Below are 57,671 nucleotides of genomic sequence, written 5' to 3'. Positions count from 1 at the left end.
TATGTCGATTTCCATAAGAAACTAGCGAGCTTAGGTGCAGACATTGAACGTGTGACTGAAGCAGACGAAGATATGTCTACAACTGAACAAACCATCATTACTGATTTGAATGCCTAAAAATGGCTGAACCACTCATCTTTTTAAAGATTAGTGGTTTTTTTTTTGGGGCTAAGGATGAAAATGCAGATGTACATATATGTGAGATAAGTAATGTGTGGGCGCACAGAGTGTATAAAACTGATGAGATGTGTGGCAAACAGGAAATGCGCACAAATAGAGTTCACAAAACCATCAAGATGTGTGGGCGAAAAAAGACAGAAGTTCATCCACAAATTTTTTTAAGTGTTGTAGGACTCTATCTATGATTTGGTTGCGGACTCAAAACTATTCATTACCATAGTGAAGGTGAACACTTACCTCTCGCAAAAAGCCCTCACTCCATTTTCTCTCGGTTCTCTATCTCTACCACCATTACATACGAAATAGCTACTTTACTAGAGAAATTCAATAGTGGGATTTTGTCATAATGGCTCTATTTCGACCATATGATTGAATGAGACGTGAATCTTGATGGAGGCTAGCATATGACAAAATTCAAACCATTCATCGTACTATCAGCAGTACTCTTTACACTTGTATTAATTATTCCAGCCTTACTAGTAGTTCTTCCTTTCGGAAATGACGAGAAGCAAGAGAATCGGGAGGCTGTGACTGCGGAGAAGAAGAAGGAGGAGGCAACGCCTTTCACCTCGATGGAACCTGCAGTTGATGTGGCAGTTTATCGCACCGATGCCAAAAAAGTGGAGACATTTGCTTTTGAAGACTATCTTATTGGGGTTGTTGCTTCTGAGATGCCTGCTGAGTTTGAGTTAGAGGCGTTGAAGGCACAAGCACTAGCAGCGCGAACGTATACCATGCAGCATCTACTGGCAGATGAGGGCTCATTACCAGAGGGTGCCATGATTACTGATTCCACTGATGATCAAGTTTTTAAAAACAAAGAAGAGCTCAAGAAAATATGGAAGTCCGATTATGATTGGAAAATCGAGAAAATTACGCAAGCAGTTCAAGAAACAAGTGGGCAAATTCTTACCTATGATGGTAATCCTATAACAGCAGCGTTCTTCTCAACAAGTAATGGCTATACGGAAAATGCAGAAAATGTTTGGGCGAATGCCACGCCGTATTTAAAAAGTGTCAAAAGCCCCTGGGACATAGATACACCAAAATTTGCTGATCAAATCTCTATCCCTGTATCCGAATTTGAAAAAAAGTTAAATGTGAAAGTACCTTCGGGTCAAACTGTTGCTAAAATTGTTGAGAAAACAGATGGTAATCGAATAGGGAAAGTAGATATTAATGGAACCATGATTAAAGGAACAGATGTTAGAATGAAATTAGGGTTGCAATCAACTGACTTTACCCTGAAGAGAAATGGTGATCAGATTAATATACAAACAAAAGGGTATGGACATGGGGTTGGCATGAGTCAGTATGGTGCAAACGGTATGGCGAAAGAAGGTAAATCATATAAAGAAATTGTTTCTTATTACTATAAAGGAATCGAAATTAGTGAATCTGATACGATGGTGGCAAAATTAACTGCACAAAAGTAAGTTTAAACAAACAGCTTCAATCGGAGCTGTTTGTTTTCTGTTTGAATGTAGAACTATTGGTACTTAAGTATTCAGAATATAATTATTTTGATAAAACATGTATATAAAAATCGAGTTAGTAAAAAATAAATCCAAAAAAATTTTTAGATGATGTATATATCTTCTGGAATCTGTTCAAACTGATGCCAGAGGTGATGAAAAATGAGAGAGGAAGAAAAAAAGACTTCTCAAGATTCTAGTTTTAAAAAGTTTATGAAGAAACGTTGGGCTTATCCAGCAATTTACATCGCGAGTGCAGCACTCATACTTAGTGGCGTTCTATGGTTCCAAAACAGCAATGAAAATGCTTCAGACACAGATGGATTCGATTACGGTGAGACAGATCTTACTGGCAAAGGTAATGAGGATGCAGTTGAAGTGAATAATGCAATGGAGAACTTTGTGCTACCGGTAGAAAAAGCGGACGGAGCAGTAATCCAAACTAAATTCTATGATGTACATGGTGAGGAAGCGGCTCAAGAAGAAGCTTTGGTATTCTACAATAACACATACCAACCAAATGCAGGTATTGACATTGTTATGGAAGATGGGAAAACATTTGAAGTTCGTGCAGCATTAAGTGGAACAGTGACTAAGGTGGAAGAAGATGCAACACTAGGAAATGTCGTTGAAATTCAGCATGCTGAAGGAATTGTGACACGCTACCAATCCATTACTGATATGAAAGTAAAAGAAGGTAGTGTAGTGGAGCAAGGAGATACAATTGCTCAATCTGGTCAAAGCCAAATTAACCAAGAAGCTGGAGAGCACGTACACTTTGAAATCCGTAAAGATGGTGTAGCTGTAAACCCAGAGGAGTTTGTTGGTAAAACGTTAAGTCAATTGGAAAAAGCTGAAATAGCTGAAGAGAGTACACCTGCTGAAGATGCAGCCCAAGAAGGTTCAACGGAAAGTGCTGATGATGAATCAGATGCTGCGCCAAGTGATGAAGGCCAATCAGAAGATGATGGTGCAAGCAATGAAGATGAAACAGACGCTGATGCTTCTTCAGATACACAAGAATCATAAATAAATGTTGAGACAAAAATGGAAAAGTTTCGACATTTCTCGGGAAATATTCATTCGTGAATATTTCCCTTTTTATTTCTTATGGAGTTTGAGTAGAATGTATTGATAGTAATGAATTTCTCTTATATGTAATGAATAAATCTTGTCCAGTAAATGCTTGAAGTCTAGAAGCAGACTGTAGAGGTGCCAGTAAAGTGAAAAACTCTTCATCGTCTTGGAATTCGAGCACACGATCATCTGCAGCCCCAATAAGTTTAGCTTGCGATGTATACATTTCATCAATGATGGTTAATGGTTGAAAAGCGTAAATATGATTATCCTTAAGGTTGTTGAGAGCTTTTAATTCTTCAACGCTTAATCCGTATCTACCGGCAATTCTCCATAATGTTTCCCCAGGAGCGACAATATGTATAAATGGTTCACCTGATAAACCTTGATAATTTGTAGGATATGGAATGTCTAGCGATTGCCCTACAGTAATATAATTGTCTACAAGTTGGTTATGTATCTTTAATTCTTCGACAGAAAGATTATGTTTTTTGGCAATACGATAGAGTGTGTCATTTTTTTGAACTTTATAAGTAGCGGCTTCTGATGATTGCTCATTCAAGCTGAAAATGACAGCAAGGATAATGACTGTAGCAGCCAAGATGCCTGTTAATTTCATTCTTCTTAATTTCATCCTTCTTTGTCTCGCTTCAAAGATTCTCTCTTTCCGTGGCTTTAACACTGTCAAAATAAATCACCCTTCAATTGGAAAATAATTGTTATATAACCATGTTTTATCTATTGGCTCGAATTTTAGTGTAAGTCAGGGATGGATTAAACAACAATAGGAATAAAGAATCTCTTGTTCATTATAAAGAATTGGGTATTTGGTTTTTATGTATAGACTTTTATCACTTTTCGTTGGTTACTGAAATACATTTAATTGAGTGATTAGAACTAAAAATTCTAATTTGTAATATAGCGTAAGAAAAAGGGTTTGCGAAACTTGTCGAAAAATAAGTATTTATAATCAGGTCTAATAACCCTTTTGTAAGTCATAAGTCGCAGGTATTAAATAACAATCATGTTATATAGAGAATGTCTTCTTAAAAAAGATTGCTTAAAATGAAAAAAACATACAGTTACTTGTCCTACTTGTGTTTTTTGTGCATATATTTTAATCCAAGCTAATAAACTGTTACAAACCTTACAAAGAGAATGTTTGAGGTGAGGGGTCGTTTGTTTAGTAACAGCTGTATAATCTCTAGGATATGTTTAGCTACTGCTCGGCAGGTTTACCTGCTACTCTTTTAACAACTAGTAAAACACACACTATAAGACAAAGTAAAAACGAGTCTCATTTCACACTTCTCACATCCAATTTAGGGAGGGCGAGTAGTGTGCACGATTACATCAAAGAGAGAACCATCAAGATTGGAAAGTATATCGTGGAGACGAGAAAAACGGTTCGCGTAATTGCGAAGGAGTTTGGCGTATCCAAAAGTACAGTCCATAAAGATCTTACAGAAAGATTGCCTGAAATAAATCCTGACCTTGCTAATGAAGTAAAAGAAATATTAGATTATCATAAGTCCATTCGTCATTTGCGAGGGGGAGAAGCAACAAAGTTAAAGTATAAGAAAGAAGAGCTTGAAGAAGAACCCATCAAATAATGTATGAAGCGGGCAGAGGGAGGTAAGGTACAACCATCTGCCTGTTTAACCTTACTCCTTTATTACTTCAAAGTGTTCCCGCAGCTTTTATCCCAAGAATCAACCATTTCAACAATTTCTCCTTAAAAAGTCACAATATATTTTGACAAATAGTTATTTATTCTCCTAGAGATGTGCTAAAATAATTAACTAGGATATAATGAACTTGATATGTGCTTTTGTTAACGTGGAAGCCCTAGAATATACATAAAATAACTCTTTTCTCAGGTTGCTTGAGAAAGGCTTTTGTATGGGGAAATATTCGTGCGGAAACGAAAAATCAATGATAGATTGCTTACATAAGCAAAAAACACAAAAGGCATTTTACTTGCCTATTAAGCCATTTGAACTGTAAAAAATGAGAAGAAGATTAGTTGCGAGGAGGAAGTTAGGAACAATGTTTGCAAGAGATATTGGAATTGACTTAGGTACGGCAAATGTACTGATACACGTAAAAGGAAGAGGGATCGTTTTAAATGAACCTTCTGTTGTAGCCATTGATAAAAACACGAATAGAGTACTAGCTGTCGGTGAAGAAGCACGCCGTATGGTGGGGAGAACGCCTGGAAATATTATTGCTATTCGCCCGCTAAAAGATGGTGTAATTGCTGACTTTGATGTAACGGAAGCGATGCTTAAGCACTTTATTAACAAATTAAATGTGAAGGGTTTTCTATCTAAACCGCGTATTCTTATTTGTTGCCCTACCAATGTAACGAGCGTTGAGCAAAAGGCGATTAAAGAAGCAGCAGAAAAAAGTGGCGGTAAGAAAGTCTATCTTGAAGAAGAACCGAAAGTTGCCGCAATTGGTGCGGGAATGGATATTTTCCAACCAAGTGGTAATATGGTCGTAGATATTGGTGGAGGAACAACGGATGTGGCTGTTCTATCTATGGGTGATATTGTTACATCTTCTTCAATTAAAATGGCCGGTGATAAATTTGACAATGAAATTCTCCAATACGTTAAAAAGGAATATAAGCTTTTAATTGGTGAGCGTACGGCTGAAGATATTAAAACTTCTATTGCAACGGTATTCCCTGACTCTAGAAATGAGAGCATGGAAATTCGTGGTCGTGATATGGTTTCTGGATTACCTCGCACAATTACTGTTCACTCAAAAGAAATCGAACAAGCTTTAAAAGAGCCTGTAGACGTGATTGTCCAAGCTGCAAAAAGTGTTTTAGAGCGAACACCACCTGAACTATCAGCAGATATTATTGATCGTGGCGTTATTCTGACTGGTGGAGGAGCATTGCTTCATGGTATCGATATGCTTCTTGCTGAAGAATTAAAAGTACCTGTTCTCATTGCTGAAAATCCGATGGACTGTGTCGCAGTTGGAACTGGAATTATGCTTGATAACATTGATCGTTTACCACGAAAAAAATTAAGTTAACAAATGAGTAAGGCTGACCTAATGATCTTCTATAGGCCAGCCTTTTCGTTGAAGAGCAATGCATTTACCTCTAAGTAAATAATGCTAATTAATTATGCACCCTTTCCGATATAAAAGGGAGACGATAATATACGGGAGTGACCGATATGTTTAGAGGGTTTTACACTGCAGCATCAGGTATGTTAACGCAGCAAAGAAGAACGGAAATGTTAGCTAATAATATGGCCAATGCAAATACACCTGGTTTTAAAGCAGATCAAACAGCAATTAGCAGTTTCTCTGATATGTTACTGCAAAGAATAGATAGTCAAAATATCCCTACAGAAAACGGGTTTCGTATACCAGTTAACGAAACAGTTGGAAGTATTAGTACAGGTGTATATTTACAAGAAGCTATGCCTTTATATACCCAGGGTGATTTAAATGAAACAGGTCTGGCTACAGACTTATCGCTTGAAAATGGTAATCTTCCGGACGGTAGTGCATTGTTTTTTACTGTTGCTGGTGAAGATGGCAATACAAAATATACACGCAATGGTAATTTCACATTAGATAGCCAAGGATATTTGACTTCAGCAAGTGGTCTATACGTTTTAGATCAAAACGGGAACAGAATCCAACCGGGTAGTGAATCATTTACCGTTAATGATGAAGGGTATTTTACAGATGCAGCTGGAAATACCACACGCATTGGCGTAGCTTATGCGGAAACAACAGAAAATCTTCTAAAACAAGGAGATGGGCTCTTCGCTACGGAAGATAATACTGCTTTGCAAAATGGTTACGGTAATGTTGCCTTTCGTATCCAACAAGGTTTCTTAGAACGTTCCAATGTTGATGCCTCAAGAACGATGACAGATATGATGGCAAGCTATCGTACGTTTGAAGCCAACCAAAAAGTGTTACAAGCATACGACCGCAGTATGGAGAAAGCAGTAAACGAAGTTGGCCGTCTTGGATAACAACTAGGAAGTTATAAGGAGGCGATGAAATGAACCGTGTAATGATTACAGCAACAAACACCTTATCACAATTACAAAAGCAAATGGATATACATGCCAATAATATGGCGAATGTCGATACTACAGGTTTTAAAAGAAGAGAAGCGTCTTTTGGTGAACTTCTCGTTCAACAATTTAATAATCAACCTGCTGAAGAACTAATGGGCGTACAGAGAATGACTCCAGAAGGTGTTAGACAAGGTGTAGGGGCTAAACTTGCCCAAGCTAAGCTAGTGAGCACACAAGGCAGTCTAAAATCAACTGATCGGGCATTAGACTTCGCTTTAACAGGAGAAGGTCAATACTTCCGCATTCTTCAACAAACCGAAAACGGTGCTGAAATCCGTTATACAAGAGACGGTTCTTTCCATCTTACGCCGTCAGGGAATAATGAAGTGATGCTCGTAACTGGGAATGGTGATGCCGTTTTAGGACAGAATAATGAACCCATTACTTTTTCGTCAGATGTAAACCAGTTTACATTATTGGAGCAAGGCAGACTCCAAGCTCAGACTGCTAATGGAGGCACTCAAACGGTAAATCTTGGGATTACGGTCGTCCATAAACCACAATATTTAACACAAATCGGTGAAAATATGTTAAGCTTGCCTGCAGAGGCTGAAATGGATGGCATTGATATTTATACTGATTTAGCTGGGCAGTTTAGTGGCGATATTTCACTGTCACAAGGTGTCCTAGAACAATCAAATGTCGACCTTTCAAAGGAAATGACCGACCTAATGAACACACAACGTTCATACCAATTTCAATCACGTTCAATAACGATGGCTGATCAAATGATGAGCCTCATTAATGGAATTCGTTAAAGGGGAAGAAAACGATGTCACTTAATAACGAGCAAGATTCGTCAACAAGAATAACTAAACAAAAAGCGCAACATAATTCAACTACTACACGTGAAGATAAAACCACAGTGAACCGAATTAGAGTGCGACTTATACCGATCTGGCTACGAATTATTATTGTGCTAGTTTTACTTGCCATTTGTATCATCGCGGGTGCAGCGTTTGGATATAGTGTGCTTGGTGATGGCCAGGCAACAGATATCTTTAAAAAAGAAACGTGGATGCATATGATTGATTTGGTTAATAAAGAGAACTGAAGAATGGGGAGCGCATTGATATGCCTCCTTTTTGTTTTGTCTTATTTGAAGAATTTGAAAATGAACTTGTTTTATCTTTGCATTTGTCCTTTTTTTTAGTACAATAATAATTAATATTATACCTATTATTAGTAGGAGGTACTAAAAATGCTTGATATTAATGAAATAAAAGAAATTATTCCTCATCGTTATCCCTTTTTATTAGTAGATAAAATCCTTGAAGTAGAAGAAGGTCAACGAGCTATTGGCATTAAAAATGTAACGGCTAATGAAGAATTCTTTAATGGCCATTTCCCTGATTACCCCGTCATGCCTGGTGTTTTAATTGTGGAAGCATTAGCACAAGTAGGCGGAGTGGCAATGCTGAAAAAAGAAGAAAATAAAGGCAAGCTCGCTTTCTTCACTGGGATTGATAAATGTCGATTTAAAAAACAAGTGAAGCCGGGCGATCAATTACGATTAGAGGTCGAAATGACTCGTGTGAAGGGCCCGATTGGTAAAGGAAAAGGTGTAGCAACCGTCGACGGCGAACTAGTTTGTGAAACAGAAATGATGTTTGCATTGAAATAACATCAAAAGAAGTAATGCCCACTTTATATAGGGCATTACTTCTTTTTTTTCGCTGCAAGGCACTTAACAGGCGGAAAATTTTACAATCAACCAATTTGAAATTTTGTTTAGGTTTTCGGGAACGATAACAAAAGACCACAATAGAGGTCAAAAATTTTTGAAATTGGAAGGGAGTTTTACCCATGAATACAAAGTTGTTAAAATTACTGTCTGCATCTGCTTTAGCGGCGACAATGCTTGTTGGTTGTGGAGCAAACAATGATCAAGAGCCACCGCCAGAAGATAATGATAATATTGAAGAGCCAGCAGAATTAGAGGATGGAAACGACATTAATAATAATGATCAAGACGATCTAAACAATGATGATGATGGTATGCTTGAAGAAGACAATAATACAGATGAAAATTTAAATGAAGAGGCACCTGCGGACGAAGAAAACAAAGATAATATGTAAATAAAAAAGAGGTTCCGATTAATCAATCGGAGCCTCAAAAGTTTAAAGATATCCACGCGAATATTTCGAGTATGTACATCTCAAAAAATCGGGTAGAGATCCTCGGAGAAAGCATATATTAGCTTTTCCTTATTTTTTATTACTCGTCAATCTTTGCGCTCTTTTCATTTGTCCTTTAAATTCAGCAAGAAGTTTTTCGCCGCTTAACCCTTTAGAAACGAGATCACTAAGTAATATCTCTGCGAATTCATTTCTTTTATGACGAATGCTCCCTAAGAAAAGGACACTCATATGTTCTTCAAATTCATTAATGGATGCAATTTTAGTTATGAAATGTGCTGGATCATTATCTTTTTTCGTAATTACTACTTGTAGCGGCACGTCGATTTCTTTTTTGCGGAGATTGGAAAAGAAGGAAAGGTGCTTTTTATCAATAAAGGCCTCGAGTAGCCACCGACTATTCTCATCCTCTTTATTAATAATGAGTCCGTCCTCCAATTCGACATCTACTAACTCATCCTCATCCCAAACCTGCATGGAAACTAGCTTAAATGTCTTCATGCGACCCCTCCCTTTCTCAAAAGTTAACTGAGTTGTCTAAATTATATCATAGAAGATATACAAAACGAAAATATCTTACAAAAGGTAAGTTATAGATTATTTACCCCTTTTTAGGTCCCCTTCACACTTATAAAAAGAAATAGTATATGCTTAAGGAAAACAGATTGAAGGAGATAAAAGTTGGAAAAATATCGGACCAATACCTTACATTTTACATACCATTTCACATGCTCTCCCAATGAAATAACAGCAAGCGATAAAGGTGATACTGCAAAAATTCTGTCGATAGATATTTTTTTTACAATAAAGATTAACAATCAATTATATTTCCAAGCAGATTTACCTGCCTTTGAATTTTATAAAGCATTGGCGAAATGGCAAAAGAAATGGTTGAAAAATCAACAAGCGGCATTTTATTATTTTTCAATTGAGTATGATGAAGGAGCTATTTTGGAAATGATTCCTTTTCATCAGTTAGCACGATTGAACACTAGCTGGCCAGAAGCTGAGATTTATCATGTTTTTGCCCACCAATATCTTGTAAACGAGCTAAGCTTATTAGAAGGAAATTTAAAAAACGATATAGAACGTTATTTTGATATTAAAATCAGTTCATTTATGCCTCATATTCCTTATAGAGAAGAATGTTGAAATTTGTCGAAATTTATCTTACCTTTATTGCAAAAGTTAATTTTTTGGCCTATTTTTATGGAAAAATTTAAATTCTGACCATCTATCCGCAGTTTTGAAAGCCTATCGTAAACGAAAATTATTTTTCCGTTTTTTTACAAGTGATACAACCTATATTAACCTAGTGTCAGAAAGGAGGAGGATGATGAATCAAGTTGGCATTGTTGGAAGGTTGACGAAAGAGCCGGATTTAAGACTTGTATCAGATGGAAGGTCAGTGGCAAATATAACGGTTGCGGTCAATCGTCAATTTCGCAATCAAAATGGAGAGGTAGAAACTGATTTTATTCAATGTACACTTTGGCATAAATCTGCGGAAAATCTCGTTCAGTATTGTACGAAAGGGTCACTTATAAGTGTTGCTGGCAGATTACAATCAAGATCATATGAAAAGGATGGAAAAAGAAAGTATGTGATGGAAGTGATCGTCGAGCAAGTGCGTTTCCTCGATAATCGAAAGAAAGAAAAACAACAAAGAGAGGAGATGAATCCAGATGACTCAAGAACAAAAAGTGATGGAAACACTCATAGAGAGTCTTATCAAAATGCTTGGTAATGCAAACTATCGAATGAGTGAGATGGAGAGTAGACTGGCACAATTAGAATGTATATTGAAAGAATCGTATGATAGAGGAAGAAAAAGAGCTTAAAGGAACCTCAATTTACTTTTATCCCCTTATTACCCTCTATTAGAAAGAATCAATGAACATCCTCATCATATCCCCAACTTGAAGCAGTGCCTATCGCACTGTTTTTTTCTTGTAAGTATTAGGATGACAAAAAAATGGCGTCGTTTATAGGATATTTAAAAGTAAGATGAAGTTCAACAAAATAAGAAAGCGAAAAGCATTGTAGCAAAAGGGTGCTATAAAAGACTTAGCAGTATAGAACCATGACAATATATCATTTTCGTTTCCTTTACCATTTTATGCTGAAAAAAAGTGCGCTTGTTATAGTTACATTTCTTCTCTATACCATTTATGATTTCCCGTTTGTTTTTATTTTGAGAGAGGAAAAAGTGGGTATATGTGAATGGTTCATTAATAAAAAATATTTCGAATTATAAAATAATTATATTTTACTAGGCAAATTAGCATAAATTGGTACTTTAGTACTCTAAAACTAAATTTTTCCTTATGTTAATTTAATAGAGAAACAAAAAATTCTGAATTTTATTTACAGAGGGGGAGTTGAATGTTGAAAAAAAGCAGGATTCTTGTCGTATTAATGGCCTTTTTACTTATTTTCTCTGGATCAGTGTCAGCAGCAGTACCTGAGAAGAAGGTAGAAAATACTAAAGGGAAAGAAAATCAGCTCAATCTACAAAAAATAGAAAAAACGGATGCCGAGGAACAATATAAGAAGTCTGATATTGTTCGTGTAATTGTCGAAATGGATAGTGAGCCGACCATTGCATACGCACAGAAAACAAAAAAAACATTTAAAGAACTACCCGCAGCAACTAAGAAGAAACTGACAAACGAGAAACTAGCAGAACAAAAAGCGGTGAAGCAAAAAGTTAAAGACAACAAAGTAAAGCTCGTCGAACATGAAAGTTTCACAACAGTTGTGAATGGATTTAGTGCAGATGTAATGTATGGGGATATTGAGAAAATTAAAGAAGTAAAAAATGTATCCTCTGTTGAAATAGTGAATGAATATGAACGCCCAGAGGAAAAACCTGACATGGTTTACAGTAAAGAATTGGTACAAGCTCAAGAGGCTTGGAGAGAATATGGTTACAAAGGTAACGGTATGGTTGTCGGGGTTATTGATACAGGTATTGACCCAGATCATCAAGATATGATTTTATCAGATGAGACGGAAGTCGATTTAACAGAATCTAAGGTTAATAGAATAAAAGCAGATAACGAGCTACCGGGAAGCTATTATACTGAAAAAGTACCATATGCTTACAATTATATGGATGAAGACGAAGTAATCGGTGATGTGGCTGAAGGAGCAAGTATGCATGGTATGCACGTATCAGGGACAGTAGGCGCAAATGGAGATGAAGAAGATGGTGGAATTAAAGGTATTGCACCGGAAGCGCAAATTCTCGGTTTGAAAGTATTTGGTAACGATCCTGAATTCGGTTCTACATATGGAGATATCTATGTAAAAGCCATTGATGATGCGATTATTTTAGGAGCGGACGTATTAAATATGAGTCTTGGATCAACAGCAGGATTTGTTTCGCCTGAATCTGCTGAATATAAAGCGATTGAGCGAGCAGTTGATAATGGCGTCCTTATGTCTATTTCAGCTGGTAACTCTGCTCATTTTGGAAATGGCTTTGCCAACCCAACGCCAGAAAATCCTGACTTTGGTGTAGTTGGTTCACCAGGAGTATACACAGATTCATTACAAGTGGCATCTTCTGAGAATTCATTTATGGATCTCGATGCCATTAAGGTGAATATAAATGGCGAAGAGGTGGATGCTCCATTTCTTTCAGCTGGTGACAAGCACCCTAACGATGTCGACACAAAAACGTTCGTTGTTGCAGATGGAGGACTTGGTTACCCTGAGCAATTAACAGACGTTGCAGGAAAATATGCAATGATTCAACGTGGAGAATTGTCATTCGTTGATAAGGCGGTAAATGCACAAGCGGCAGGTGCTGTTGGCGTAATTATCTATAATAATACAGATGGTTTCGTCAATATGCAGACAGATCCAGCTATTACAATTCCACAATTATTTATGCCAAAAGTAAATGGTGATCCAATTGTTGAAGCGCTTCGTGCTGGAGAAGAAGTGACATTTACTTTTACTGGTGAAAAAACAACAGCACCAAACCCTGAGGCAGGCAAGATGAGTGCCTTCACTTCTTGGGGAGTGACACCGAACTTAGACTTTAAGCCTGAAATTACGGCGCCTGGTGGGCAAATTTACTCGACATTAGAAAATGGCCAATACGGCATGATGAGTGGTACATCCATGGCAGCTCCACATGTGTCTGGTGGTGCAGCACTCGTTCTACAAAGAGTAGATGCTGACTTTGGTTTAACAGGTTATGATCGTGTATATACAGCGAAAAATATTATGATGAACACATCTCAACCAATCGATGATCAAGGCCTTGTTAATGAGTCACTTGAGTGGGATGTTCCTTATTCCCCTCGTAGACAAGGATCGGGCATCATGCAATTGCACTCAGCTCTTTCTACACCAGTCGTTGTAACAGAGGTAGAAACGGATGAGGCAAAGGTGGCCTTAAAAGAAGTTGGGGATACTTTTGAGTTCACATTGCAAGCAGAAAACTTTAGTGATGAAGACGTCACTTATGACGCAGCTGCAAATATCCAAACGGATTTTGCTGCATATGGAGAATTAGGTTGGAATCCAAATGAACTTGAAGCACAAGAATTATTAAATGTTGAGGTTACTGTTGATAATCAAGAATCGGCTGAAATAACTGTTCCTGCAGGAGAAACAGTTACGTTTACCGTTCAAGCCGATGTGAGTGATGCACAAGTAGTTGAACCGAGCCAAACGGGTAATTGGACAACACCAGTTGATGTTGATGAAGTATTTCCGAACGGTTATTTTGTAGAGGGATATGTAACATTAACTGATTCAGCAGATACTCACCCTGAACTCTCTGTACCATATGTAGGATTCAAAGGTGAATGGGATCAATCCCCAATATTAGATGGATTAAAGTATGATGAATCATCCTTCTATGGTATGGGTGGTGCTGTTTATGAATCTGGAGACAGTTACTATTATCTTGGTTATGACCCAATAGCTGATGCCTATAAAGCAGATAAAGTAGCAATTTCTCCAAACGGAGATGGTGTGCAAGATGCCATCATTCCTGCCCTATCATTCTTGAGAAATGCCCATCAAGTGGTATTTAATGTATTAGATGAAGATGGTAAGCAATTGCGCAAGCTGAGAACAGACAATGATCTGAGAAAAGACTATTATGACGCTGGTCAAGGTAGTTATTACAAAATTAACTCAGCATGGAAATGGGATGGAAAAGTCAAAAATAAACTTGCTGCAGATGGTAAGTATTATTTTGAAATTAAATCTGTCATTGACTTCCCTGATGCTGAATGGCAGTCAGTAAAAATCCCGGTTATCATTGATACAGTGGCACCAGAATTGGCATTCAAAGTGACTGAGGGAAATAAAAAGTTAACGATTAATGCATCGGATCATGAAAAAGGTTCTGGCGTATCTTATCTTGATATTTTAATAGATGGTGAGTCTGTATTAGAGACACCGCTTGCAGGGGATACAAAGGAATATACATTCTCAGAACCATTAGAGGTTGGTTCGACTGTAACCGTACAAGCATTTGACTATGCGGGCAATGTAACAACGAAGGAGCTAGAAGTGAAACCTGCCGATCAAAAGGCACCAACTGTTCGTTTAACGACTCCTGAAGCTTTAAGTACAGTGAATACAAATGATATTCAATTTACTGGTACCATTACTGATGAATCTGAGATTAGTGAATTTACTATTGCAGGTGAGGCAGTAGAACTGACTTATGATCAAGAGAAGAAACAATATACTTTTGATACAATTCTTCATTCTGAAGACGGTGCACCTTCCTTTGCCATTAAGGCAGTCGATGCAGCAGGGAATGTGGCCCAGTTCAAACGAACAGTTTTAGTAGATGCAACCGCACCAGAGGTTGAGGTACTTGGATTACCTGAAAGTGAATATATTGAACATGATGCCGAAAATCCAGTTGTGGATGTAAGAGTAGCCGATAATTTTGATCAAATTCGTCTTTATTTAGATGGCGATGAGATTTATTTCAAAGAATTCCAAGAACCTTATGAAATGAGAAGCTTTGAACATGTTGTGGCAGATATTGAGCTTGAATTACAAGACGGAGCGAATGAATTTACGTTCGAGGCAACTGACATTGCAGGCAACAAAACGGTACAAACAGTTGAATTATACAAATTAGGTGAAGGGGAAGAAGCACCTAATGGAGACACACCAAACAACCAATTCCCGATTTCTCCAGAAAAGCCTGGAAATGTTGTGAAACCAACACTACCAGGTAGCGGAGGTGGCATTAAAGCACCGAATCCACTACCAACAAATCCAATTGCACCAGGAAAACCTGTGATTGGTGGTAAAATAGGGTTCTAAATGAGCGTAAGAGTCTAGCAGATTGCTAGGCTCTTATTTATTTGCGTATAGAAAAGACTAGAAATGGGTGAAGGGGTATACAGTAGTTAAATGAAAATAAGGGCCAGTGGGGTTAGCAAGTCACTCAGAAGGGAAACTAGAGATGAGCGCGTAGCAAATAGGATGTGTGAGTCCCTCAGAAGGAAACCCAGAGATGAGCGCGTAGCAAATAGAGTTTGAGAGTCCCTCAGAAGGGAAACTAGAGATGAGCGATTAGCAAATAGTGTTTGAGAGTCCCTCAGAAGGGAAACTAGTGATAAGCGCGTAGCAAATAGAGTTTGTGAGTCCCTCAGAAGGAAACCCAGAGATGAGCGCGTAGCAAATAGAGTTTGTGAGTCCCTCAGAAGGGAAACTAGTGATAAGCGCGTAGCAAATAGAGTTTGTGAGTCACTCAGAAGGAAACCCAGAGATGAGCGCGTAGCAAATAGAGTTTGTGAGTCCCTCAGAAGGGAAACTAGAGATGAGCGCGTAGCAAATAGGATGTGTGAGTCCCTCAGAAGGGAAACTAGAGATGAGCGCGTAGCAAATAGAGTTTGTGAGTCCCTCAGAAGGGAAACTAGTGATAAGCGCGTAGCAAATAGAGTTTGTGAGTCCCTCAGAAGGAAACCCAGAGATGAGCGCGTAGCAAATAAGATTTGTGAGTCCCTCAGAAGAAAACCCAGAGATGAGCGCCTAGCAAATAGGTTTACAAGTCCCTCAGAAGCAAAAACAAAATGAGAGCGTAACACAACCCATACAGACATGTCATCACATTTGCGAACGGCCATCCGAACAGCCATCTAATTAAAAAAGTAAAAACAACCATTTTCCAAAAGGATATTCAGCAAACTTTGTCGAAATGGTCATAAATACCTATAAAGAGGAGGTGAAGTCATGAATAAACCTCTTGTCTACCAAAGAAAAGAAGTTCTATGTCCGATTAGTTTTTACGATGCCCTCCAATTAATCTCAAATCCAACCTCTAAAGATTTCCACCGTGTTTCCTTCCAACAACACACATCCATCCAACGAATTACTCCCATCAATGATCCGTTATTGAAGCAAACGCTATTTATGTGTAACGAAGCGGTTATCTTCTTAAGTAATCATAAGAAAGATAAGCAGGAATTAAAGGCTTAAAAAGAAGAAGCTGCCCGAATAAGGCAGCTTCTTCAACACACTATGACAGCAAGATCAAATCGCGTAACTCATCTGTAGATAATTCGGTTAACCAGGCTTCACTTTGAATAATTTGTTCATTAAGTGATTGCTTCTGATCAAGCATGCGGTCAATTTTTTCTTCTAATGTTCCTGTGCATATTAACTTATGGACATGGACAAATCGTTTCTGCCCAATTCGATAAGCGCGGTCAGTCGCTTGATTTTCAACAGCAGGATTCCACCAGCGGTCATAATGAATGACGTGGTTTGCAGCGGTAAGGTTTAGCCCCGTTCCACCAGCTTTTAATGATAAAAGAAAGACCGGGAACTCCTTGTTTTGGAAACGTTCAATCATGATATCACGATTCCCTTTAGGCACACTGCCATTCAAAAAAGGGACTTCAAAGCCATATTTCTTCTCAAGCAGTTGTTGAATCATGTGCCCCATCTCGATGTATTGCGTAAACACTAAGCAGCTTTCTCCTTGCTCGTGGACAGCAGCAATTAATTCATCAAGTTTCTCTAATTTTGAAGAGCGGGAAATTAATGCATGATTTTCGACTTTTTCCTTTAAATAGAGAGCTGGGTGATTACATAATTGCTTTAGGCGACTAAGTAACTGTAAGATAAGTCCCTTTCTTTCAAAACCAGTTAGCTTTTCAATCTGCGCAAATGTATCTTGCACTAATTGCTCATAAAGAGCAGCCTGTTCTGAAGTGAGTGGACAATATTCCTTCTGTTCGAGCTTGTCGGGCAGATTTAACGCCACTTCTTCATCTTTCTTCGTTCTACGTAAAAGGAAGGGACGAATATATGCTTGCAGTTGTTTAACTTTTTCCTCATCCTGGTCTTTTTCAATCGGAAGAACAAAGCGTTTATGAAAAGCACCTAGACTACCAAGGTAACCATGGTTGGTAAAGTCAAAAATGGACCAAAGCTCAGAGAGACGGTTCTCCATGGGTGTTCCTGTTAAGGCGATATGATGCGTTCCCTGTAATTGCCTGACGGCTTGCGATTGCTTTGTTTGGGCATTTTTAATATTCTGTGCTTCATCAATACTTACAGAACTCCATTCGATTTCCTTTAGGCTATCAATATCTAAGTGAGTTAACCCATACGAAGTAAGCACAACATCTGCTTCCTTCACTGCTTTTTCTAATACTTTCCCTTTGGCACGATAAGAACCGTAATGAAGATAAACATTTAAATCAGGGGCAAACTTTTCAAATTCCTTTTGCCAATTTCCTAAAACAGAAGTAGGACAGACAATAAGGGCAGGTTGTGTATGATTTCCGTTCTCTTGCTCTTTTACAGCCAGTATATATGAAATTAATTGGATCGTTTTTCCAAGTCCCATATCATCAGCAAGGATGGCACCAAATTTAAACGAACGTAAAAATAATAACCAGCTCATGCCGAGTTTTTGATAGGGCCGTAAGTCACCAGCCAATCCAGCTGGAATAGGTTCAATGGGGATATCATGAATATTCCGTAGTTGATTAACCATTTTCCTCCATTGACGATTTAATTCTATTTGTACTTTGGCGAATGCCCGCTGGCTTTGTGCTTGATCTTCATCATTTTCCCCACCAAGCAATTCTTGTTCGATTAAATCCCGGACATGAAGTCCTTCTTGCTCGGCTTTCTTCATTAAACTTTGAATATGTTTTACGAAATGGGGATCAAGCTTAATCCATCGGCCGCGGATATATACAAGGCGACGTTTTTCTTCAACCATTTGCCGAAATTCTTCTTCAGATAGTTCGACACCATTCATTGAGAAGCGCCAATCATAATCAAGCATAGCCTGCAATCCAACAAAGGATGGCCTGTGACTGCTTGATGCTTTAACCTTTGCCTTTACATTCATGCTTGCCTTTTTCATTGCTTGCCACCAAGAAGGAAGAAGGATTTCAACGTCAAGAGCAAGTAAGGTCTCACTCGCTTCAGTTAAGAATAACCATGCTTCTTCCTCTGTAAGTTGAGTGGTCAATTGTTGTTTCTTTCCTTCTAACCATGGAAACATCTCGAGAATACGGATCATTTCCTTGTCTACTTCCCTCTCATAATCGAGCCAACCAGGAGGATAATTCCCTTCATCTTTGTAATCAACAAAGAGATCTGGATTTTCTTTTCCTCTTAAAAATACCGAAAGGGACCATGTGAGGTCATCTTCTGCTGGCTCCTCAAGTTTAATCCCGAGTGAAAATGGTGTAAGAATTTCTTTTATCCCTATCCATTCCTGCCACTTTTCTTCATCAAAATACGCAGCTAATGCTCTTGCAGAGAGATGCTCGTTGCGTAAAGCAAGTAGCTTCTCTCCGAACGCCGCTTTCGCCTGCTTGTTTTTTTGTAAATAATGGTCAAGGGCATGATGGAAAAGCTGCTGAATCATCGGTTTGATTGGTTCACCTAACAATGACTGTTCCCAAAAATCAGGGTGAAATTCATTAATGACGTCAGCTGGCAATGCCCAGCGAAAGTGGTCACTTTCCCAAGCATCAAAATCGGGCATCCATTGACGCTCATCGATGCAATCTTTGAGGATGGGAGCAGCAGCTAGTAGAATCTCTGCTGTTTCATCCCATTTCCAATGAATAAAACGATTAAACTGCTCGTTAGAAAATAATGTAACAATCTCCCAACTATCTAAAAGAAAGCCACTGATACCCTCGATAGTTTTTTCATTAATCATCGTGCCAAAGAAGCTTTCGCGATGAGAGTAAAAAAGCATGGGCTTCCAGTCAACAGGAGGTATCGTTCTTTCCTTATCATCTTTAGCGAAAATGAAAAAGGCATCCGCTTTAATCATATTTATTTGTATGGAGATCATCCTCGTTTTAAGCATGAATTAGTTTCCCTCTTTTACATTCTTCCTGAAAAGCACGTAGTCGTTTTGTACTTTCTAACAGCTCCTCTAGGAATTGTTCCCATTCACTAGCTAATGATAATTTTTCATAAAGTGAACGAAGTTTTTGCATTTTCTTCACTGCTTGACGGTATTGCTCACGACTTTTTAAATGGATATCGTGTTGGATTGCTTGATGGTATAAGGGAAGTAGCAATGTGGGCTCTGCTTTTTCAAGACGCTCTAGCCGCTCTTGTGAAATGTCAGTGAGTCGGATGCTGAGCAATGCTTGGAGATCAACCCATTTCTCCCATTGTTCATATTCATATAAGAAATCATCGTAATAATAAAAGCTATAAGGTAAAGTTTCAGTTAAAACTTTTTCGTATAAGTCATTCCGTTTTGTTTGTTGGCAATAAGGTGTAATGACCTCTAAAACCATTTTTACGAGGTCTGAGCATTTATGAAAATCATCTTCTTCCTCTAAATATTTAATTGCATAAGGAAGAAGTGTTTCGATATATTGTTCTGCACGTTTCCATTCTTTTTGAGCATTTAGTTGATATATCCAATAAAAGAAATAAGGTGTATAATCATAATCGCCCTCATCGATCAATTGAAACACTTTTTGATCATCATGTAGTAAAAAATGTAAATGGGCCATGCCGATAGTACATGATAGCGAGGCATCAGTTTCATATAGTGTACGTAGTTTCTCTAACTCTTCTTCACGCCAACTCTTTTGTTTGAAAAATTGTGTCCAAAGTCTACGGTATAGTTGAATTCTTTCAAATTGAACAATCTCAGAACGATGGTCTATTAAGGCTGTTGCTTCATTTCTTAACCGTTCGATAAATGGATCAAAGGCAAATGGGACTGTTTGCTGGGAAAGTCTTTCCATCATGACAGAGGACTCTTCCATTAAGTCTTGAAAAAGGTGGAGATAATGGCGTTCTATCTCCTTTTCACTATGTTTACATTCATTAGCAAATTGTTCGAGTAGCAGAAATGTATGCATGCTACCAATTAATTGGTATAGCAATTTCCATTCTTTTTTTATAGGGGCATAGGCATTTATTTTTCGTAAATATATATAAAATAAATCAGAAACGACGTATGGCTTTGGATATTGTCCAGATTGATACATAATTTGCTGGAAATTCTCTGTAAAGGTACGAATCCAATTATCATAATCAGGTTGTTTTGTTGGATTCGTTTGCATAAGGTCACGTGCGCGCTTCAAGCCAAGGTCAGCTAAGGTCTTCCGTTCCTTAATGGGGGCACGCCAACTCTCTATCCAATTAGAAACACTGTTATTTTTCGCTAACAAATAAAAGAATACCGCCATCATATGTCTACAAGTACCTTCTGCAGGACAAGAACAACGACTTATGTGATAATCTTCTATATTAAGGGACACTTGGACTCGGTTTACATCTAATACAGCTGCTGTGATGGAGTGTGACTCATAGCGAATCTGCTTCACGAGCCCTTGACGGTATAGAATTAACCCTTTTTGCACAAGTGCTTGATCAGTAGCTGCGTGTGCGTCTAGCTCTTCCTTCACTTTGCGTGCCATATCCTCTAACGGCTCTAAAAAACGCTCAGGAATCCCATTATCCATAGCCTTCACTCCATTCACATCAATTTTTGTACCTTTTTAGCATTCCTCCATTATACCATTTTCTAGGCAAAGGTTGAAGCCGCCCGCAGGATTATGGAAAGAATGGCTTTCGTAAAAAAATACCCTTTCATACAAACGAAAATATCCATTTCTTAATCGGTCTATTTATGTAAAAAGAACGATAGATGACGAATCGTGTCGAACCTTGACATAAAAGGGTTTTTCGTGGCTTAATGGTACCTTTAAACTATTCAAATATATGATTTTTCAGTTACAATATAAATAGACTAGAAATTTTTGGCTTGGGGGACATAGTATGAGTGAACGAGTACCTCTTTTCCGTGGATTGAAACAGCCGCAATTTGTCGCATATCAATTGGGAAAAGAGGAGGAAGTTGTCGGTTTATGGAAACCGGTTGTTTGGCTTACTTTAGCGAGTATCATTATTGCAGGCATTTCAGCTTTTTTCGGTATAGGTAGTGAGTATGTTTCAAGATCATTGCCAGATTTAACGAGGAGTGGATATGAAGCCTATCAAACTCTTTTTGCTGCGGGACAGGTAACATGGGGACTCATCTGGATATTATTAGCTATCTTTATCCCTTCACTCTTTTTTTGGACCATATTAGAAGTAGATTATCGTAAATTATTATTTGTGCAACTGATTATTACGATGATATTTTTAATAGAAAAATTAGTTTTCATTCCAGTACATTTGTTTTTAGGAATCAGTGCTGAATCGAATATATTTTCACTAGGAATTATCGCCCAAACGTTTACTTCGATTGAGCTCATTATATTCTTACTAGCCAATATTACGTTATTCAAAGTATGGGCTATCATTCTTACATATAAGTATTATCGCCACTTATCTGAGCGGTCCCCACGTTTTATTATTTGGACTTTAATAGGTTTTTATTTATTTGTTGCCGTTATATCATCCTTACTTTCATACATTAAATTCGAAAATATTATTTAAGAAGGGGTTCTCTCATGAAGCTGAAATGGAAGCTTTTGATAGCAGCAGTGATTACGTTGTTCATTGCTTTGAATATCACACTTATATTTACAAGTGAAAAAGAGATTAACCGCGTAAACTATATTTCAAGATGGACCGTTGCCAACGAACAGGATTTAATAGAAACGCTACCTGTTGCTGGTATGTTTATGCCAAAGGAAGAGCAGATTTTCTACCACGATCAAGATAAAGGAAGTTTTCAGGGCTTTCTTGTGGAGAAAGGTCAGGCAGTAGAACCAGGCACAGCCGTACTTGAATATTCCCCACAAAATATTAATGAAACAAAGAGTGCTTTTCAAATGGAAATCGATCGTCTCAATCAGGAAGTGGCGAGTTTAGATCAGCATATTTCTCAGATGGAACAGTTACTTGCCACATCGAACACAATGCCAGCTTCGTCAACAGGAACGAGTCAGCAATTGCAGACCCCAAATGATGATTCAATTATTGTACAAGTAGAGCCATTTGATAGCACAGCGTATATACAACAATCGATCGCTCGCGATATAGAGAATAAAGAATTGGATAAAAGTAAGTTGGAAAGCGAAATCGAGAAATACGAAGAAATGTTAACCGCAGCTGACTCAAGCATGATAGAACTCACTGCAGAAAGCATGATTTCAGGAACGGTAAAGGAATTGAAGCATACGCTTGAAAACCCCATTCTCACAATCATCTCTAACGAGCAAAAAATCGAAGGGGAATTAACAGAGGATGAAGTGCAACAAATCTTACCGGGCATGAAGGTCCTGATTACTTATGAAAATAGTAATAAACAATTAGAAGGGACTATTGATACCGTTTCCGTATATCCAGAAGAAACACCAGAGATTGGCAAGGAGAATAGCTACTTGTATACGGTACAATTAACCGAGCCAGAAGATGGAACAAGCGTTTTTGGCCAGCATGTCAACGTAAAAATCGTTACCAATGAAGTACAGGGAGCAACGACTGTTCCGGTAAAAACGATTAAACACACAGATAAAAAACAAGTGAGTTATATCCTTGGTGCTGGAGGTTATGTCGAACGAAGACAGTTGGATACCGGGATGAAACTCGACCATACAGTAGAGGTACAAAAGGGAGTAGAAGCAGGAGAACTAATTGTACTCGACCGTCCACTACTAATCAAATCTAACCACCCGTTCATTACACCACTCTCGCCAACCAAAAACACAAAGGCCAGCTACGGGGCTATGTCAGGTATGGAGATCTTTAAAACAATCTCTAAAGGATTTTTATCTAGATAAATTGGAGGCACGAGCAATTTTTTGTTCGTGCTTTTTCGTGGTACCAGCGGGTTCTAAAAAGGGAGGTTGGCAAAATAAAATAAGTCAAGAGGTAAAGAGAGATAAAGCCAAGCGGGTAGACTGATCAAGGGGAATGGGAGTGAGCACACAATATGAGTCGAAATTAGCAGTAAGTATGACGAATAGGTAATGGCCACACGAGAGGGTACAAAATGAGCAAAAAGTATGGCAAATTGGGAATGCCCACACAAGAGGGTACAAAATGAGCAGGAAGTGTGGGCAAATAGGGAATGCCCACACAAGTGGAGACAAAATGATTAAGAAGTGTGAGCAACTATTTTTAGTTTTCTCCTAATCTGTTAGAGTGAAGGGATTCATAATCATCCACTTTTAATCGGATGGTAGGTTGCTTTTCCTTCACTCTTTTCAAAGTCGCGACAATCAGAAAACTCACGATAACAAGTAAGAGCCATGAACTTACTTTTCCTAAATGAACCAAACTCCATGCTTCTGTTTGGTTTGGATATTGCCACGCCCCAAAGTAAGTGGCAATATTTTCAGCAATCCAAATAAAGAAGCCGATGAGTACAAACGAGAGGGCCAGTGGCATATGGTAAAACTTTTGACCAACTTTATACGCTACCGAAGTCCTGAAGAATACAACTATTACAGCCGCGCCTAACCACCAACGAATATCAATCCAGAAATGATGAGTGAAAAAGTTTAAATAGATAGCTGTAGCGAGTGGCACTGACAATATAAAAGGTGGCCATTTGATTAATTTAACATCTAGCCTTCGCCAAGCCTGACATAAATAACTCGCCACACTTGCATACATAAAGCCACTATACAAGGGAACCCCGAAAACCTTCGAGTAAGCTTCCTCTGGATAAGCCCATGACCCCATATGTACTTTGAAGATCTCCAATGCCAACCCAATGATATGAAAAAGAGTGATGACTTTCAACTCATCTTTCGTTTCAAGTCCAGAACGAATCATTAACCACTGAGTCACTATACAAATGAGCAGGAGCCAATCGTATCTTGGTAATAGAGGGAGGGGGATGATCTGCGTAATTGCCAATGATGCAAAAATAACAACTGGAAAAATACAAGATAATGCCTGTGACCAACCAAATCGTACGAGCTGTTGTATGGAAAAAAACATGAATGGATACCTCCGAATTTTGTTAATGTTACTTTAACAGGTTATTTATTGTTTTTCAATAAAAAAATAACGAAATAAGAAAAATAATTATTCTTTTTCTTCGTGCTTAATTAGTTTCAACAGCGTATCTGATAATGAAAGGTTCTACTAAATCACATCAAGAAAGACAAAATCTATTAAAGTCGAAAGTCAAGCTATCAAGTCACCATCTTCAATTACTTAGAATGTGTAAATAAAGTTAGGTGTTAGGTCGAATATTTATATAACTACAACTTCATTAGCCATCTCCAAGACCTTTTGAGCGTGAATCCGACTAGCGCGCAAAACATGATCGATTGGCAAGCAGAATTGCGCTAAAAGGTCAAATACGCGCAAAAGCGAAAGGGTGTCCGAGCAGAATTGCGCTAAAAGGTCAAATACGCGCAAAAGCGAAAGGGTGTCCGAGCAGAATTGCGCGAAAAGGTCAAATACGCGCAAAAGCGAAAGGGTGTCCGAGCAGAATTGCGCGAAAAGGTCAAATACGCGCAAAAGCGAAAGGGTGTCCGAGCAGAATTGCGCGAAAAGCTCAAATACGCGCAAAAGCGAAAGGAAATTCGAGCAGAATTGCGCGCAAAACCAAAATACGCGCAAAAGCGGAAGGAAGTCCGGGCAGAATTACGCGCAAAACCAAAATGCGCGCAAAAGTGGAAGGAAGCCCGAGCAGAATTGCGCGAAAAGCCCGAATACGCGCAAAAGCGAAAGGGTGTCCGAGCAGAATTGCGCGCAAAATCAAAATGCGCGCAAAAGTGGAAGGAAGCCCGAGCGGAATTGCGCGAAAAGCTCGAATACGCGCAAAAGCGAAAGGAGGTCTGAGCACAATTGCGTGAAAGCAGTAAATCACATGAGAAAAGAAGGTTATCTGCCAAAACTCCTAGCCTAAAGTAAGTCCAGGTTCACTGAGGTGAAGCGACCGGCACGATAAAACCACTCACAATATCTTCATCCATTTAATTCATTCCAATCCCGCAAAAATAGGGGTTCTGTGCTCACCGAGATTTCATTATAACGGTGTATGTAGTACACAAAACGATCAATTGTACCTTGCTCTGCATAATCAAATATTGTAAAGTAAACTTAACATTTAATATGGCTAAACAAATACAAGATTATCTAGATTGTTTTGTTTTGAAAGGAAGTGGCGCAGGTGGTAGGTAAGGCGAAAGAAAATCGTTATCTGTACTTAAGTTTAGGTGTGTTATTAACTACTTTAGGTATTTATTTCTCTTATGAAGATTTTATTCGAGGGGAGTTTGTTGATTCTGTCATGATCTTGGCATTGGGTGTGAGTCAACTTTTCTTTGCATATTTATCTCCGCATATTTTTCCTAGGGATGAGCGAGCGAAAGCAATTATTGGTAAGGCAATGACTGCGAATTATTTTATTTTGTTTGTTGTTATTTTGATATTATTCTTAATTACTGGACAAGGGTCTTTAGGTATGTGGCAATTGAGCGCGAACCAAGTATTAATTGTCCTTTTCAGTACAATGATTATCGCAATTCCTGGGACAATGGTTGTTTTTACGAGATTGATGTAATAAGAGAAATTCCCATAGTTAAATGAACTTCAGGTGAATTCAGCTCGTCGAGAGGCACCCATCTAATAAAATGAGTGCGGTTCGTCGATCGTTTAATCCTTTCTCTTTTTCATTAAATCAGTAATTAGATAACTTTTGACTGAAGATTTATACTAAATATAAAAAGGAGAGTCAATGATGACAAGTTTCATCATTTATATCATCATCCTTATCCCATTCCTTATTTTCGCTATTGTTCTATCAAAAGGAAAAGGTGCATGGTTAATTGCGGGTTTTAATACAATGTCGGATAGTGAGAAAGCTAAATACAATCGGGTCGCTTTGTGTAAATTCATGAGCAAGGTGATCTATGGTATCTGTTTAAGCATCCTATTATGGGCATTAAGTGATCTATTGAAATTAACTTGGCTCTATATACTAGGTATGGTTCTATTTGTAGCCATTCTTCTTTTTACCATCATTTATGCAAACACAGGAGATCGTTTTAAAAACTGAAACTTTATTCCATTTAAAACGTAAAGATATCATTAGAACCTTTTCAAGGGGGATGGCAATGTTTCAAAATATTAATGAGCGTTTAGCTATAACGAAGGATAATCAAAGAAAGAAACAGAAATACGAAATGCATATAGAACGTCTGACAGACCACTTACGAGAAGAGGGCCTGAAGAAGGAACAATTACAAATTCAATTAGAAAAAGAAAAAGAAGATGTGAAAAAGCTAGAAGGATTTAGTTTAACAAACATTTTCTATACGATTACAGGGCAGAAGCTCGAGAAGTTAGATAAAGAACAACAAGAGGTGTTAGCGGCCAAATTGAAATATACTGAAGCGATTGAAGCGATTGATGATATGAATGCAGAGCTTATTGAATATAAAGGGAAGTGGCAAGAAGTAGCCGATGCAGATGTGCAATATAAGTCATTATTAAAAGAAAAAGAGCGAATGATTCATTCTCATGATGAGATGGGAAGTAAGCGATTATTTGATTTGGCAAATGAAGAAGCGGAAGTGCACGCCAATTTAAAGGAATTTGAAGAAGCGATTGAAGTTGGTAGCAGGACCGTAAGAGCATTTGATCAAGCTTTAGATTCACTCTCTTCGTCAAAAAGTTGGTCCACTTTTGATATGTTCGGTGGCGGAGCCCTTTCTACTGCGATGAAGCATAGCCATTTAGATCAAGCGAAATCAGCGATTCATATTGCACAACGGTTGTTAAGACAGTTCCAAGAAGAGCTTTTGGATATAGACAATCATTTTTCCTCTCAACATGAGATCGGTAATCTGTTAACCTTTGCTGATTATTTCTTCGATGGTATTATTGTTGATTGGGTCGTTCATGGAAAGATTAATGATAGCTATGACGAGACAGAGAAAACAAAAAGAAAAGTGCAGGCAGTGCTTCATCAAATTAGAGGTGAAAAAGATGTCATGCAGAATAAACTACAGGAAATAGAGAAAAAGCGTATGCAAATATTTGAGAGATAACGTTATAGGTCTCTTCTATTGTGTTTTTGCACATATATTGCACTTGTTTGGTTCGCATATTGACCCACAATACTAGCGATGCATATGAATAACCCTCCAACAAAAAAACCGACAAAGTAATATCCGATAAAGAAGAGTACAAAAGAGGAAACAAGTGAGGCAACCATAATTAAGATGATAGCAATTTTGAATTTTTCTTTCATCTGTATTTCACTCCTTATGACTAATAGGTAAAGAGTATAAAACTGAATGTTGATACAAACAAATAAGGAAATCAATAGAAGAAAGGGCAAGAGTGGATGATTTCCTTAGTTATTACAATTGGTCGACTGCTTTCGGCAGTGTATCGAGCAATTCACACTGCTATTTATTCTTCTTTCTGGTACGATGTTTTATCACAAACAAGAGGGTGGAATTGGATTGATTCTTTTTTTATGCATTTGTCAGTCTCATTCCTTCCAGTGTGAATTCAGGTCTAGTTCCAGATCCCAACAATAAGTAATGAATGGGTTTACGATTCTCTATTTAGTCATAGGTGTAGGGGTATTGTTGCTATTAGTAACAATTGGACAAGCTGTGATCAAATTCGAAAAGAAGGAAGAACAAAAACGGCACAAATAAGCATAGCGTGTCTAGTTAGCTGTTATAACCTCCTCCTGTTTCATCTCTTTCCACTCTTTATATATATTGATGGAGGCGATGATGCTTGAAAACCAGAAGAGATAACCATCAAAAGAAAAGCCAATTTGAGATTTCCCCCCTAGAAAAGTGAATAGACTCATTAAAAAGATCATATAAAGAAAGGAAATGATTTGATCTTTCAGACTGTAGGCATGTTTGTCAAGATACCCCTTCCCAATTAGGATGCCAATTAACAAAAGGAGTAAGATGCCTTGAGGTATTGTCTCTGCTACTATACTTTTAGGAAAATAATCAGCAAAGAAAAGAACGGTGAATAATATGAGTGTCAGACTATTTAATACAGTTATCCATTTCATTTCTTCATCCCTCAATATGAATTAAGACCAAGCTGGATTCCATACAACTTCCCAAAGATGTCCATCCAGATCTTGAAAATATCCAGCATATCCGCCCCAAAAAGTCTCATGCGCTTCCTTTGTAATCGTCGCACCTGCTTCTTTTGCACGCTGCATGATTGTATTTACTTCTTCCTTACTATTCACATTGTGACCAAGTGAACATTCCGTGGCACTAGCTGGCCCCTGCTGAATTTGAGCATCATGAGCCAAATCCTCCCGTTTCCACAATGCCATTTTCAAACCTGGTTGTAAGTCAAAGAAAGCGACAGCACCATGTTCATATTCTGTACCAGCAATTCCGTCTGTCGGAAATCCAAGACCATGATGATAAAAATAAACAGCCTTCTCTAAATCATCGACTCCTAGTGTAATCACAGTGATTTGAGGTTTCATGCACATCACGTCCTCTGCTAGATTAATAGTAAGATTTTTCTTAATTGTACTAAAAATGGATAAAAGAAACAATAAAAGATAGATGATAAATGGAATTGAAAAAAAATTATTAGATGTGAAAGTGATTTTTACTATCATTTCACCCTCGGACTCTTTCAAATAGAAAATAATATAATGTCGTCTAAACATCGTTTTTTTCTAAGATAAGTAGCGCAAAAGAGAGAACCGCGACTAATAAAAGAAGAAAAGAAAAGATAAGTAGCGCAAAATTGAGAATCACGACTAAAAAAAGAAGAGAGGGAGAGATAAGTAGCGCAAAAGAGAGAATCGCGACTAATAAAAGAAGAAAGGGAAAGATAAGTAGCGCAAAAGAGAGAATCGCGTCTAAAAAAAAAAGAAAGGAAAAGATAAGTAGCACAAAAGAGAGAATCGCGACTAATAAAAGAAGAGAGGAGAAGATAAGTAGCGTAAAATTGAGAACCGCGACTAATAAAAGAAGAAAGGAGAAGATAAGTAGCGTAAAAGCAGAAATCCAGACTAAAAAAAGAAGAGAGGGAGAGATAAGTAGCGCAAAAGCGAGAACCGCGACTAAAAAAGAAGAAAGGAAAAGATAAGTAGCACAAAAGAGAGAACCGCGACTAATAAAAGAAGAAAAGAAAAGATAAGTAGCGCAAAATTGAGAACCGCGACTAAAAAAAGAAGAAAGGAAAAGATAAGTAGCACAAAAGAGAGAATCGCGACTAAAAAAAGAAGAGAGGAGAAGATAAGTAGCGCAAAATTGAGAACCGCGACTAAAAAAAGAAGAAAGGAAAAGATAAGTAGCGCAAAAGCGAGAATCGCGACTAAAAAAAGAAGAGAGGGAGAGATAAGTAGCACAAAAGCGAGAATCGCGACTAAAAAAAGAAGAGAGGGAAAGATAAGTAGCGCAAAAGCGAGAATCGCGACTAAAAAAAGAAGAGAGGGAGAGATAAGTAGCACAAAAGCGAGAATCGCGACTAAAAAAAGAAGAGAGGGAAAGATAAGTAGCGTAAAAGCAGAAATCCAGACTAAAAAAAGAAGAAAGGAAAAGATAAGTAGCGCAAAAGCGAGAATCGCGACTAAAAAAAGAAGAAAGGAAAAGATAAGTAGCACAAAAGCGAGAATCGCGACTAATAAAAGATGAGAGGAGAAGATAAGTAGCGTAAAAGCAGAAATCCAGACTAAAAAAAGAAGAAAGGAAAAGATAAGTAGTGCAAAATTGAGAATCGCGACTAATAAAAGAAGAAAGGAAAAGATAAGTAGCGCAAAAGCGAGAATCACGACTAATAACAGAAAAGAGGTTTATGGAGAAATGACCACAGCGCGAGTATATGAGATTCAACTAGCTCAGATTCGTTATAAATGCGATAAATTTGTCCAGTTCCATTCCATTGCCAAAACTGTTGACGATAAAATGGTTGGATGCATTGAAAACAGATCAAAGGTTAGTCATTTAATTAGAAAATCGCTACCAACAAACAAGTAGAACTTGTAGATTAGTAGCGAACGAATCATATTTATATCACACCAATGACTACAGCAGTCAGAACGAGCACAATACTTAGTCCCCAAAGCCAGAAGAGAGAATAGCGTAAATGTTTGCCCATCTCAAGACCAGCAAGACCTAGGGCAAGCCAAACAGCTGGAGCAAGTGGACTGACAAAGGTACCAACAATATTACCAATAATCATAGCATAAGCCGTTGATAAAGAAGCGACTCCGTATGTGGATGCAATTTGATCAACTACTGGTAATAAAGCAAAGTAATACGCATCAGTACTCAACACTAGATCAAAAGGAACACCAAGTATTCCAACGATAATATGGACAAATGGGCCAATAAAGGCAGGTAAAATACTAGCTGCATCCTCAGCGATAGCTGTTAACATACCGGTTCCATTGAGGACACCTAAAAATAGACCTGCTGCGATGATAATGGATGCCATTGTCATTGCTCCTGGTGCATGAGCTTTAACTCTCGCCATTTGCTCATCTACTGTTCTAAAGTTAATAGGTAAGATGATACTAACACCAATTAAAAAGGCCAGTCCTGCAGGGATAATACCTGATACGAGAACCCCTAAGACGAGCAGGGCTAAGATTGCATTCACCCAAATTAGCTTGGGTCTAGCGAGGTGATTTGCTGCTGCCTTTTCTGCTTCTTGATCATGGAAGTCTTCAGCAACTTCAATCGCAGCAGCTGCTTCTAAGGAACCATACATTTTTGTAATACGTTTCTTCTCCCTTATACCCATATAAACGGCCAATGAGAGTATTAATACAAATCCAATAAGTTGGATAGGAATAAGCGGCTGCCAAAGCTCCGTTACATCCATTTCTAATACCGACGCTGTTCTTCCTAAAGGGCCGGCCCAAGGAATCATATTGACAATCCCTGCACTTCCCGCAATTAACAGAAGTAATAGGTAAGGATTCATTTTTAATCGTTTGTACAGAGGTAATAGTGCAGGAATGGTTAATAAAAATGTTGATGCACCAGAGCCATCTAAGTGAGCAACTGTTGCGACCAATACAGTACCGACCGTTACAGCGATAATATTTCCATTTGAAAAGGAAACAAGCTTATTAATTAACGGATCAAATAGGCCAACATCTTGTAATATACCAAAGAAGATGATAGCAAACATAAACATGACTGCGACGTTAATAACAGAACTTATCCCGCTTTCAAAAAATCCCCCAACCTCAGCAAAACTATATCCTGCAAGCATAGCGCCGATAATTGGTGGAATCACCATCGCAACAATCGGACTGACTTTTCCACTAATCAGTAAAGCGACAATAATTATAATTGTAATAATACCTATTAAACTCAAACTCAATTTTTTCCTTCCCCTCTTCGTTCATTCATTGATGAATGCGTTTTCAAATATCATAAAAATAAGATTAGTATGAAAATAACACGAGGAGAAAAAAGAAAGAATATTTTGTTCATAATCTGAATATTATTCTTTCTTATCTATTTTGTTCATAAGTTTCATGAACAGATCACGTACTTTCTTTGTGGTCGACCGACACTACCGTAAATGAGTCTCGTCTCTACCCGATTCATAGATACGAGATATTCTAAATATCTACGAGAGGTTGAGCGACTTATACCAGTTTGCTCACTTAATTCAACTGCTGTTAAACCTTCTTCTACTAACCCTTCAAACAGGTGTAAAATCTTTTCTAGCGTAATCGCATCAATGCCCTTTGGGAGTAATTGCTCTTCTTCCACAGGGGTAGGATGAATATGAAATACGTTTGTTAGTTCATCCACTTGTTCTTGATCTAATTGCTCATCTGTCCATAGTTGTCTAAAACGTTCATAGCGATTTAAACTTTGGAGGAGTCGATCCATACTAACGGGTTTCACTACATAATCAAATACCCCTGCTCTTAATGCGATTCTAACAGAGTGGGCTTGTTTCTCAGCACTAATAATAATGATATCAATGGATGGATAAAGCGAACGTATTTTCCAAAGTAATGACATACCCTCCACATCAGGAATATATATATCTAGAAAAATAACATCAATTTCATGAGCATTCTTTTCTAAATAAAATAGTGCATCCGCAGCGCTTCGAGCTACCTCTTTAACGGAGAATTGATGATTTTGCTCAATATAACTTTTGTTAATATCTGCTACTCGGAAATCATCTTCAATGATGAATACGTGGTATTTTTCCATCCTTACTCTTCTCCCTTCTTTGGTAAAATAATGATAAAACTCGTTCCACTATTTTCCCCACTTTCTACAAGAATCTCGCCGTCTACGTCGTTAATCATTTTTTTAGAAATAGCTAAGCCTACCCCACGATAGTCGCCTTCTTTCATCGTAAATCCTTGATCAAAGATTTTCTCCAGCAACTTGTCTTCAATGCCAGTACCTGAATCTTGAACCTCGAAAACACAATCATTTCCGATATCTGTAAAATAAATACTTACTTCGCGCACGCCATTTTTTTGGCCTCTTACAGCTTCTAAGGCATTTTCAATAATATTCCCTAGTGCTGTTAAAATAGCATTCTGTCTTTCTAGCGAAAATGATATCATCATTCTACTCTCTTCATGGATAGTCATCTCGATGCCCCACTCATTTGCCTGATTGTACTTACCTTGTAATAATGCTTGCAATAGGGGATCAGCAATCCTTTTCGTTAAAAAATTTAAACGGGTCATTTGCGAATGATTTTCTTTACGAATAAAGGACATCGCTTTTTGCGTTTCATTATTTTGTAATAGTCCAAGAATGATATGCATTTTGTTAGAAAATTCATGGGTAAATGCCCTTTGTGCATGAGCATATTGTTTAATTCGACTCAATTCTTTGACTACGCCTGCTACCTCTGTTTTTTTCCTAAAGGTATAAACGGCCCCAGGCTGTTCTCCTTGAAGGGAGACTCCGTTTAGGAGAATAATCGTCTCACCTAATATTAATTCTTGATCACGAATAAGTCCTGTTATCTGCTGAGGAACTGGCAGTAATGCGCGAATCTCGCGCCCTATAAATTCGCTCTCTTCGGCATCTGTCCCGATGATCTCTCTCGCATTCTTATTAACGGCAGTGATGTGTCCTAAATGATCAACAGCGATCATTCCTTCATGTGTGGACTGTAGAATCGCTTTATTTTGATAATATAATTGAGAGATCTGCTCCGGCTCCATATGAAATAATATTCTTTTTATATAGTTAGTAATTAAAGCGGCCCCAGCCATACCTAATAAAATCGCTAATAGGAGTGCAACGAATAGTGGTTTGCTTTTATCTTGAATAATTTCCTGAATATTTCCGTTAAGAAAACCAACGGAAACGACACCAATGATTTCCCCATCCTTTTTAATCGGTACTTTCCCTCGAATAGATAATCCCAATGTTCCCTCTTTTTTAGATTGATAAGATTCACCGTTCAAAATCGCCCGTTTATTATCGCCGCCAACCATTTTCTTCCCAATAAAATCAGGGTTAGGGTGAGAATATCTAATGCCATCTCTATTGCCAACAACAATAAACTCAGCTCCTGATGCCTCTTGAATAGGTGTAACGATTTTCTGAATAGTAGAAGCGGGATTACTTAGCTCAAAGGCATCCTGAATTTCAGGTATATTGGCAACTGTATGTGCTAAGCTTAACGCTTTTTGTCCAGTTTGTTCTTCTACCATATCGGAGAGGTAGCGAAATAAATAAATAGTAAAAATCAAAAATACAAGCAAAATGAGTAAGCTAATTAAAGCAATCATTTTTCCTTTTAAGCCAAAGTTTTTCCACTTCATTTGCTCCGCCCCTAGTAAATTTGTAATAGTGAAAATAATGATATTATAACACGAGATAGTCGTTCCTTTAACAAATAGAAAGCGCCCGAAAATGGACCTCGGGGCGCCTTCTATTTATTATCAATTTCCCTTACAACATCTTCAAGCGTCACATTTAAAAGAACCTGTTCCATGGCAAGCTGTGCTGAGATAAAAATAGGCTCTATCGTTTGTTGAATATTTCTCCCTACAAAACAATCAGGGTTCGGGTGTTCATGGAGACTGAATAATTCATTTTCCGAAACGACTTCAACGGCTTGATAGACGTCAAGTAGAGTAATGTCTGCTAAGCCCTTTTTAAGTTTAGCCCCAGCCTTCCCAGGGTGGACTTCAACGAGATCGGCTTTCTTCAGCATTCCGATAATTTTGCGAATGACGGCTGGATTTGTATTAACACTGCCTGCTATTGTTTCAGAGGTATTAATCTCTTTATTCAATTCAAGTAATGTTAATATATGAATTCCCACAGCAAATCGACTGCTTATGGTCATGTTTATCACCTTTCTTTAAAAGGAAGAATCATAGTGAATATTATTATACCGCAATCACAAGAAAAGGAAAAAGGTGAGAATTGACAAAAAAGATACCTGTAACTATAATGATTACATGTAATCAACTTAATTACAACAAGGAGGTATTTTTATTATGAAAATAGGCATTATCGGGGCAAGTGGAAAAGCAGGTCAATTCATTTTGGATGAAGCAGTAGCCAGAGAGCATGAAGTAACGGCAATCGTTAGAAATGCAGCAAAAATAAGTAATAGCCAAGTAGAAGTGATAGAAAAAAACATTTTCGATATACAAGCTAATGAAGTAAATAAATACGATATCATTGTGAATGCTTTTAAATCACCTCAAGGTCAAGAGGAACAACATGTGGAAGCAGGCAAAGTACTGATGGATGCGCTAAAAGGTCTGCAATCTAGGCTAATTGTTGTGGGTGGTGCAGGCAGTCTATATGTAGATGAAGAAACTCGTTTATATGAAACAGCAGATTTTCCTAAAGCTTACCTGCCAACTGCTACACAAATGGGGAAAGATTTAGCGCAACTTCAAAACAGCCAAAACGTCAACTGGACATATATTAGCCCAGGTGCTTTCTTCGACGCAGAAGGTAAACGAAGCGGAAGCTATCAAAAAGGTAAAGACAAACTATTCTTCAACAATCAAGGAGATAGTTATATAAGCTATGCAGACTTTGCTATCGCTGTCCTTGATGAAGCTGAACAAGGCAAACATTTAAATGAACGCATTGCTGTTGTTGGCGACAGAGCATAAAGGAATCGAGAACAATGAATTTACCCCTTCTATATAGATGGGGTATTTTTTATGAGCAAATGAAGATGCGAACACAAGAGAGGAGAAGAAACAAAATAGCCCAGGTTAGTCGTGAAATGTAAATTCAAGTTGTAAGGTGTGTATGGAGCTTAACCTCTTTTCCTAGGTGTTTAAATTGATTTTCCAACAAACGGACGTGAAAGTAGAGGAGCTTGCGCGCAAGTCACTAGTTGTACGTATATAAATAAATCCAGCCCATCTCAATAGCGAAAACTCATCACATACTCACAATCCCGCACCTTCAAAACCCTGTTGTTGTTATTGTAAATGGGCAAGTATCTTTCATTATGATTTCCCTGTTCTGGAGATAAAAATTAGTACTTACTGGCAGGATTCGACATGTTTCTACCGAATGTATAGCCTAGACATAGCGATAAAGTGAGGAAAGAATAACATGGAATTAACCATTTGTAAGTCTACGTTGCAGCGCATACTAAAAAATATTAGTAAGGTGTTAAAAAATAGTCAATCTCCTATGAAAATAATTGTAAGCAATCATCAAGTCACATTCATTGCTGGAAATGAAGATGTGCTTATGGTAATAAATATACCCTCCGAAACAGAAGAGGGGCTCATCATTAAACGCACAGGCTCAGTTATTATTTCTGCCAAATACTTTTCTGATATTATTAAGAAGTTACCAGCCAATATACATATTTACTTGAGTGAGCACAGTACGATTAACATTCAATCAGAAGATATTCATACGAGAATTTTCGCTTTAACAGACGTAAAGACACTAAATATTCCTGATGTGCCAGCAGAAGGGGTCCTTTCATTGAATGCAGCAGAACTTCATGCGCTCATCCGGCAAACAGTGTTTGCTGCTGCTGTTCATGACAATCGTCCGGTCTTAACCGGTGTTAAAATCGTTGCTCGTCATGGCGAGCTCACTTTCATAAGTACAGATGCACATCGTTATTCTATTAGTTCATTGGCGATAACTTCACAGTTAGAAACAGAAATGATTGTTCCAAGTGAAAGTCTACTTGAATGGTCGAAACTTAGCTTACATACAGAGGAAGAGGTTGCATTATCGCTTTCTAAAAACCATCTAGCTTTAAAAAGTAAACATTGTCATTTTTATATAAGACTGATAGAAGGACGATATCCGGCCACAAGTGATTTTATTCCAAAGCAAAAGGTCAGTTCTTTTCAAATCCATACTGAAACCTTTCTACAAGGAATTGAGCGAGCAGCACTCTTTTCGGATGCTAAGAAGAATCATCATATTAAATTACAAATACAAAATGGGAGACTCCGGATATCTTCCAACGCCAAACAAATAGGTATGATTGAAGAATGGCAACCAATTGAAGAGTTATCAGGGAAAGGTGATGTAGAAGTATTTCTTGATAATCACTTTTTATTAGATTATTTGCGCGTAATAGATGATAAATATATTTGCTGTACATACAGTGGAACGATGAAGCCCGTTTTATTTGAACCAGTGAAGGGTTCTCATTTCCAACATCTGATATCACAAGTGCGATCTTTTTAAGAAATCATGTTCATTTACCTTTTAATAACCAAAAACCAACCAATATCACTACAATTCCGAACCCTGTCCGAAGAGTAGGTGTTTCTTTAAAAAAGAGATAGCCAATGATTAGACTAACAAGAATCTCAATCCCTTTAGAGGCGATGAGGGAAAAAGAGAGGTTATCGACATGTTTGCTTAAAAACTTTACACCATAGCCAATCATTAAACTGGCAGCAATAAATAAAGGAACAAGTTTAATATAGTACCAAAGTGTAGAAAGAAAAAAGGCATCAATGTGCTTCGTTTGATAGGCATAAATGCCATTGATAATAAATAATCCACAAACCATCAATAGAATCGCTAAGAATATCATATGTTGAGCTCCCTATATAAAAAGAATACTTTAGTTTGCTCAGTTTGTTATTTAATTATGTGTTTGAGTAAGGAGGGATAAAAATGCAAAAAGACAAGGTGAAATTACTTATATTATTATTAGGAAGTGTGTTTATCATGGGTGCTGCGATGGTTATTATGCTCAAAATATATAACCAACATGTCGAAAATGAACAGATTATTGAGCGCTGTTATGAGGAGTCAGGTGACCGATCATTGACGATTGAGAAGAACGGTGTATTTTCAAAAGTATCTTGCAAGTATCATTAAAGTAGGGATGGTGGAGAAGGATGTGGAAAAGAAAAATGCTCCAAACCCAAAGAGGTGAGTTTGAAATCTTTCAAAAAGGAGTTGGAAAGCCTTTATGCGTTGCGCATCTTTATGCCGTCTTTAATGAAACAGGAGACTATTTTGCTCATACATTCTCTGAACGTTTTTGCGTAACGTTAATAAATTTACGCGGGGTGGGAGAATCAGAGCAAGCACATGAGCCGTATGAATATAGTATGGTAGATAGCGTATTAGATATAGAGGCAATAAGAGTAGCATTAGGGTATGAAAGATGGATTTATGCCGGTCATTCAACAGGTGGAATGATTGGCCTTCTTTATGCGCTGCTTCATCAGTCTTCGTTGGAATCACTTGTTATCGTGGGTTCAGCAGCAAGAGACTACACAGAGTCCTCAGCATGCATCTATAATGAAAAACATCCCAAATTTGCTGAAATGCAACAGTATCAATTTGCATTAACTCAGCCAAATATAACGGCAATAGATAAAGAACAGTTAAAAAAGAAACGTATCCAGCTTTCTCTATTTGAACCCGAAAAATATACCCAATATTTTACGGGCAACATATGTAAGGGTATGTCAGGGGCGAGGTTGAATTTTTTCAGTAGAGAGGCGGTTCTTTTTGATATAACAAGGAAATTAAAGCATATCAACATACCGACGAACATTTGTTGTGGACGTTATGATGTCCAGTGCCCAGTTGAGTATTCGAAGGAAATCCACCAAGAAATACCCCAATCACAGCTATTTATTTTTGAAAAAAGCAATCATTATCCATTTTTGGAGGAGAAAGACTTATTCCAGAAAGTGATCGATCAAGCCTTGAATTAATGACGGTACATCTCACTTTCTTCGGAAATATTCACACGGAAACGAAAGAAAATACCTCCAAGAAGTGTAAATACAACTAAAGTCCATGTAAGAAAAAAGACGGTTCCGATTGTTGAAAAATCAATTAGATAATTCGTTGTTCGCACTTGGTACATCACAGAAAACAGAGGAAAAGAGACGGCACCGAAAAGTAAAATCAATAGACTTAATCGTGTAGCTGTTTTTCGATAGAGCTTTGAAAAGATCAGTAGAAAACTAAGTAAAAGCAATATCAATGTCATGATGCTAATAAACATAAAGATACTCAATTCGATTCACCTCTTTTAGAAATTGAAAGGGGGTGAATTGACATGGACCCCCCTTTTATTTATTTACCATTGACGGTAAAGATAAACTTGTTTAATAAAGTCGCTTGAAACTATCAAAATGTTTGCTCCAATAAGGGTTATCTAAGCTGGTAATCATAACACCACTTGATGAAGCATGGATGAATTGATTATTTCCGATATAAAACCCTAAGTGAGAGATTCCTTTTTTATAAGTACCCTCAAAGAAAACAATATCACCCGGTACAGGGTCGTTTACATAATACGAACGGCTAAAATAACCCTCGGCGTTTGTTCTCACAATGTTTGTTCCTGTTTGCTTCAGTACGTAATAGATAAATCCACTACAATCAAACCCACTTGGCGTTGATCCGCCCCAAACATAGCGCGTATTTAAGTGCTTCTTAGCCTCATTAATTATGGCAGCGGCATTTCCTGAAATATTGTCATTTGTTGGATTAGACGGCTTCGTCTCTGTCTCCTTACCAGCATTATTACTCGTTACATATAATTTTTTTCCGGCAAAAATTAAATCAGAACTTAACTGATTCCACTTTTTTAAATTGCTAACAGTTGTGTTTGTCTTTTTAGCGATGCCACTTAGTGTGTCTCCAGGCTGAATAACATATGTATCCTTCTTGGAATTGGAATTCCCGCTACTTCCATTTGAACCGCTTGATGGTTTGGAAGAAGCATTTCCAGAATTACTTGAGGATGAACCATTCACTTTAAGTGCTTGTCCTGGGAAAATGAGATCGCCTTTTAAATTATTGAGATCTACTAAAGCTTTGACAGTCATATTATGTTGGCGTGCAATCTTAGATAAAGTATCTCCTGACACCACTTTATATGTACCTGAACTAGACTGATTAGAAGAATTATTCTCTTTTGCAGGTGCTGAGTTTTCACTAGAAACAATGAGCTTTTGGTTAATTTGTAAGAAGTCTGAGTTTAAATCATTCCATTTTTTTAGCTGAGAAACAGATGTATTGTATTTCTTAGCTATATCCCATAATGTATCTCCTTGTTTTACAGTATGAGTTGAGTCAGCGGACGCTTGAGCGGCAAAAGCAGAGGAAACGACAGCAATCGTGGCCATCGACACCATATGTTTTTTCACGTCTAGTAATCTCTCCTTTACTCCAAGATTTCGTCAATTCTATCATAATATCGTCTATAGAATTATATTTTTTACAACCTTTTACAAAATAAGATGAAAAAACATTAATTTCGAGGACTTTCGACTTGGTTCTAGAAGCATATGACATAATGTGACAGCTTATGCTAAAGTTCTTGTCGAAGAAAAATGTCGACTATCCTCGAATGGGCAGACATATGTCAAATGATGTTGAAAAATGGGGGCAAATTAGGTGGAAGGATATATGTAAATAATTTTATATAAGTCTATTTACAAAAACGGAAATTTTTTGACAATTTTATATTGATTCATATTGGGAATTTTAGTATAATATTCCTAAGAAATACTAGGAGGATAGTTTGGTTTGGATGCAGAAAACCCTATTAATCTACTAGAATTATTATTGAAGGCGCACGAAAATGGAATGAGTCAAGGGGATGTAGATGTAGAGAAATATGTCGAACAATTGGCAGTGGACCTTAAACACTTACTAAGCCCGAGGCGTTCCTTTTAACAAGAAAAAGCACCTTCTGGCGGGAAAGTGCTTTTGCTCAAACCTTATTAATGTTGGGTAGGTAGTGGTGCACCATGTTGAGTCGGCAGCGGTTCAGCGCCATGTTGAGTTGGTAGTGGTGAAGATCCGTGTTGAGTTGGAAGCGGCTCAGCACCGTGCTGAGTAGGAAGTGGTTCAGCGCCATGTTGGGTCGGTAGTGGTTCAGCTCCAACAAATCCTCCGAAAGCAACCATTGAAAGTGCAACAACTGATGCAGAAACGAATTTTTTCATTTCTCTTTCTCCTTTCAATATAGAAATATCTTACAATACAAATATTAACACTTTTCTAATAATTTATCTAGCTCTATCCCTACTAATTTGGCAAATTTTTCATCATTTTGTAGTAAAAAGATAGATTTTGCCCGATTAATATACTCCGTACCTATATCTATCTCACCAATTTTGATGTAACTTTCGCCCGATTGGAAGTAAAATTCCCCAAATAAATAAAGTATCTCATTATTAATGCAATAATTAATCCCTAAATTACTATATTTCAACGAGTCCTCATAATTATTCATTGCTGCTAATGTTTGTGATAGCCCATACAAAATCCGCAATTTCACTTTCGGATCCAGTATATGCGGAAGCGAATCCAAATTATCTAACGCATCCTCAAACATATTAGATGCAAATATGAAGTCCTTTTCTTCAAGCTTAATAATCGCTAAGCTCGTAAGAATTTCAATTTCGTTCTCTGTCAGTCTACTTCTATCAGGGTTAGTTAAATCAATTGCCTGATAAAGGAGTTTTACCGCATCATCCTCATTTTGGTGTAAATAATACTCACAAATTCCCTCATGCCAAAGCATAAATTGCATAGAAATCCGCTGCTTAAATAAAGGGTTGTCCCTCTCTTGTTCAATAATCCCATAAATCGCTTGATAATCGCGTTCGCGCTTATACTTTTTAATTAATAAAAAAACAGCCGTAACATAATTGAAGGTACTTGATGATGCATAGTCAATGAAATGGCTGACTTCTACATTCAACCGTTCAGCCAATTCATATAACTGATCTAATGTTGGATACTTCTTGCCTTTTTCATATTCGATGATTTCTTCTGACGAACAAATTCCTTCTGCTAAATCCTCAATTGATAGTTTTTTAAATTGCCGAAGATCGCTGAGAATTTCTCCAAAACTTACTGGTGCAAGGCTCATAAACATACCTCCTTTTCCTTTTATAATAAGTAAATTTTGTATATTTATCAATAATTTTAAATGTTCAGATATAGGTAAATTTAAGTATTTTTTCGATTTTTTTCATTAAGTATGAAATTATATTGCGGTGGATAAACTGTTAGTCGGGTAAGAATACCAAAAAAAGGTCAATAAATCGACATTATTTCCTAGCGTTTTTTTGTTATAATACTGTCAGTAAGAAAATGGTGTAAAAAACCTATTGAACCATTATATCTTGCAAATATAAAAAGAATAGGTGAAGAAAATGGAAGAAAAGAATAACTATCGCGTATTGTTATACTACATGTACGTACCAATTGAAAACGGAGAAGAGTTCGCGATTGAACACAAAGCATTTTGTAACGAACTAGGATTAAAAGGTCGTATTTTGATTGCAGATGAAGGAATTAATGGGACTTGTTCAGGTACTGTAGAACAAACAGACCGCTACATCGAGCATATGAAAGCAGACCCACGTTTTGCTGATATGATTTTCAAAATCGATGAAGTAGATGAACATGCGTTTCCAAAAATGAAAGTACGTTATCGTCCAGAGCTAGTTACTCTTCGATTAGAAGACGATATCAATCCAAATCAATTAACAGGTAAACATTTAAGCGCGAAAGAATTCTACGAGAGCTTAAATGATGAAAATACAGTTGTTTTAGACGCAAGAAATGATTATGAATATGATCTAGGTCACTTCCGTGGTGCCATTCGCCCAGATATTACAAACTTCCGCGACCTCCCTCAATGGGTAAGAGATAATAAAGAATTGTTAGGCGAGAAGAAAATTGTCACTTATTGTACTGGTGGTATTCGTTGTGAAAAATTCTCTGGCTGGTTACTTCAAGAAGGCTTTAAAGATGTAGGTCAACTGAATGGCGGTATCGTCACTTACGGAAAAGATCCCGAAGTCCAAGGCGATCTATGGGATGGCCAATTATATGTATTCGATGAAAGAATCGCAGTACCCGTCAACCGCAAAGAACATGTAGTTGTAGGGAAGGATTACTATTCTGGTGAGCCATGTGAACGTTACGTCAACTGTGCCAACCCAGAATGTAACAAAAAAATCCTTTGTTCTGAGGAAAATGAACACAAACATTTACGTAGCTGTTCCGAAGAATGCCGTTCACACCCACGCAACCGCTACATTGCAGAGCACGGGTTAACTGAAGAAGAAGTTAAAGAAAGATTAGCAGTATTATCATAATTAGTGGAAACCCCCGCAGGCTTTGGTCTGTGGGGGTTTTTTGTGTTTTTGGTAAGGTAACTGTATAGGTGTGTAATTGATTGATATGTGCAAATGAAAGTTGATTTTGGGTAAATATTGGGCGGGATAGAGAAAGGGAAGAAAGCAGGAATTGTGCGTAAAAGGCGGATACGCGCAAAAGGGAAAGGAAAGAAGACAGGAATTGTGCGCAACAGGCGGATACGCGCAAAAGAGAAAGGAAAGAAAATAGGAGTTGCGCGCAACAGGCGGATACGCGCAAAAGAGAAAGGAAAGAAAGCAAGAATTGCGCGTAAAAGGCGGATACGCGCAAAAGAGAAAGGAAAGAAAGCAAGAATTGCGCGTAAAAGGCGGATACGCGCAAAAGAGAAAGGAAAGAAAGTAGGAATTGCGTTAAAAGGCAGATACGCGCAAAAGAGAAAGGAAAGAAAATAGGAATTGCGCGCAACAGGCGGATACGCGCAAAAGAGAGAGGAAAGAAAGCAAGAATTGCGCGTAAAAGGCAGATACGCGCAAAAGAGAAAGGAAAGAAGACGGGAAATGCGCGCAACAGGCGGATACGCGCAAAAGAGAAAGGAAAGAAGACGGGAAATGCGTGCAACAGGCGGATACGCGCAAAAGAGAAAGGAAAGAAAGCAAGAATTGCGCGTAAAAGGCAGATACGCGCAAAAGAGAAAGGAAAGAAAGGAGGAATTGCGTGTAAAAGGCAGTTACGCGCAAAAGGGAAAGGAAAGAAGACGGGAAATGCGCGCAACAGGCGGATACGCGCAAAAGAGAAAGGAAAGAAAATAGGAAATGCGTGCAACAGGCGGATACGCGCAAAAGAGAAAGGAAAGAAAGCAAGAATTGCGCGTAAAAGGCAGATACGCGCAAAAGAGAAAGGAAAGAAGACAGGAAATGCGCGCAACAGGCGGATACGCGCAAAAGAGAAAGGAAAGAAAGCAAGAATTGCGCGTAAAAGGCAGATACGCGCAAAAGGGAAAGGAAAGAAAACGGGAATTGCACGCAACAGGCGGATACGCGCAAAAGAGAAAGGAAAGAAAGCAAGAATTGCGCGTAAAAGGCAGATACGCGCAAATGAGAAAGGAAAGAAAACGGGAATTGCGCGCGTGTAAGATATCAAAAAGGTAGATGCGTAATCGTAACAAATGGTTTTTCCTCTTAGATCCTAAGTTACAGTCAATATTTGTTTTGTTTATAATAAGTAGATTTTCCTAAGCCATGACTTTCAAATTTGTTAAGCATGAAATAGTTAATGGATCTTTTACTAACCTCCCCACCAATCCAGTCAATAATATTAGCCGTAGTTACCTTGCGTTCTGGAAAAAGTGCTATATAATCTTGAATATTGTATAAAACAGTATCGTTGACTGTAGCAGAGTGATGACATTTCATGCAGGAAAATGTCTTTTTATTTTTTCTGTTCATCTTCCCTCCACAACCCCCGCAAAATAGCCCTTTCGCCATCTGATCAAAGTGATATTCAGGTTTATGGAGCAAGTGGATATCGTTTATGTGATTTGTTAATAAGGTATCAATAATTTTTGTGTGCATCCGTTGGGGTGAAAAGGTTTGTTGTTTGAGACCATCCAAGAATTCAGGGATTTGTCCTGGAAGAATGAGTTGTTCTTGATGAGAGGCACCGTAGAGGATAAAAGTAGGGTGGACGAAAATAAGGTAATAGTCAAACGGCATGTTAAGTTGGTACTTTTTTAAGAATTGATGGAATAAGGGTTCGGCACGTTTGATCTGGTTGAGGGGATTCTTCATTTCTTTGTGAGAGGGGCTATACCACTTATCTCCATCTACTGAAAAATTCCCTTGGAAGTTTTTCACTTCAAATAGTACTAGTTTGTTTTGGAGAATACAGAGGGCATCAATTTGAATCGTAGATTGGTTCACTTCAAATTGAAGATCATATAGAATCGGGATGTTCTTCGGGAGTTCATTCAGATAGGTGGCCCAATTCTTCTCACCATTATAGCCTTTTTGTAAAGATTGAAGATAGTACGCAGATTCTGGAGGTAATTCGGTGCGACTGTGGATTGCTCGATAAAAACGGAGAGTAGTCGAAACTTCGAGTGGTTTATAAACAGTCAAAAACATCATCCTTTCTTTTCCAAAATTATAACCGATAAGAGTGCCACTGTCATTCTTTTTCACCAGTAAGTCCAGTCCTTCATATGTTATAAAAGGACATGCTCAGATAGGAGTGAACATGATGGTTTCGGTTTCAACTTTTGCAGAACTGCAAACGGCAATTAGTAATCAAGAGGATGTTATTACGGTTACGGATAGTTTTGATCTTGAAACAACTTTATCAATTAACTACACAGTGGAGATAAGTGGGGAAAATACATCTATTATATTGACCAGACTTACGGGGTTTACAGGATACCTTTTTAATGTTGCTACAAATGGGAACCTACTTTTGCAAGGTTTAACTATAGATGGTAATAAACTAAATACTGTCGGCTCTTCGATTGTTTTTTGTACAGGTACGGGTATTGTAACGCTTAACGATTCATCCTTACAAAATTCTTCTGTGCCAAGGGGGGGTGCCTTCTATCTAACTGGATCTGCTATTGGTAATATAAACAATTCAACCATTTATAATTGTGATGCCTCAGAGTTTGGTGGAGGGATATATATTGCTTCAAGTGCACATGCGAATATCACCGATTCAATGTTAGTGCAGAATGTTTGTGCTAGCTTTGGAGGAGCTATTTTTGTGAACCAAGGAAGTGCCACTATTAATGGGTCAGTTATCTCCAATAATATCGCGACCGTTGGTGGGGGCATTTACTTTAATACGGGTACAAGTTTTACTATTGCTGATACGGATATTATCGGGAATCAATCAACTGAACCAACTGATACGAGGGGGGCAGGTGGGGTCTTAATCAACCCGGACGTTATTGGGAGCTTCATAAGAGGTAGCATCGCAAACAATACTGCGTTAAAAAATGGAGGCGGCTTGTATATTAACCAGCGATCTCAAATCGCCTTTAACGATGTTTTGCTAACTGGAAATTCGACATCAAGTAATGGTGGAGCTTTCTTTGCTAACATTAATAGTGTGATAAATATCGTTAACTGTGAAGTGGCGGACAATATTGCCAGTAATGGAGCTGGTTTATTTATCAATTCAAATGCAACGATTACTCTATCTCTATGCCGTATTTTCTCTAATCAAGCCAACCTTAATGGCGGTGGGGTATACTTTAATAATGAAACAAGTACGATATTCGACCAATGCACGATATTCGAAAATATTGCTGCTAATGGTGGAGGTGTGTTTGTCAATTTAAATGCGGGGCTTCAAATCATTGAGAGTATCATAAGAAATAACCGGGTAACTGAAAGTGGCGGTGGTGTGTTTGTTAATGATATTACAGAAGTCGTTCTCACTAATATTCAAGTAACTGATAACTATGCTGGTGAAACAGGTGGAGGCATATTTACGAATACAAATAGTCAAACAAGGATAACAGAATCTCTAGTTGAACGTAATGAAGCTGCCCTAGTTGGCGGAGGTATTTTTAATACAGGTGAAATTTCTTTTGTAGGTAGTAATAGTGTCGGGGATATTGGTGTGAATATGGCTGATACAGCACCAGGTATATATAATGGTGGTATTCTACTCATGCAAGATCAGCTTGGGGATGCGAACGGGCTTTATATTGTTGGTAGAAGTAACGTAGCCTACATTACCGCACCGCTTATCCAAGGGACTGTGGTTCAATTAGATTTAACCAATTATGTCACACCAAATGATGCTGGTACACCAATCGTAGTTGCTGAATCGACCGCAACTTATCCGATCTTAGTACAATCAGATGCGGATAAATTTTTTAAGCCGACAACCGAGTTTGAGGATTGGGTGATTCGTTTAAGTGATGACAATACGCAAGTCCTGTTGGTCAGATTACCTAATGATACAATTACTTATCAAAATATATTTAGAACGGTGAGTCCAAACCCACAAACGTACACGGCCTCAGAACTGCCAATTATATTAAATCCACCAGGACCAGTGCGTGGTTACCGATTTGTGAATTGGTATAATACTGCGGGTCAGGTGGTAACGGTTATTCCAGCAGGGACAACAGGGGATCTTATTCTTTATGCAAGGTGGGCTCCAGCTAGTGATATGTTATCATCCACTTCTGATGTTCGATTGAAACAACATCATTCCAGTGCTAAAATAAATCATCGCTAAAATCAGACTTAACAGGAGATAGAATAAAAAATGTATCATGCAGAAACGTGGAATGAGAAAATTAAGCTATTTTTGCAAGTGCTATGGCCGATTATGGTGACACAAATAGGGCTATATGCAATGAATTTAACGGATACGATGATGTCTGGCCGCGTTGGAACGGATGATTTGGCTGGAGTGGCAATTGGGTCCAACATATGGATGCCGGTATTTACAGGGATCAATGGGATTATGCTTGCTATAACTCCTATTGTGTCGCATTTACTAGGACAAGGCAAAAAGGAGAAAATATCCTATAGTGTGACACAAGCGTTATACTTAGCTGCTATTATTGCTGTTATTATACTTTTAATCGGTATTTTTTTCTTGGAGCCGATTTTAAGTATAATGAGCTTGGCTCCAAATGTTGAATATATTGCTTTTCATTATTTACTTGGCTTATCAATCGGGATAGTGCCGTTATTTTTATACAATGTGCTAAGGAACTTCTTTGATGCACAAGGATTCACACAAATCACGATGATCATTACCATATTAGCGGTACCAGTAAATATATTCTTGAACTACTGCTTAGTGTTTGGTCACTTTGGTTTTCCAAGGCTCGGCGGAATTGGTGCAGGTTATACAACGGGCTTTACGTATTGGTTCATTCTAATCATTAGTATATTAATCAGTTTTAAAATCGAAAAAATTAGAAACTACAAAATTGGGAAAGTTTGGTTTAAACCATCAATAAAAGCATGGAGAGAACAATTATCCATTGGAATCCCAATAGGATTAACAATTTTCTTTGAATCTAGTATTTTTGCGGTTGTGACCCTTTTAGTTGGTATGATGTTTTCAACGATTACAGTAGCAGCCAACCAAGTGGCGTTTAGTTTCACTTCCTTATTATTTATGATCCCTCTTAGTCTATCAATGGCGATGACAATTATGATCGGGTACTCTGTTGGGGGCAGACGCTTAGATAACGCGAAAAAATATAGTTTGCTTGGGGTTGTAGGTGGAATGGCATTTATGGGCTTTGCTTCTATTTTCTTGTTGTTCTTCAAAGAACAAATTGCCGCCATCTATTCGAATGATCCAGAAGTGATTTTACTTGCGGCTAACTTTTTTGTGATTGCCATTTTTTATCAGATTTCAGATGCTGCTCAAGCGGGGTTACAAGGTGTCTTACGAGGCTATAAAGATGTGAAAATACCATTTATCATTGCTTTTATTTCCTATTGGGTGATTGGTATTCCAGTTGGCTATAGTTTAGCTGCCTTTACAGAGCTTGAGGCATACGGTTTTTGGATTGGTATTTCCGTAGGGCTAACTGCAGCGGCAATCGGTTTCTACATTCGTTTGAAAAGCATTCATCATAAGGAAAAGGAAAAACAAGTAGGAATATCCGAGCTGTCATAAAGGCTCGGTTTTTTTTGTTCATAAAATGTTCGCATGAAACCGTTGTTCTATATATGGTATGAAAGTGACCGTAGTGTTAAAATGGTTGATGAGGGGGAGAGACATGAAAAAGGTAGTCTATTTATTTGTGGCCATTACGGTTTTAGCCATTCTTAGTGCATGCAATAAAGAGGTTGATCCAGAACAACGGTTATCTCAATATATAGAATATTGGAATAAAGAAGAGTTCGCAAAAATGTATGGCATGCTCTCAAAAGAGGCAAAGGAATCAGTTAGTGAAGAAGACTTTGTCAGTCGCTATGAAAAAGTATATACAGATTTAGGCATTGCTAACTTAGACATTTCACATAAAAAATCAGAGAAAGAACAAGATACAGATCAGCAATCATTACAACTACCATTTTCGGCAAAAATGGATAGTTTAGCAGGAGAGATTGCCTTTGATCACCAAGCAACATTAGTTAAAGAAGAGAGAGACGATGAGGAAAATTGGTATATTGAATGGGATACGACTTATATTTTCCCTGAACTTGGCCCGAATGATGAAATTACATACAACACAGTGAAGGCAAAACGGGGAGAAATTGTCGATCGTTCAGGCGATCCACTTGCTTTCAATGGGACGATTTTAGAAATTGGCATTGTCCCAGAACAAATGGACTCTGAAGATGAAACGGTTAAGCAAGTGGCAAAATTACTTGAGATCTCAGAGAACTCTGTTAAGGATAAACTAGGCGCGAGTTGGGTGCAGGCAAATCAATTTGTGCCAATCAAGAAAATTGCGACGAATCAAGAAGAACTATTAAATAACTTGATGAGCATACCAGGTGTATTAAAAAAGGATATTGAAGGTCGAGTATACCCTGGCGGCGAGGCTGCCTCACACTTAATTGGTAATGTCGCTCAAGTGACGGCTGACGACTTGGAGGAACACGAAGGAAAAGGATATGGCAGTAATGATGTCATCGGACGCCGCGGCTTAGAGAAAGTATATGAGGAAAAGCTGCGTGGTTCAAATGGTGTCTTAATAGGGATTAAGAAAGAGGACGGTTCAGAGGTAGTAGTGGCCGAAACACCAGTAGAAAATGGTAGCAACGTTCAGTTAACCATTGACCTCACATTACAAGAGGACTTGTATAAAGAACTGGATCATAAGCCAGGCACTGCGGCCGCCATTGACCCTGTTACTGGTGAAACATTGGCCCTTGTCTCTAGTCCAGGGTTCGATCCGAATCAAGCAACACTTGGATACTCTGCCTCTCAATTAGAAGAGCTAGAAGAGAGTGGTGATAATCCATTCTTGAATCGTTTTCAACACACGTATGCACCAGGTTCCGTGATTAAACCAATAACAGGTGCGCTTGCATTAAAAGAAGGAGCCATTAAACCTGAAGATACAATAGAAGTGAAGGGCCTGCAGTGGCCGGATGATAATCGCTGGGGTGATTACCGAATCACAAGGGTAAGCGATCCTGGAAAGCCAGTCAATTTCGATTTGGCGATGATGTATTCGGATAATATTTACTTTGCAAGGGCAGCATTAGAGCTAGGAAAAGACAAATTAACTGCTGGATTAAAAGAATTTGGCTTCACAGAGGATATTCCCTTTGCCTATCCACTCGAATCTTCTACAATCGGCGAGCTGGATAAAGAAACATTAATTGCCGATTCCGGTTATGGGCAAGGACATGTTGAAATGAGCATCCTTCACTTGGCTACTTCTTATACACCTTTTATCAATAATGGGTCAATGATTAAACCGATCTTGCTCCTGAATGAGGAAGAAAAGAGCCAAGTATGGAAGGAAAATATAATTGATGAAGCTACCGTTAAAACTGTAGCTGAATCGATGAATAAAGTAGTGAACGAACCAGGCGGTACAGCACGTACGGCACGTATTGAAGGCTACCCGCTAGCAGGGAAAACGGGGACGGCGGAACTGAAACAGACCGCTGATGAAGAGGGTAAAGAAAACGGTTGGTTTGTTGCCTATAACCCGGATGACCCCCATCTCCTTATCTCAATGATGGTTGAAGGTGTCGAAGAACAAGGTGGCAGTAAAATCGTCATCGAAAAAGTGAAAGATACATTTGAGAAAAACAAAGATCGTTTCTAATAAAGAATAAATACTGAAGGCTGGGACTAAATAGTTCCAGCCTTTTATTATTTTTAGATGCTTGATGTAATAACATGAGGGTGTAGTGGTAAGGAGAGGAGTGCTGCCTTGAGGGTGGTTTGAGTGGAAACGTACTAAAAATCGGAGTGAGTATGAAAAGATGGTGGGAAACGGCGAGAAGTGTACCAAAAACCGGAGTGAGCATGAGAATATGGTAGGGAACGTCGAGAATCGTATCAAAAACCGGAGTGAGCATGAGAATATGGTAGGGAAAGTCGAGAAACGTACCAAAAATCGGAGTAAGCATGAGAATATGGTAGGGAACGTCGAGAAGCGTACCAAAAATCGGAGTGAACCGAAAAATATGGTAGGAAACGGTGAGAAACGTATCAAAAACGGAGAGAGCATGAAAAGATGGTAGGAATCGCCGAGAAGCGTACCAAAAATCGGGGTGAGCATGAGAATATGGTAGGGAAAGTCGAGAAGCGTACCAAAAACTGGAGTGAGCATGAAAAGATGGTAGGATTCGTCCAGAAACGTACCAAAAATCGGAGTGAGCCGAAAAATATGGTAGGAAACGTCGAGAAGCGTACCAAAAACCGGAGTAAGCCGAAAAAGATGGTAGGATTCGTCCAGAAACGTACCAAAAATCGGAGTGAGCCGAAAAAGATGGTAGGAAACGCCGAGAAACGTACCAAAAATCGGAGAGAGCATGAAAATATGGTAGGAAACGTCGAGAAGCGTACCAAAAACCGGAGTAAGCCGAAAAAGATGGTAGGAAACGCCGAGGAACGTATCAAAAACCGGAGATAGCATGAAAAGATGGTAGGATTCGTCCAGAAACGTACCAAAAATCGGAGTGAGCCGAAAAAGATGGTAGGGAACGGTGAGAAGCGTACCAAAAATCGGAGTGAGCCGAAAAATATGGTAGGAAACGTCGAGAAGCGTACCAAAAATCGGAGAGAGCATGAAAAGATGGTAGGAAACGCTGAGAAGCGTACCAAAAACCGGAGTAAGCATGAAAATATGGTAGGAAACGTCGAGAAACGTACCAAAAATCAGAGTGAGCAAGAAAAAATGGTAGGATAACGGGGATAATCGCCACAACAGAGCTTATCCCTATGGCTACCAACCCGACCCACGATTCTCCTTTCTTGAGGGGTTACCTTTCAAAAATTTCTATCACCCCTATAACCATCCCCAACCGATCAAACCTCCGGGAGAGACAAGCAGCACATGACATGACCTACATCGCAAATCAACGCTCAAACATTAGCTGACGTCTCCCCCGCAATGGCTTATCAAACAAGCTTAGTCTGGTGATGGGGAGAGCAACCCAGCCTAGTCAACTTTCGACAAAAACCTCATTTATTCTCAAGGGATGATGTCGAAAAATATTCTATCGTAAGTATCTATACAAGCCCATCTATTCGTTATATGATACATCTTGAAAGGAATATATTTCTAAAAATAGAGAGAATAGGGGAATTGGGAATGAAAAAAGCTATCCATCTACTTTTATCCATGATGCTCGTTTTTTCTATCATCCCTGCATCCGTCCTAGCGGAGACAGAGAGTACGGAGGAAACACCGACATCACCAGGAACAACTGATGTGGAACAACCATTAGATATTCAATTGCAAAATCCAGAATACATTGATGGGCAAGTGAAATTGAAATGGCGAGTGAAATATGAAGAATCTGCAAATGAGAATGCAGAATTGTTCACCCTCGTTAAAAACGGAGAACGCTCGGTTCTTGCCAGCCAACCAGAAATGAGTCAAGAACAAACTGGGGAGGATGGCGTTTATCGTATATATGAATTGATTGATTCTGAGGTGAAACCTGGAGATACAGTGACTTATGCGATTGCGCAAGGTAAGGCGCAAAGTAACGAAACAACGTTAACGGTTGAAATGCCGGTTGTAGAAGAGGAAGCTAGCGAAGAGTCACCAAAAGACGATGAAACGGTTGTTGAGGAAGAGGAACAAGTAGCGGATGAAGAAGCAGCAAAAGATGAACCTGTCCCTACCATAAATATTGTTGCTCATAAGATAACTGATACAACAGCTGACATTTCGTGGAGTTTAATGGATGTTGATGAATTTAGATTATACGTTGATGGCCATTTAAAAGAAGTCGTTTCACCAAATAAAACCACTTATGCATTAACGAAATTAGCCCCTGCTACTACATATAAAGTGAAAGTAGAAGGTGTTCAAAAAGGTAGTGTAGTATCTTCAGCAGAGGTAGAAGTAACAACATCGGCAGTACCTACAGGAGAAGTTATTCCATTCGAAGACAGTACTCTTGAGCAAGCAATTAAAGATGAATTAGGGTTAAAGCGCGCTATTTATCAAGCTGACTTAGACCGTTTAACAAGTCTATCAATCTCGAATTTATGGGTAACATCTATTGAAGGATTACAATTTGCGACAAATTTAGAAACATTGCATCTCGGTTATAATGACATTGCTGATTTAACACCAATCAAAGCATTAACAAAGTTAAAAGACCTTGATGTCACAGGATTAGCTATTACAGATACAAGTATTTTTAGTACAAGTTTAGTGGAATTAAATATCTCTCATACTTCCCTAGCCAACCTGGACTTCCTCAAAAAATTAACGAATCTTCAAACAGTTTATGCTTATGGCCTGCCTTGGATTGGTGAAAATGCTGGGGCACAAGCTGTACTGAAAGATTTAACTGCAAAAGGCGTAACCGTGTACAGCAATGAAGCAGATGATGTAAATATGATGGTAGAGCGTGGATTTGTCAATGAATCAAGTATCCAAGTGTATTGGAGTTTCTGGCCTGAAGCCAATATCAATTTGTACCCAGATCATTATATTGTTTCTATTGACGGGAAAGAAACGAAAGTATCTGGTTTAGAAGAACATGTATTTAAGAACTTAAAGGCAGATACAACCTATGATATCGTTATTAAGGCTTACGACGGTAAACAATTAATTGGTCGGGCAACAATGGATGTGAAAACGGCAAAATTACCTGAAGGAAAAAAAGTGTCGATTAAAGACAAAGGGTTAAGAGACATGATTAAGATGACTCTTGGCATTAGCCGTGACATATATGAAAGTGATATGAAAAATTTAACTTCACTGTATGTTGATTATGAAGGTGTTCGGAATTTAGCTGGGCTAGAGCTGGCTACAAACCTTGAAGAGCTATCGATAACAGGGAACCCAGTCAGTGATCTAACAGCGATTAAAGGCTTGAGTAAATTATCGGTATTATATATTGATGACACGAAAGTGAAAGATTTAAAACCATTGTCGGGCTTAACAAGCTTGAATATGCTTGTTGCTTCCTACAATCCTGGACTCGATTTATCACCAATACAAGGTTTACCTAACTTACAATCGCTTTCAGCTGATAGCAATGGATATAAAAAGCTCCCTGCTTTGCCAAGTAGCTTAATCGAATTATCACTATATGATAATGAACTAACAAGTCTTAAAGGAATCGAAAAAGCAGCCAATCTGCAATACTTAATCGTATCGGATAATCCAATTAGTGATTTCAAATCACTAGCGAAATTACAGTTACTATTTTTACTTGCAGATTATACAAATATGACGAATCTTGATTGGTTAAATTCTGAGAATGCCCATGTTTTACAAGGTCTCATTATTTCGGGTAACGCTATTACTGACATTACACCACTTAAGAATGGTAATAATCTATTATTCTTAGCAATGGATGAAACAGCTATTACGGATATTTCGCCATTACTAGATTTACCTTACTTAGCTGTTGTCTCTTTCATCTCGGTCCCAACGCTTGACATTTCGGAAGGATCGAAAGCGATGGAAGTGATTAAAGAATTAAGAATGCGCGGTGTGGAAGTTTTCTATGAAGAAGAAATGGGGAACTTAAGCTTTACCTCTTTAACAGCGACACATGATTCGATCTATGCAGAATGGGAATATAATGGAGAAGAAGAAGTAGCAGCTTATGAATTGTATATAGATGGTGAATCAGTAGATACAGTATCAGGAACAGAATCTAGTTACGTATTTACTGGACTATCTCCGGGAACGCCGTATGAAGTTGCTATTGCAGCACTAAATGCGGATGGAGAAGAAATTGAAATTTATTTCGGTTATGTATTCACGATTAGTGAAGATCTTTACTTCACAAAAGTAGAAGCAACAGAAGACTCTATTGAAACAGAATGGATATACGATGGTGAAGGAGCAGTCTATGAATATGAAATCTCTCTAAATGGAGAAGAGTATGAAATCGTGGATGCAGATACACTCTCGCATATTTGGACAGAACTTGAGAAAGACACAACATATACTATTGAATTGATGGCCTATGACGAAGAATATGAAATCCTTGGCTATACTTATGCAGAAGCAACAACAACAGTAGATGAAGATGGAACGGGCGAGGGCAACACCCCTCCTCCACCAACGAAAAAACCAGACCCAGGCAATGGCAATAAAAAACCAAATGATGGTAAAACACCAGCAGATGTCATCAAAGGGAAAAAAGAACAAATGAAATCTGGCGCCAAACCAGAGGAGAAAACAGGTAAGTCTCTACCAAATACGTCAACCAACAGCTATAACTATTTAGCAATGGGTATGACAATCTTACTAGCAGGTACCATCATGTTATTCCTTGCAAGGAAAAAACAGCCGTCATTGAAATGATGAACAAAGAGTGACACTAAAATGGTGTCACTCTTTATTAAGTTCCGGCGAACAATGTGAGGAAAATTAGTTTCTATTGTGTTTGTTTTGCTCTAGCCTCTTTACAACCAAACACATGAGCATAAGTTATACCTATACCTTTGGGGAAAAGGTATGGGCAAAGCCAAAATGCGAACAACAGGTATGAAGATGTGCAAGTTACCTAGAAACAATTGGTTTGAATCGGATAGGAAATCATGGCGCGAATTTCCTTAAACTTCTTTCATGCCATAGAAATGTATAAATACTTAAAGAATAACCTCAAAGGGTCCGGTCGACTTTCATTACTTCCACCTGCTATTAGTGTCTTTTCTGTCATTCTTTTTATGGTAATATTTGGTTGAAAACTTCTTCGCCATTACCGTGAATTTTTATCACTTTAAGTCGATTTGTTTTCTTGATGAAGATAGTTTTATATTGTTTTTCACCATTTTGCTCAATAATAAACACGCGTTTACTTCCAGTATCTGATTCTTTTGTGAAGAGATAATCTTGATCACCGATTAGTTCTATAATTTTGCCGTATTCTGGTAATGATGACAAATCCTTTTCGTTAGAAATCTTATCATTTGCTATGTTTTGTACAGGGACTGAATGGTTACCTGAGTTTGAGTTTTGCTCTTTTTCATCAGATGATTGAGACACTTCGTGGGTCTTCTCTTTATTCATGTCCGATTCCTCAACGGAATTACTGTTACAAGCAGAGAGGAGCAGTATCCCAGTAATTAGTGCAAGTTGCCATTTATACATGATGCAATTTCATCTCCTGTAAATATAATTTTAATTAACCATAACAAATGCTCCGGTTAAATTCATCCAATAAAAGTCTCAATTCAAAAACAAACGATTGTACTAGATAAGTCCTTTCAAAAAAGAAAGCTCATATTTAATTGCCTCTTTTAAAAAATGATGAGAAATGAGCCATTTGGCCGTTTAATAAACACAAATTTTAACAGAAACTGGGGTTGAAAGGTATTAATATAAATATATTCATAAAGTAATAGAATCTTAATAAAAAGAATCTACAATCAATCATAAAGTGGATTGTAAAGGGTGGGTATTTAATGGACAAAAAATCAATTCTCGTCATTGAAGATGAGGAAAAAATTGCACGGTTATTAGAATTAGAGCTGGAATATGAAGGGTATAAAGTGACAAAAGCGCTTGATGGGTTAGAAGGATTCCATACTTATAAAAGCAAAATATGGGATCTCGTATTATTAGATATTATGCTTCCGGGTATTAGCGGAATAGAGTTGTTAAGAAGAATTAGGGCTAATGATAACCATACACCGGTCATTCTTTTAACTGCGAAAAGCTCAGTTGAAGACAAAGTCTCTGGATTAGATTTAGGTGCGAATGATTATATAACAAAGCCTTTTCAAATAGAAGAGTTGCTGGCCAGAGTCCGTGTGGCATTCCGAAATAAAGTCACTGAGGAAGTAGAAAATGAAGAAGATGTGCTTACGATTGCTAATTTAAAAGTGAATGAGAAAACAAGAGAAGTTTTTCGTGGGGATACATCTATTGAATTGACACCGAGGGAGTTTGATTTGCTTGTTTATTTATTGGTAAATAAACGACAAGTACTGAATCGTGATCAAATTGTTGAAGCAGTCTGGGGATATGATTTTATTGGTGATACAAATGTTGTTGATGTTTATATTCGTTATATAAGGAAGAAAATTGACGTTGAAAATCTCCCTGCGCTTATCCATACGGTACGAGGTGTAGGTTATGTAATAAGGGAGATGAAATGAAGTTAAAAAACAAAATCAATCTATATACTTCTATCTTGTTCATCATATTACTAATCGTCATGAATATCTCTATTTATTTGCTGTTTAGCAATATGATGATGAATAGTGAACTTGATCGTGGGAAACTGGAATTGGAAAGAAATGCTGCTGAAATCGATCAGTCACTTGCCACGGTACCAATGGACACGTTACTTCGGGCTTATATTCCTATCGACGGTATGGTTCGTATCGTTTATGAGGATAGCCAAAAAGCAGCTAGTACATTTGTGGATCCTTCTTTTAATAAAGAGGCTCATAACATAGAGAAATCATTTAGTTCCTCATTAAATGTCGAGATTAAAGAGGGTGAAACCTCATATACTTTTGGTTCGATTCCGATTATTTTGAGCAATGGTGAAATAGCTAACCTGCAAATCGCCAAAAGCATTGTAAGAACGACA

At 38.0% G+C, this 57,671-nt stretch carries 57 protein-coding genes (2 of these 57 cut by a window edge); 38 read left to right on the top strand and 19 right to left on the bottom strand.

What is annotated here, in order from left to right:
- The 3 genes from murA to LG276_RS21760 all read left to right on the top strand — a co-directional run.
- Positions 1–117 carry the final stretch of a UDP-N-acetylglucosamine 1-carboxyvinyltransferase gene (murA, locus tag LG276_RS21770; protein ID WP_095371609.1) on the top strand. The gene continues 1,200 nt to the left of window position 1, outside the view, so 117 of the gene's 1,317 nt are visible here — the last part of the coding sequence; its start codon lies beyond the left edge, outside the window; it ends in the stop codon at positions 115–117.
- 467 nt (positions 118–584) lie between these two features.
- The gene (gene spoIID / locus LG276_RS21765) at positions 585–1,616 is read left to right on the top strand and encodes a stage II sporulation protein D (RefSeq protein WP_404292882.1); all 1,032 of its coding nucleotides are present in this window, start codon (positions 585–587) and stop codon (positions 1,614–1,616) included.
- Between the two features lie 201 nt (positions 1,617–1,817).
- Positions 1,818–2,684, top strand: a complete 867-nt coding sequence (locus LG276_RS21760; protein ID WP_224936743.1) for a M23 family metallopeptidase — start codon at positions 1,818–1,820, stop codon at positions 2,682–2,684.
- A gap of 79 nt (positions 2,685–2,763) precedes the next feature.
- On the opposite strand, the gene LG276_RS21755 is transcribed toward LG276_RS21760, so the two are convergent.
- The gene (locus LG276_RS21755) at positions 2,764–3,414 is read right to left on the bottom strand and encodes a LysM peptidoglycan-binding domain-containing protein (RefSeq protein WP_224936936.1); all 651 of its coding nucleotides are present in this window, start codon (positions 3,412–3,414) and stop codon (positions 2,764–2,766) included.
- A 658-nt stretch (positions 3,415–4,072) separates the two neighbouring features.
- Here LG276_RS21755 and spoIIID point away from each other — a divergent pair.
- The 7 genes from spoIIID to LG276_RS21720 all read left to right on the top strand — a co-directional run bounded on the left by spoIIID (position 4,073) and on the right by LG276_RS21720 (position 8,932).
- Positions 4,073–4,345, top strand: coding sequence for a sporulation transcriptional regulator SpoIIID (gene spoIIID / locus LG276_RS21750; RefSeq protein WP_095371613.1), 273 nt, complete (start codon positions 4,073–4,075; stop codon positions 4,343–4,345).
- 436 nt (positions 4,346–4,781) lie between these two features.
- Positions 4,782–5,783, top strand: a complete 1,002-nt coding sequence (locus tag LG276_RS21745) for a rod shape-determining protein (protein ID WP_224936742.1) — start codon at positions 4,782–4,784, stop codon at positions 5,781–5,783.
- 146 nt (positions 5,784–5,929) lie between these two features.
- Positions 5,930–6,745, top strand: coding sequence for a flagellar hook-basal body protein (locus tag LG276_RS21740; protein WP_404292879.1), 816 nt, complete (start codon positions 5,930–5,932; stop codon positions 6,743–6,745).
- A gap of 29 nt (positions 6,746–6,774) precedes the next feature.
- The gene (locus LG276_RS21735; RefSeq protein WP_404292877.1) at positions 6,775–7,611 is read left to right on the top strand and encodes a flagellar hook-basal body protein; all 837 of its coding nucleotides are present in this window, start codon (positions 6,775–6,777) and stop codon (positions 7,609–7,611) included.
- Positions 7,612–7,625: 14 nt separating this feature from the next.
- The gene (locus LG276_RS21730) at positions 7,626–7,907 is read left to right on the top strand and encodes a DNA-directed RNA polymerase subunit beta (RefSeq protein WP_095371617.1); all 282 of its coding nucleotides are present in this window, start codon (positions 7,626–7,628) and stop codon (positions 7,905–7,907) included.
- Positions 7,908–8,054: 147 nt separating this feature from the next.
- Positions 8,055–8,477 carry a 3-hydroxyacyl-ACP dehydratase FabZ gene (fabZ, locus tag LG276_RS21725; RefSeq protein ID WP_095371618.1) on the top strand — a complete coding sequence of 141 codons (423 nt, stop codon included), beginning with the start codon at positions 8,055–8,057 and terminating at the stop codon, positions 8,475–8,477.
- A gap of 182 nt (positions 8,478–8,659) precedes the next feature.
- On the top strand, positions 8,660–8,932 hold the full coding sequence (locus LG276_RS21720; protein ID WP_251162300.1) for a hypothetical protein: 273 nt from the start codon (positions 8,660–8,662) through the stop codon (positions 8,930–8,932).
- 129 nt (positions 8,933–9,061) lie between these two features.
- Here the strand turns inward: LG276_RS21720 and LG276_RS21715 are convergent, their stop codons facing one another.
- Positions 9,062–9,493 carry a YwpF-like family protein gene (locus LG276_RS21715; RefSeq protein WP_095371620.1) on the bottom strand — a complete coding sequence of 144 codons (432 nt, stop codon included), beginning with the start codon at positions 9,491–9,493 and terminating at the stop codon, positions 9,062–9,064.
- Positions 9,494–9,673: 180 nt separating this feature from the next.
- Between LG276_RS21715 and LG276_RS21710 the strand changes: the two genes are divergently transcribed.
- The 4 genes from LG276_RS21710 to LG276_RS21695 all read left to right on the top strand — a co-directional run bounded on the left by LG276_RS21710 (position 9,674) and on the right by LG276_RS21695 (position 16,465).
- Positions 9,674–10,144, top strand: coding sequence for a hypothetical protein (locus LG276_RS21710; protein ID WP_404292875.1), 471 nt, complete (start codon positions 9,674–9,676; stop codon positions 10,142–10,144).
- A 184-nt stretch (positions 10,145–10,328) separates the two neighbouring features.
- Positions 10,329–10,739 carry a single-stranded DNA-binding protein gene (locus tag LG276_RS21705; RefSeq protein ID WP_373370929.1) on the top strand — a complete coding sequence of 137 codons (411 nt, stop codon included), beginning with the start codon at positions 10,329–10,331 and terminating at the stop codon, positions 10,737–10,739.
- 638 nt (positions 10,740–11,377) lie between these two features.
- Complete coding sequence (locus tag LG276_RS21700) at positions 11,378–15,307, top strand: S8 family serine peptidase (RefSeq protein WP_404292873.1); 3,930 nt, start codon at positions 11,378–11,380, stop codon at positions 15,305–15,307.
- 912 nt (positions 15,308–16,219) lie between these two features.
- Complete coding sequence (locus LG276_RS21695) at positions 16,220–16,465, top strand: hypothetical protein (RefSeq protein ID WP_251162297.1); 246 nt, start codon at positions 16,220–16,222, stop codon at positions 16,463–16,465.
- Positions 16,466–16,505: 40 nt separating this feature from the next.
- Here the strand turns inward: LG276_RS21695 and LG276_RS21690 are convergent, their stop codons facing one another.
- Both LG276_RS21690 and LG276_RS21685 read right to left on the bottom strand, forming a co-directional pair.
- Positions 16,506–19,334, bottom strand: a complete 2,829-nt coding sequence (locus tag LG276_RS21690; protein WP_404292871.1) for a DEAD/DEAH box helicase — start codon at positions 19,332–19,334, stop codon at positions 16,506–16,508.
- A complete protein-coding gene (locus tag LG276_RS21685; RefSeq protein WP_404292869.1) occupies positions 19,327–20,958 on the bottom strand; it encodes an SWIM zinc finger domain-containing protein in 1,632 nt (543 codons plus the stop codon). The genes LG276_RS21690 and LG276_RS21685 overlap by 8 nt, the downstream gene beginning before the upstream one ends.
- A 316-nt stretch (positions 20,959–21,274) precedes the next feature.
- Between LG276_RS21685 and LG276_RS21680 the strand changes: the two genes are divergently transcribed.
- Together LG276_RS21680 and LG276_RS21675 are read left to right on the top strand one after the other, a co-directional pair.
- Entirely contained in the window at positions 21,275–21,937 is a 663-nt protein-coding gene (locus LG276_RS21680; protein WP_341105476.1) for a hypothetical protein, read from the top strand.
- A 14-nt stretch (positions 21,938–21,951) separates the two neighbouring features.
- Complete coding sequence (locus LG276_RS21675; protein WP_404292867.1) at positions 21,952–23,226, top strand: efflux RND transporter periplasmic adaptor subunit; 1,275 nt, start codon at positions 21,952–21,954, stop codon at positions 23,224–23,226.
- A gap of 340 nt (positions 23,227–23,566) precedes the next feature.
- Here LG276_RS21675 and LG276_RS21670 read toward each other — a convergent pair whose 3' ends face one another.
- Positions 23,567–24,394 carry a DUF817 domain-containing protein gene (locus LG276_RS21670; RefSeq protein WP_251162292.1) on the bottom strand — a complete coding sequence of 276 codons (828 nt, stop codon included), beginning with the start codon at positions 24,392–24,394 and terminating at the stop codon, positions 23,567–23,569.
- Positions 24,395–24,844: 450 nt separating this feature from the next.
- On the opposite strand from LG276_RS21670, the gene LG276_RS21665 reads away from it, so the two are divergent.
- The 4 genes from LG276_RS21665 (at position 24,845) to LG276_RS21650 (ending at position 27,459) form a co-directional block, all read left to right on the top strand.
- Positions 24,845–25,246 carry a hypothetical protein gene (locus LG276_RS21665; RefSeq protein WP_404292865.1) on the top strand — a complete coding sequence of 134 codons (402 nt, stop codon included), beginning with the start codon at positions 24,845–24,847 and terminating at the stop codon, positions 25,244–25,246.
- Between the two features lie 331 nt (positions 25,247–25,577).
- Positions 25,578–25,970, top strand: coding sequence for a hypothetical protein (locus tag LG276_RS21660; RefSeq protein WP_404292863.1), 393 nt, complete (start codon positions 25,578–25,580; stop codon positions 25,968–25,970).
- Positions 25,971–26,147: 177 nt separating this feature from the next.
- Positions 26,148–26,465, top strand: coding sequence for a DUF3784 domain-containing protein (locus LG276_RS21655; RefSeq protein WP_251162289.1), 318 nt, complete (start codon positions 26,148–26,150; stop codon positions 26,463–26,465).
- Between the two features lie 58 nt (positions 26,466–26,523).
- A complete protein-coding gene (locus LG276_RS21650; protein WP_341105488.1) occupies positions 26,524–27,459 on the top strand; it encodes a hypothetical protein in 936 nt (311 codons plus the stop codon).
- A gap of 2 nt (positions 27,460–27,461) precedes the next feature.
- Here the strand turns inward: LG276_RS21650 and LG276_RS21645 are convergent, their stop codons facing one another.
- The 3 genes from LG276_RS21645 to LG276_RS21635 all read right to left on the bottom strand — a co-directional run bounded on the left by LG276_RS21645 (position 27,462) and on the right by LG276_RS21635 (position 28,892).
- Positions 27,462–27,662: a hypothetical protein gene (locus tag LG276_RS21645; protein ID WP_341105489.1), complete on the bottom strand. Its 201-nt coding sequence runs from the start codon at positions 27,660–27,662 to the stop codon at positions 27,462–27,464.
- 429 nt (positions 27,663–28,091) lie between these two features.
- Positions 28,092–28,457 (bottom strand): hypothetical protein, encoded by a 366-nt coding sequence (locus LG276_RS21640; protein WP_341058036.1) that lies wholly within the window; start codon positions 28,455–28,457, stop codon positions 28,092–28,094.
- Between the two features lie 21 nt (positions 28,458–28,478).
- Entirely contained in the window at positions 28,479–28,892 is a 414-nt protein-coding gene (locus LG276_RS21635) for a VOC family protein (protein WP_404292860.1), read from the bottom strand.
- Between the two features lie 269 nt (positions 28,893–29,161).
- On the opposite strand from LG276_RS21635, the gene LG276_RS21630 reads away from it, so the two are divergent.
- From LG276_RS21630 to LG276_RS21620, 3 genes are all read left to right on the top strand, one after another.
- Positions 29,162–29,506, top strand: a complete 345-nt coding sequence (locus tag LG276_RS21630) for a hypothetical protein (RefSeq protein ID WP_404292858.1) — start codon at positions 29,162–29,164, stop codon at positions 29,504–29,506.
- A gap of 62 nt (positions 29,507–29,568) precedes the next feature.
- Complete coding sequence (locus LG276_RS21625; protein WP_404292856.1) at positions 29,569–30,054, top strand: hypothetical protein; 486 nt, start codon at positions 29,569–29,571, stop codon at positions 30,052–30,054.
- A 75-nt stretch (positions 30,055–30,129) separates the two neighbouring features.
- The gene (locus LG276_RS21620; RefSeq protein WP_404292854.1) at positions 30,130–30,396 is read left to right on the top strand and encodes a hypothetical protein; all 267 of its coding nucleotides are present in this window, start codon (positions 30,130–30,132) and stop codon (positions 30,394–30,396) included.
- A gap of 31 nt (positions 30,397–30,427) precedes the next feature.
- On the opposite strand, the gene LG276_RS21615 is transcribed toward LG276_RS21620, so the two are convergent.
- The 4 genes from LG276_RS21615 to LG276_RS21600 all read right to left on the bottom strand — a co-directional run bounded on the left by LG276_RS21615 (position 30,428) and on the right by LG276_RS21600 (position 34,720).
- Positions 30,428–31,753, bottom strand: a complete 1,326-nt coding sequence (locus LG276_RS21615) for a CitMHS family transporter (RefSeq protein WP_224936721.1) — start codon at positions 31,751–31,753, stop codon at positions 30,428–30,430.
- Positions 31,754–31,908: 155 nt separating this feature from the next.
- Positions 31,909–32,607 (bottom strand): response regulator, encoded by a 699-nt coding sequence (locus LG276_RS21610; protein ID WP_224936720.1) that lies wholly within the window; start codon positions 32,605–32,607, stop codon positions 31,909–31,911.
- 2 nt (positions 32,608–32,609) lie between these two features.
- Positions 32,610–34,190: an ATP-binding protein gene (locus tag LG276_RS21605; protein WP_404292851.1), complete on the bottom strand. Its 1,581-nt coding sequence runs from the start codon at positions 34,188–34,190 to the stop codon at positions 32,610–32,612.
- 110 nt (positions 34,191–34,300) lie between these two features.
- A complete protein-coding gene (locus LG276_RS21600; RefSeq protein ID WP_404292849.1) occupies positions 34,301–34,720 on the bottom strand; it encodes an Rrf2 family transcriptional regulator in 420 nt (139 codons plus the stop codon).
- Positions 34,721–34,874: 154 nt separating this feature from the next.
- Between LG276_RS21600 and LG276_RS21595 the strand changes: the two genes are divergently transcribed.
- Entirely contained in the window at positions 34,875–35,507 is a 633-nt protein-coding gene (locus LG276_RS21595; RefSeq protein WP_404292847.1) for an NAD(P)-dependent oxidoreductase, read from the top strand.
- 454 nt (positions 35,508–35,961) lie between these two features.
- The gene (dnaN, locus tag LG276_RS21590) at positions 35,962–37,068 is read left to right on the top strand and encodes a DNA polymerase III subunit beta (RefSeq protein WP_404292845.1); all 1,107 of its coding nucleotides are present in this window, start codon (positions 35,962–35,964) and stop codon (positions 37,066–37,068) included.
- Positions 37,069–37,078: 10 nt separating this feature from the next.
- On the opposite strand, the gene LG276_RS21585 is transcribed toward dnaN, so the two are convergent.
- The gene (locus LG276_RS21585; protein ID WP_281203160.1) at positions 37,079–37,423 is read right to left on the bottom strand and encodes a hypothetical protein; all 345 of its coding nucleotides are present in this window, start codon (positions 37,421–37,423) and stop codon (positions 37,079–37,081) included.
- A gap of 83 nt (positions 37,424–37,506) precedes the next feature.
- On the opposite strand from LG276_RS21585, the gene LG276_RS21580 reads away from it, so the two are divergent.
- Together LG276_RS21580 and LG276_RS21575 are read left to right on the top strand one after the other, a co-directional pair.
- Complete coding sequence (locus tag LG276_RS21580) at positions 37,507–37,713, top strand: hypothetical protein (protein WP_281203161.1); 207 nt, start codon at positions 37,507–37,509, stop codon at positions 37,711–37,713.
- Positions 37,714–37,733: 20 nt separating this feature from the next.
- Positions 37,734–38,564, top strand: coding sequence for an alpha/beta fold hydrolase (locus LG276_RS21575; protein ID WP_404292842.1), 831 nt, complete (start codon positions 37,734–37,736; stop codon positions 38,562–38,564).
- Here LG276_RS21575 and LG276_RS21570 read toward each other — a convergent pair.
- The gene (locus tag LG276_RS21570) at positions 38,561–38,872 is read right to left on the bottom strand and encodes a hypothetical protein (RefSeq protein WP_404292840.1); all 312 of its coding nucleotides are present in this window, start codon (positions 38,870–38,872) and stop codon (positions 38,561–38,563) included. The two genes, LG276_RS21575 and LG276_RS21570, sit on opposite strands and share 4 nt — an antisense overlap.
- A gap of 91 nt (positions 38,873–38,963) precedes the next feature.
- Entirely contained in the window at positions 38,964–40,010 is a 1,047-nt protein-coding gene (locus LG276_RS21565) for a LysM peptidoglycan-binding domain-containing protein (RefSeq protein ID WP_404292838.1), read from the bottom strand.
- A gap of 382 nt (positions 40,011–40,392) precedes the next feature.
- Here LG276_RS21565 and LG276_RS21560 point away from each other — a divergent pair, with 382 nt between their 5' ends.
- Entirely contained in the window at positions 40,393–40,542 is a 150-nt protein-coding gene (locus LG276_RS21560) for a hypothetical protein (RefSeq protein ID WP_281203165.1), read from the top strand.
- A 47-nt stretch (positions 40,543–40,589) separates the two neighbouring features.
- On the opposite strand, the gene LG276_RS21555 is transcribed toward LG276_RS21560, so the two are convergent.
- Both LG276_RS21555 and LG276_RS21550 read right to left on the bottom strand, forming a co-directional pair.
- Positions 40,590–40,814 (bottom strand): hypothetical protein, encoded by a 225-nt coding sequence (locus LG276_RS21555; RefSeq protein ID WP_095371652.1) that lies wholly within the window; start codon positions 40,812–40,814, stop codon positions 40,590–40,592.
- A gap of 44 nt (positions 40,815–40,858) precedes the next feature.
- Positions 40,859–41,746, bottom strand: coding sequence for a helix-turn-helix domain-containing protein (locus LG276_RS21550; protein ID WP_224936710.1), 888 nt, complete (start codon positions 41,744–41,746; stop codon positions 40,859–40,861).
- 286 nt (positions 41,747–42,032) lie between these two features.
- Between LG276_RS21550 and LG276_RS21545 the strand changes: the two genes are divergently transcribed.
- From LG276_RS21545 to LG276_RS21530, 4 genes are all read left to right on the top strand, one after another.
- Positions 42,033–42,983: a rhodanese-related sulfurtransferase gene (locus LG276_RS21545; protein ID WP_224936709.1), complete on the top strand. Its 951-nt coding sequence runs from the start codon at positions 42,033–42,035 to the stop codon at positions 42,981–42,983.
- Between the two features lie 117 nt (positions 42,984–43,100).
- Positions 43,101–43,436, top strand: a complete 336-nt coding sequence (locus LG276_RS21540; protein WP_404292836.1) for a hypothetical protein — start codon at positions 43,101–43,103, stop codon at positions 43,434–43,436.
- Positions 43,437–43,439: 3 nt separating this feature from the next.
- Complete coding sequence (locus tag LG276_RS21535) at positions 43,440–43,793, top strand: hypothetical protein (protein WP_404292834.1); 354 nt, start codon at positions 43,440–43,442, stop codon at positions 43,791–43,793.
- Between the two features lie 3 nt (positions 43,794–43,796).
- Complete coding sequence (locus LG276_RS21530) at positions 43,797–44,132, top strand: hypothetical protein (RefSeq protein WP_404292832.1); 336 nt, start codon at positions 43,797–43,799, stop codon at positions 44,130–44,132.
- 48 nt (positions 44,133–44,180) lie between these two features.
- Here the strand turns inward: LG276_RS21530 and LG276_RS21525 are convergent, their stop codons facing one another.
- Positions 44,181–45,101 carry an NERD domain-containing protein gene (locus LG276_RS21525; protein WP_404292830.1) on the bottom strand — a complete coding sequence of 307 codons (921 nt, stop codon included), beginning with the start codon at positions 45,099–45,101 and terminating at the stop codon, positions 44,181–44,183.
- Positions 45,102–45,222: 121 nt separating this feature from the next.
- Between LG276_RS21525 and LG276_RS21520 the strand changes: the two genes are divergently transcribed.
- From LG276_RS21520 to LG276_RS21505, 4 genes are all read left to right on the top strand, one after another.
- Positions 45,223–47,223, top strand: a complete 2,001-nt coding sequence (locus tag LG276_RS21520) for a hypothetical protein (RefSeq protein WP_404292828.1) — start codon at positions 45,223–45,225, stop codon at positions 47,221–47,223.
- Between the two features lie 30 nt (positions 47,224–47,253).
- Positions 47,254–48,630 carry an MATE family efflux transporter gene (locus LG276_RS21515; protein WP_404292826.1) on the top strand — a complete coding sequence of 459 codons (1,377 nt, stop codon included), beginning with the start codon at positions 47,254–47,256 and terminating at the stop codon, positions 48,628–48,630.
- 103 nt (positions 48,631–48,733) lie between these two features.
- Entirely contained in the window at positions 48,734–50,746 is a 2,013-nt protein-coding gene (locus LG276_RS21510) for a penicillin-binding transpeptidase domain-containing protein (protein WP_404292824.1), read from the top strand.
- 1,494 nt (positions 50,747–52,240) lie between these two features.
- Positions 52,241–55,432: a fibronectin type III domain-containing protein gene (locus LG276_RS21505; protein ID WP_404292822.1), complete on the top strand. Its 3,192-nt coding sequence runs from the start codon at positions 52,241–52,243 to the stop codon at positions 55,430–55,432.
- A gap of 363 nt (positions 55,433–55,795) precedes the next feature.
- Here LG276_RS21505 and LG276_RS21500 read toward each other — a convergent pair whose 3' ends face one another.
- Positions 55,796–56,221 (bottom strand): hypothetical protein, encoded by a 426-nt coding sequence (locus LG276_RS21500; RefSeq protein ID WP_404292820.1) that lies wholly within the window; start codon positions 56,219–56,221, stop codon positions 55,796–55,798.
- A 314-nt stretch (positions 56,222–56,535) separates the two neighbouring features.
- Between LG276_RS21500 and LG276_RS21495 the strand changes: the two genes are divergently transcribed.
- On the top strand, positions 56,536–57,231 hold the full coding sequence (locus LG276_RS21495; protein WP_251162269.1) for a response regulator transcription factor: 696 nt from the start codon (positions 56,536–56,538) through the stop codon (positions 57,229–57,231).
- Positions 57,228–57,671: the beginning of an ATP-binding protein gene (locus tag LG276_RS21490; protein ID WP_404292818.1), read on the top strand. 939 nt of this gene lie beyond the right edge of the window; the window shows 444 of its 1,383 coding nt (coding positions 1–444); its start codon is at positions 57,228–57,230; its stop codon lies off the right edge, out of view. Before LG276_RS21495 ends, LG276_RS21490 begins: the two co-directional genes overlap by 4 nt.

The sequence above is a fragment of the Cytobacillus kochii genome (assembly GCF_044790165.1).
GTDB classification, from domain to species: domain Bacteria; phylum Bacillota; class Bacilli; order Bacillales; family Cytobacillaceae; genus Cytobacillus; species Cytobacillus kochii.
This window is presented reverse-complemented; position numbering and strand designations above follow the sequence as displayed.

Bases quoted from the DNA above. Each gene is read 5' to 3' on its own strand.
- spoIID (WP_404292882.1), top strand. From the start codon at position 585: ATGACAAAATTCAAACCATTCATCGTACTATCAGCAGTACTCTTTACA.
- LG276_RS21760 (WP_224936743.1), top strand. From the start codon at position 1,818: ATGAGAGAGGAAGAAAAAAAGACTTCTCAAGATTCTAGTTTTAAAAAG.
- LG276_RS21745 (WP_224936742.1), top strand. From the start codon at position 4,782: ATGTTTGCAAGAGATATTGGAATTGACTTAGGTACGGCAAATGTACTG.
- LG276_RS21740 (WP_404292879.1), top strand. From the start codon at position 5,930: ATGTTTAGAGGGTTTTACACTGCAGCATCAGGTATGTTAACGCAGCAA.
- LG276_RS21735 (WP_404292877.1), top strand. From the start codon at position 6,775: ATGAACCGTGTAATGATTACAGCAACAAACACCTTATCACAATTACAA.
- LG276_RS21730 (WP_095371617.1), top strand. From the start codon at position 7,626: ATGTCACTTAATAACGAGCAAGATTCGTCAACAAGAATAACTAAACAA.
- fabZ (WP_095371618.1), top strand. From the start codon at position 8,055: ATGCTTGATATTAATGAAATAAAAGAAATTATTCCTCATCGTTATCCC.
- LG276_RS21720 (WP_251162300.1), top strand. From the start codon at position 8,660: ATGAATACAAAGTTGTTAAAATTACTGTCTGCATCTGCTTTAGCGGCG.
- LG276_RS21715 (WP_095371620.1), bottom strand. From the start codon at position 9,493: ATGAAGACATTTAAGCTAGTTTCCATGCAGGTTTGGGATGAGGATGAG.
- LG276_RS21705 (WP_373370929.1), top strand. From the start codon at position 10,329: ATGAATCAAGTTGGCATTGTTGGAAGGTTGACGAAAGAGCCGGATTTA.
- LG276_RS21700 (WP_404292873.1), top strand. From the start codon at position 11,378: ATGTTGAAAAAAAGCAGGATTCTTGTCGTATTAATGGCCTTTTTACTT.
- LG276_RS21695 (WP_251162297.1), top strand. From the start codon at position 16,220: ATGAATAAACCTCTTGTCTACCAAAGAAAAGAAGTTCTATGTCCGATT.
- LG276_RS21690 (WP_404292871.1), bottom strand. From the start codon at position 19,334: ATGCTTAAAACGAGGATGATCTCCATACAAATAAATATGATTAAAGCG.
- LG276_RS21685 (WP_404292869.1), bottom strand. From the start codon at position 20,958: ATGGATAATGGGATTCCTGAGCGTTTTTTAGAGCCGTTAGAGGATATG.
- LG276_RS21680 (WP_341105476.1), top strand. From the start codon at position 21,275: ATGAGTGAACGAGTACCTCTTTTCCGTGGATTGAAACAGCCGCAATTT.
- LG276_RS21675 (WP_404292867.1), top strand. From the start codon at position 21,952: ATGAAGCTGAAATGGAAGCTTTTGATAGCAGCAGTGATTACGTTGTTC.
- LG276_RS21670 (WP_251162292.1), bottom strand. From the start codon at position 24,394: ATGTTTTTTTCCATACAACAGCTCGTACGATTTGGTTGGTCACAGGCA.
- LG276_RS21655 (WP_251162289.1), top strand. From the start codon at position 26,148: ATGACAAGTTTCATCATTTATATCATCATCCTTATCCCATTCCTTATT.
- LG276_RS21650 (WP_341105488.1), top strand. From the start codon at position 26,524: ATGTTTCAAAATATTAATGAGCGTTTAGCTATAACGAAGGATAATCAA.
- LG276_RS21645 (WP_341105489.1), bottom strand. From the start codon at position 27,662: ATGAAAGAAAAATTCAAAATTGCTATCATCTTAATTATGGTTGCCTCA.
- LG276_RS21640 (WP_341058036.1), bottom strand. From the start codon at position 28,457: ATGAAATGGATAACTGTATTAAATAGTCTGACACTCATATTATTCACC.
- LG276_RS21635 (WP_404292860.1), bottom strand. From the start codon at position 28,892: ATGAAACCTCAAATCACTGTGATTACACTAGGAGTCGATGATTTAGAG.
- LG276_RS21610 (WP_224936720.1), bottom strand. From the start codon at position 32,607: ATGGAAAAATACCACGTATTCATCATTGAAGATGATTTCCGAGTAGCA.
- LG276_RS21605 (WP_404292851.1), bottom strand. From the start codon at position 34,190: ATGAAGTGGAAAAACTTTGGCTTAAAAGGAAAAATGATTGCTTTAATT.
- LG276_RS21600 (WP_404292849.1), bottom strand. From the start codon at position 34,720: ATGACCATAAGCAGTCGATTTGCTGTGGGAATTCATATATTAACATTA.
- LG276_RS21595 (WP_404292847.1), top strand. From the start codon at position 34,875: ATGAAAATAGGCATTATCGGGGCAAGTGGAAAAGCAGGTCAATTCATT.
- dnaN (WP_404292845.1), top strand. From the start codon at position 35,962: ATGGAATTAACCATTTGTAAGTCTACGTTGCAGCGCATACTAAAAAAT.
- LG276_RS21585 (WP_281203160.1), bottom strand. From the start codon at position 37,423: ATGATATTCTTAGCGATTCTATTGATGGTTTGTGGATTATTTATTATC.
- LG276_RS21580 (WP_281203161.1), top strand. From the start codon at position 37,507: ATGCAAAAAGACAAGGTGAAATTACTTATATTATTATTAGGAAGTGTG.
- LG276_RS21575 (WP_404292842.1), top strand. From the start codon at position 37,734: ATGTGGAAAAGAAAAATGCTCCAAACCCAAAGAGGTGAGTTTGAAATC.
- LG276_RS21555 (WP_095371652.1), bottom strand. From the start codon at position 40,814: ATGAAAAAATTCGTTTCTGCATCAGTTGTTGCACTTTCAATGGTTGCT.
- LG276_RS21550 (WP_224936710.1), bottom strand. From the start codon at position 41,746: ATGAGCCTTGCACCAGTAAGTTTTGGAGAAATTCTCAGCGATCTTCGG.
- LG276_RS21545 (WP_224936709.1), top strand. From the start codon at position 42,033: ATGGAAGAAAAGAATAACTATCGCGTATTGTTATACTACATGTACGTA.
- LG276_RS21530 (WP_404292832.1), top strand. From the start codon at position 43,797: ATGCGTGCAACAGGCGGATACGCGCAAAAGAGAAAGGAAAGAAAGCAA.
- LG276_RS21520 (WP_404292828.1), top strand. From the start codon at position 45,223: ATGGTTTCGGTTTCAACTTTTGCAGAACTGCAAACGGCAATTAGTAAT.
- LG276_RS21515 (WP_404292826.1), top strand. From the start codon at position 47,254: ATGTATCATGCAGAAACGTGGAATGAGAAAATTAAGCTATTTTTGCAA.
- LG276_RS21510 (WP_404292824.1), top strand. From the start codon at position 48,734: ATGAAAAAGGTAGTCTATTTATTTGTGGCCATTACGGTTTTAGCCATT.
- LG276_RS21505 (WP_404292822.1), top strand. From the start codon at position 52,241: ATGAAAAAAGCTATCCATCTACTTTTATCCATGATGCTCGTTTTTTCT.
- LG276_RS21500 (WP_404292820.1), bottom strand. From the start codon at position 56,221: ATGTATAAATGGCAACTTGCACTAATTACTGGGATACTGCTCCTCTCT.
- LG276_RS21495 (WP_251162269.1), top strand. From the start codon at position 56,536: ATGGACAAAAAATCAATTCTCGTCATTGAAGATGAGGAAAAAATTGCA.